This is a genomic window from Nonomuraea sp. NPDC049152 (assembly GCF_040648355.1).
GTDB lineage: Bacteria > Actinomycetota > Actinomycetes > Streptosporangiales > Streptosporangiaceae > Nonomuraea.
Window position 1 is genome coordinate 56,150 of the sequence record NZ_JBEZDO010000009.1, and the last position, 55,499, is coordinate 111,648.

At 70.3% G+C, this 55,499-nt stretch carries 57 protein-coding genes and 1 pseudogene (2 of these 58 running past the window's edge); 23 read left to right on the plus strand and 35 right to left on the minus strand.

The genetic code is table 11. The annotated features are described in order from the left end of the window. From AB0B45_RS18250 to AB0B45_RS18275, 6 genes are all read left to right on the plus strand, one after another. On the plus strand, positions 1–805 hold the 3' portion of the coding sequence (locus AB0B45_RS18250; RefSeq protein ID WP_358131811.1) for a Fic family protein. 338 nt of this gene lie to the left of the window's left edge; only the last 805 of its 1,143 coding nucleotides appear in the window; its start codon lies off the left edge, out of view; the stop codon is at positions 803–805. Between the two features lie 299 nt (positions 806–1,104). Continuing rightward, a complete protein-coding gene (locus AB0B45_RS18255) occupies positions 1,105–2,055 on the plus strand; it encodes an ATP-binding cassette domain-containing protein (RefSeq protein ID WP_358131813.1) in 951 nt (316 codons plus the stop codon). Next, complete coding sequence (locus tag AB0B45_RS18260) at positions 2,052–2,711, plus strand: methionine ABC transporter permease (protein ID WP_358131815.1); 660 nt, start codon at positions 2,052–2,054, stop codon at positions 2,709–2,711. Before AB0B45_RS18255 ends, AB0B45_RS18260 begins: the two co-directional genes overlap by 4 nt. Before the next feature lie 75 nt (positions 2,712–2,786). Beyond that, on the plus strand, positions 2,787–3,608 hold the full coding sequence (locus tag AB0B45_RS18265) for a MetQ/NlpA family ABC transporter substrate-binding protein (RefSeq protein WP_358131817.1): 822 nt from the start codon (positions 2,787–2,789) through the stop codon (positions 3,606–3,608). 143 nt (positions 3,609–3,751) lie between these two features. After that, on the plus strand, positions 3,752–4,321 hold the full coding sequence (locus tag AB0B45_RS18270; protein WP_358131819.1) for a hypothetical protein: 570 nt from the start codon (positions 3,752–3,754) through the stop codon (positions 4,319–4,321). Positions 4,322–4,478: 157 nt separating this feature from the next. Further along, on the plus strand, positions 4,479–6,050 hold the full coding sequence (locus AB0B45_RS18275) for an acyl-CoA synthetase (RefSeq protein ID WP_358131820.1): 1,572 nt from the start codon (positions 4,479–4,481) through the stop codon (positions 6,048–6,050). Here AB0B45_RS18275 and AB0B45_RS18280 read toward each other — a convergent pair. Continuing rightward, the gene (locus tag AB0B45_RS18280) at positions 6,010–6,360 is read right to left on the minus strand and encodes a hypothetical protein (RefSeq protein ID WP_358131822.1); all 351 of its coding nucleotides are present in this window, start codon (positions 6,358–6,360) and stop codon (positions 6,010–6,012) included. The two genes, AB0B45_RS18275 and AB0B45_RS18280, sit on opposite strands and share 41 nt — an antisense overlap. Positions 6,361–6,646: 286 nt before the next feature. Between AB0B45_RS18280 and AB0B45_RS18285 the strand changes: the two genes are divergently transcribed. Further along, a complete protein-coding gene (locus AB0B45_RS18285; RefSeq protein ID WP_358131824.1) occupies positions 6,647–7,918 on the plus strand; it encodes a trypsin-like peptidase domain-containing protein in 1,272 nt (423 codons plus the stop codon). A gap of 78 nt (positions 7,919–7,996) precedes the next feature. Here AB0B45_RS18285 and AB0B45_RS18290 read toward each other — a convergent pair whose 3' ends face one another. The 5 genes from AB0B45_RS18290 to AB0B45_RS18310 all read right to left on the minus strand — a co-directional run bounded on the left by AB0B45_RS18290 (position 7,997) and on the right by AB0B45_RS18310 (position 13,052). Beyond that, positions 7,997–8,737 carry an ABC transporter permease gene (locus AB0B45_RS18290; RefSeq protein ID WP_358131826.1) on the minus strand — a complete coding sequence of 247 codons (741 nt, stop codon included), beginning with the start codon at positions 8,735–8,737 and terminating at the stop codon, positions 7,997–7,999. After that, positions 8,730–9,611, minus strand: coding sequence for an ABC transporter ATP-binding protein (locus AB0B45_RS18295; protein ID WP_358131828.1), 882 nt, complete (start codon positions 9,609–9,611; stop codon positions 8,730–8,732). Before AB0B45_RS18295 ends, AB0B45_RS18290 begins: the two co-directional genes overlap by 8 nt. Continuing rightward, a complete protein-coding gene (locus AB0B45_RS18300; protein WP_358131829.1) occupies positions 9,608–9,910 on the minus strand; it encodes a transcriptional regulator in 303 nt (100 codons plus the stop codon). Before AB0B45_RS18300 ends, AB0B45_RS18295 begins: the two co-directional genes overlap by 4 nt. Next, positions 9,907–10,521: a hypothetical protein gene (locus tag AB0B45_RS18305; RefSeq protein ID WP_358131831.1), complete on the minus strand. Its 615-nt coding sequence runs from the start codon at positions 10,519–10,521 to the stop codon at positions 9,907–9,909. The genes AB0B45_RS18300 and AB0B45_RS18305 overlap by 4 nt, the downstream gene beginning before the upstream one ends. Before the next feature lie 176 nt (positions 10,522–10,697). Beyond that, entirely contained in the window at positions 10,698–13,052 is a 2,355-nt protein-coding gene (locus tag AB0B45_RS18310) for an ExeM/NucH family extracellular endonuclease (protein WP_358131833.1), read from the minus strand. A gap of 124 nt (positions 13,053–13,176) precedes the next feature. Between AB0B45_RS18310 and AB0B45_RS18315 the strand changes: the two genes are divergently transcribed. Both AB0B45_RS18315 and AB0B45_RS18320 read left to right on the plus strand, forming a co-directional pair. Further along, positions 13,177–14,562, plus strand: coding sequence for a pentapeptide repeat-containing protein (locus AB0B45_RS18315; protein WP_358131835.1), 1,386 nt, complete (start codon positions 13,177–13,179; stop codon positions 14,560–14,562). A 59-nt stretch (positions 14,563–14,621) separates the two neighbouring features. Further along, the gene (locus tag AB0B45_RS18320; protein ID WP_358131837.1) at positions 14,622–15,290 is read left to right on the plus strand and encodes a permease prefix domain 1-containing protein; all 669 of its coding nucleotides are present in this window, start codon (positions 14,622–14,624) and stop codon (positions 15,288–15,290) included. On the opposite strand, the gene AB0B45_RS18325 is transcribed toward AB0B45_RS18320, so the two are convergent. After that, positions 15,265–15,609, minus strand: coding sequence for a helix-turn-helix transcriptional regulator (locus AB0B45_RS18325; RefSeq protein WP_358131839.1), 345 nt, complete (start codon positions 15,607–15,609; stop codon positions 15,265–15,267). The two genes, AB0B45_RS18320 and AB0B45_RS18325, sit on opposite strands and share 26 nt — an antisense overlap. 89 nt (positions 15,610–15,698) lie before the next feature. On the opposite strand from AB0B45_RS18325, the gene AB0B45_RS18330 reads away from it, so the two are divergent. Continuing rightward, positions 15,699–16,871, plus strand: coding sequence for a cytochrome ubiquinol oxidase subunit I (locus AB0B45_RS18330; protein WP_358131841.1), 1,173 nt, complete (start codon positions 15,699–15,701; stop codon positions 16,869–16,871). A 37-nt stretch (positions 16,872–16,908) separates the two neighbouring features. Here AB0B45_RS18330 and AB0B45_RS18335 read toward each other — a convergent pair whose 3' ends face one another. Together AB0B45_RS18335 and AB0B45_RS18340 are read right to left on the minus strand one after the other, a co-directional pair. Then, positions 16,909–17,394 carry a transposase gene (locus tag AB0B45_RS18335; protein ID WP_358131843.1) on the minus strand — a complete coding sequence of 162 codons (486 nt, stop codon included), beginning with the start codon at positions 17,392–17,394 and terminating at the stop codon, positions 16,909–16,911. Continuing rightward, positions 17,391–17,576, minus strand: coding sequence for a hypothetical protein (locus AB0B45_RS18340; RefSeq protein WP_358131845.1), 186 nt, complete (start codon positions 17,574–17,576; stop codon positions 17,391–17,393). The genes AB0B45_RS18335 and AB0B45_RS18340 overlap by 4 nt, the downstream gene beginning before the upstream one ends. Before the next feature lie 179 nt (positions 17,577–17,755). Here AB0B45_RS18340 and AB0B45_RS18345 point away from each other — a divergent pair, with 179 nt between their 5' ends. The 4 genes from AB0B45_RS18345 to AB0B45_RS18360 all read left to right on the plus strand — a co-directional run bounded on the left by AB0B45_RS18345 (position 17,756) and on the right by AB0B45_RS18360 (position 22,532). Next, on the plus strand, positions 17,756–18,484 hold the full coding sequence (locus AB0B45_RS18345; RefSeq protein WP_358131847.1) for a cytochrome d ubiquinol oxidase subunit II: 729 nt from the start codon (positions 17,756–17,758) through the stop codon (positions 18,482–18,484). Positions 18,485–18,516: 32 nt separating this feature from the next. After that, positions 18,517–20,256, plus strand: coding sequence for a thiol reductant ABC exporter subunit CydD (gene cydD, locus AB0B45_RS18350; RefSeq protein WP_358131849.1), 1,740 nt, complete (start codon positions 18,517–18,519; stop codon positions 20,254–20,256). Then, on the plus strand, positions 20,253–22,007 hold the full coding sequence (cydC, locus tag AB0B45_RS18355) for a thiol reductant ABC exporter subunit CydC (RefSeq protein WP_358131851.1): 1,755 nt from the start codon (positions 20,253–20,255) through the stop codon (positions 22,005–22,007). Before cydD ends, cydC begins: the two co-directional genes overlap by 4 nt. 147 nt (positions 22,008–22,154) lie before the next feature. Continuing rightward, entirely contained in the window at positions 22,155–22,532 is a 378-nt protein-coding gene (locus tag AB0B45_RS18360) for a thioredoxin domain-containing protein (protein WP_358131852.1), read from the plus strand. A 50-nt stretch (positions 22,533–22,582) separates the two neighbouring features. On the opposite strand, the gene AB0B45_RS18365 is transcribed toward AB0B45_RS18360, so the two are convergent. Beyond that, entirely contained in the window at positions 22,583–23,359 is a 777-nt protein-coding gene (locus AB0B45_RS18365; protein ID WP_358131853.1) for an SAM-dependent methyltransferase, read from the minus strand. Between the two features lie 211 nt (positions 23,360–23,570). On the opposite strand from AB0B45_RS18365, the gene AB0B45_RS18370 reads away from it, so the two are divergent. After that, positions 23,571–23,858: a hypothetical protein gene (locus tag AB0B45_RS18370; protein WP_358131855.1), complete on the plus strand. Its 288-nt coding sequence runs from the start codon at positions 23,571–23,573 to the stop codon at positions 23,856–23,858. Between the two features lie 331 nt (positions 23,859–24,189). Here AB0B45_RS18370 and AB0B45_RS18375 read toward each other — a convergent pair whose 3' ends face one another. Beyond that, on the minus strand, positions 24,190–24,612 hold the full coding sequence (locus AB0B45_RS18375) for a hypothetical protein (RefSeq protein ID WP_358131857.1): 423 nt from the start codon (positions 24,610–24,612) through the stop codon (positions 24,190–24,192). A gap of 288 nt (positions 24,613–24,900) precedes the next feature. Between AB0B45_RS18375 and AB0B45_RS18380 the strand changes: the two genes are divergently transcribed. After that, positions 24,901–25,143, plus strand: coding sequence for a hypothetical protein (locus AB0B45_RS18380; RefSeq protein WP_358131859.1), 243 nt, complete (start codon positions 24,901–24,903; stop codon positions 25,141–25,143). Continuing rightward, positions 25,133–25,396 carry a helix-turn-helix domain-containing protein gene (locus AB0B45_RS18385; RefSeq protein WP_358131861.1) on the plus strand — a complete coding sequence of 88 codons (264 nt, stop codon included), beginning with the start codon at positions 25,133–25,135 and terminating at the stop codon, positions 25,394–25,396. The genes AB0B45_RS18380 and AB0B45_RS18385 overlap by 11 nt, the downstream gene beginning before the upstream one ends. A gap of 37 nt (positions 25,397–25,433) precedes the next feature. On the opposite strand, the gene AB0B45_RS18390 is transcribed toward AB0B45_RS18385, so the two are convergent. From AB0B45_RS18390 to AB0B45_RS18400, 3 genes are read right to left on the minus strand one after another with little or no spacing between them, the layout of a single operon-like run. Beyond that, positions 25,434–26,660, minus strand: a complete 1,227-nt coding sequence (locus AB0B45_RS18390; protein WP_358131863.1) for a hypothetical protein — start codon at positions 26,658–26,660, stop codon at positions 25,434–25,436. Next, positions 26,657–27,322 carry an ABC transporter ATP-binding protein gene (locus AB0B45_RS18395; RefSeq protein ID WP_358131864.1) on the minus strand — a complete coding sequence of 222 codons (666 nt, stop codon included), beginning with the start codon at positions 27,320–27,322 and terminating at the stop codon, positions 26,657–26,659. The genes AB0B45_RS18390 and AB0B45_RS18395 overlap by 4 nt, the downstream gene beginning before the upstream one ends. Further along, complete coding sequence (locus tag AB0B45_RS18400) at positions 27,315–27,821, minus strand: PadR family transcriptional regulator (protein WP_358131866.1); 507 nt, start codon at positions 27,819–27,821, stop codon at positions 27,315–27,317. The genes AB0B45_RS18395 and AB0B45_RS18400 overlap by 8 nt, the downstream gene beginning before the upstream one ends. A gap of 352 nt (positions 27,822–28,173) precedes the next feature. Between AB0B45_RS18400 and AB0B45_RS18405 the strand changes: the two genes are divergently transcribed. Beyond that, positions 28,174–28,473, plus strand: a complete 300-nt coding sequence (locus AB0B45_RS18405; RefSeq protein ID WP_358131868.1) for a hypothetical protein — start codon at positions 28,174–28,176, stop codon at positions 28,471–28,473. Positions 28,474–28,788: 315 nt separating this feature from the next. Here AB0B45_RS18405 and AB0B45_RS18410 read toward each other — a convergent pair whose 3' ends face one another. The 4 genes from AB0B45_RS18410 to sigJ form a co-directional block, all read right to left on the minus strand. Continuing rightward, entirely contained in the window at positions 28,789–29,508 is a 720-nt protein-coding gene (locus AB0B45_RS18410; RefSeq protein ID WP_358131869.1) for a MerR family transcriptional regulator, read from the minus strand. A gap of 38 nt (positions 29,509–29,546) precedes the next feature. Then, a complete protein-coding gene (locus AB0B45_RS18415) occupies positions 29,547–30,971 on the minus strand; it encodes a serine hydrolase domain-containing protein (RefSeq protein ID WP_358131871.1) in 1,425 nt (474 codons plus the stop codon). Positions 30,972–31,442: 471 nt separating this feature from the next. Next, positions 31,443–32,462 (minus strand): hypothetical protein, encoded by a 1,020-nt coding sequence (locus AB0B45_RS18420; protein WP_358131872.1) that lies wholly within the window; start codon positions 32,460–32,462, stop codon positions 31,443–31,445. A gap of 71 nt (positions 32,463–32,533) precedes the next feature. Further along, the gene (sigJ, locus tag AB0B45_RS18425; RefSeq protein ID WP_358131874.1) at positions 32,534–33,421 is read right to left on the minus strand and encodes an RNA polymerase sigma factor SigJ; all 888 of its coding nucleotides are present in this window, start codon (positions 33,419–33,421) and stop codon (positions 32,534–32,536) included. Between the two features lie 138 nt (positions 33,422–33,559). Between sigJ and AB0B45_RS18430 the strand changes: the two genes are divergently transcribed. Continuing rightward, entirely contained in the window at positions 33,560–34,735 is a 1,176-nt protein-coding gene (locus AB0B45_RS18430) for a serine hydrolase domain-containing protein (protein ID WP_358131876.1), read from the plus strand. An 84-nt stretch (positions 34,736–34,819) separates the two neighbouring features. Here AB0B45_RS18430 and AB0B45_RS18435 read toward each other — a convergent pair whose 3' ends face one another. The 3 genes from AB0B45_RS18435 to AB0B45_RS18445 form a co-directional block, all read right to left on the minus strand. After that, positions 34,820–36,148, minus strand: a complete 1,329-nt coding sequence (locus AB0B45_RS18435; RefSeq protein ID WP_358131877.1) for a class II 3-deoxy-7-phosphoheptulonate synthase — start codon at positions 36,146–36,148, stop codon at positions 34,820–34,822. Between the two features lie 140 nt (positions 36,149–36,288). After that, positions 36,289–37,455, minus strand: coding sequence for an FAD-dependent oxidoreductase (locus AB0B45_RS18440; RefSeq protein WP_358131879.1), 1,167 nt, complete (start codon positions 37,453–37,455; stop codon positions 36,289–36,291). Between the two features lie 40 nt (positions 37,456–37,495). Next, entirely contained in the window at positions 37,496–38,443 is a 948-nt protein-coding gene (locus AB0B45_RS18445; protein WP_358131881.1) for a LysR family transcriptional regulator, read from the minus strand. A gap of 75 nt (positions 38,444–38,518) precedes the next feature. Here AB0B45_RS18445 and AB0B45_RS18450 point away from each other — a divergent pair, with 75 nt between their 5' ends. Further along, positions 38,519–40,783 (plus strand): M64 family metallopeptidase, encoded by a 2,265-nt coding sequence (locus AB0B45_RS18450; protein ID WP_358131883.1) that lies wholly within the window; start codon positions 38,519–38,521, stop codon positions 40,781–40,783. Here AB0B45_RS18450 and AB0B45_RS18455 read toward each other — a convergent pair. From AB0B45_RS18455 to AB0B45_RS18485, 7 genes are all read right to left on the minus strand, one after another. Then, positions 40,780–41,778, minus strand: coding sequence for an aminoglycoside phosphotransferase family protein (locus tag AB0B45_RS18455; RefSeq protein WP_358131885.1), 999 nt, complete (start codon positions 41,776–41,778; stop codon positions 40,780–40,782). The two genes, AB0B45_RS18450 and AB0B45_RS18455, sit on opposite strands and share 4 nt — an antisense overlap. Beyond that, the gene (locus tag AB0B45_RS18460) at positions 41,757–42,584 is read right to left on the minus strand and encodes an aldose 1-epimerase family protein (protein ID WP_358131887.1); all 828 of its coding nucleotides are present in this window, start codon (positions 42,582–42,584) and stop codon (positions 41,757–41,759) included. Before AB0B45_RS18460 ends, AB0B45_RS18455 begins: the two co-directional genes overlap by 22 nt. Positions 42,585–42,634: 50 nt before the next feature. Next, entirely contained in the window at positions 42,635–43,633 is a 999-nt protein-coding gene (locus AB0B45_RS18465) for a LacI family DNA-binding transcriptional regulator (RefSeq protein ID WP_358131889.1), read from the minus strand. Positions 43,634–43,639: 6 nt separating this feature from the next. After that, positions 43,640–45,040 (minus strand): GH1 family beta-glucosidase, encoded by a 1,401-nt coding sequence (locus AB0B45_RS18470; RefSeq protein ID WP_358131891.1) that lies wholly within the window; start codon positions 45,038–45,040, stop codon positions 43,640–43,642. Next, complete coding sequence (locus AB0B45_RS18475) at positions 45,037–45,888, minus strand: carbohydrate ABC transporter permease (protein WP_358131893.1); 852 nt, start codon at positions 45,886–45,888, stop codon at positions 45,037–45,039. Before AB0B45_RS18475 ends, AB0B45_RS18470 begins: the two co-directional genes overlap by 4 nt. Beyond that, positions 45,885–46,841: a sugar ABC transporter permease gene (locus tag AB0B45_RS18480; RefSeq protein WP_358131895.1), complete on the minus strand. Its 957-nt coding sequence runs from the start codon at positions 46,839–46,841 to the stop codon at positions 45,885–45,887. The genes AB0B45_RS18475 and AB0B45_RS18480 overlap by 4 nt, the downstream gene beginning before the upstream one ends. A gap of 97 nt (positions 46,842–46,938) precedes the next feature. Then, positions 46,939–48,276 (minus strand): ABC transporter substrate-binding protein, encoded by a 1,338-nt coding sequence (locus AB0B45_RS18485; RefSeq protein WP_358131897.1) that lies wholly within the window; start codon positions 48,274–48,276, stop codon positions 46,939–46,941. 278 nt (positions 48,277–48,554) lie between these two features. On the opposite strand from AB0B45_RS18485, the gene AB0B45_RS18490 reads away from it, so the two are divergent. Continuing rightward, positions 48,555–48,884, plus strand: coding sequence for a CGNR zinc finger domain-containing protein (locus AB0B45_RS18490; protein ID WP_358131899.1), 330 nt, complete (start codon positions 48,555–48,557; stop codon positions 48,882–48,884). 321 nt (positions 48,885–49,205) lie between these two features. Here the strand turns inward: AB0B45_RS18490 and AB0B45_RS18495 are convergent, their stop codons facing one another. From AB0B45_RS18495 to AB0B45_RS18510, 4 genes are all read right to left on the minus strand, one after another. Next, positions 49,206–49,805 carry a hypothetical protein gene (locus AB0B45_RS18495; RefSeq protein ID WP_358131901.1) on the minus strand — a complete coding sequence of 200 codons (600 nt, stop codon included), beginning with the start codon at positions 49,803–49,805 and terminating at the stop codon, positions 49,206–49,208. Positions 49,806–49,952: 147 nt separating this feature from the next. After that, complete coding sequence (locus AB0B45_RS18500) at positions 49,953–50,387, minus strand: hypothetical protein (protein ID WP_358131902.1); 435 nt, start codon at positions 50,385–50,387, stop codon at positions 49,953–49,955. Positions 50,388–50,683: 296 nt separating this feature from the next. Continuing rightward, a complete protein-coding gene (locus tag AB0B45_RS18505; RefSeq protein ID WP_358131904.1) occupies positions 50,684–51,652 on the minus strand; it encodes an alpha/beta hydrolase in 969 nt (322 codons plus the stop codon). Between the two features lie 117 nt (positions 51,653–51,769). After that, a complete protein-coding gene (locus AB0B45_RS18510; RefSeq protein WP_358131906.1) occupies positions 51,770–52,534 on the minus strand; it encodes a VOC family protein in 765 nt (254 codons plus the stop codon). Between the two features lie 141 nt (positions 52,535–52,675). Here AB0B45_RS18510 and AB0B45_RS18515 point away from each other — a divergent pair, with 141 nt between their 5' ends. Next, positions 52,676–52,924 (plus strand): hypothetical protein, encoded by a 249-nt coding sequence (locus AB0B45_RS18515; protein WP_358131908.1) that lies wholly within the window; start codon positions 52,676–52,678, stop codon positions 52,922–52,924. Between the two features lie 59 nt (positions 52,925–52,983). On the opposite strand, the gene AB0B45_RS18520 is transcribed toward AB0B45_RS18515, so the two are convergent. Then, positions 52,984–53,265 carry a DUF6508 domain-containing protein gene (locus AB0B45_RS18520; protein WP_358132220.1) on the minus strand — a complete coding sequence of 94 codons (282 nt, stop codon included), beginning with the start codon at positions 53,263–53,265 and terminating at the stop codon, positions 52,984–52,986. Positions 53,266–53,289: 24 nt separating this feature from the next. After that, positions 53,290–53,793: pseudogene (locus AB0B45_RS18525) on the minus strand (O-acetyl-ADP-ribose deacetylase); the annotation flags it as partial. 35 nt (positions 53,794–53,828) lie between these two features. On the opposite strand from AB0B45_RS18525, the gene AB0B45_RS18530 reads away from it, so the two are divergent. After that, a complete protein-coding gene (locus AB0B45_RS18530) occupies positions 53,829–54,476 on the plus strand; it encodes a hypothetical protein (protein ID WP_358131910.1) in 648 nt (215 codons plus the stop codon). A 6-nt stretch (positions 54,477–54,482) separates the two neighbouring features. Here the strand turns inward: AB0B45_RS18530 and AB0B45_RS18535 are convergent, their stop codons facing one another. After that, positions 54,483–55,499, minus strand: partial view of an NAD(P)/FAD-dependent oxidoreductase gene (locus AB0B45_RS18535; protein WP_358131911.1) — the 3' portion only. It continues 387 nt past the right edge of the window; only the last 1,017 of its 1,404 coding nucleotides appear in the window; its start codon lies beyond the right edge, outside the window — the gene reads right to left on this strand; the stop codon is at positions 54,483–54,485.

Consider the following 55,499-nt stretch of genomic DNA (forward strand, 5'->3'; position numbering starts at 1 on the left):
GCTCAACTTCATGATGATCGGCCACCACCATGCCAAGGCTCCCGGCGTCATCAGGCCTGGGGGTATCTACGTGCGCAACTCCGACACCGGTGAAGTCGTCTATGAAGGGCCCGACGCCGAGCAGGTGCCGGAGCTGCTCCAGGGCCTCGTGGAATGGCTCGACCACGGCGACCTGGACGCGCCGAGCTACGTCAGGGCGGCGATGGCGCATCTCAACCTGGTCAAGATCCATCCGTGGCGGGACGGGAACGGCCGGATGTCGCGTGCGCTGCAGACGCTGGTGCTGGGGCGTGACCGGATCACCACGCCCGAGTTCTGCTCCATCGAGGAGTGGCTGGGCAAGCAGAGAAGCACCGTCGAGTATTACGACGTGCTGGGCGAGGTGGGGCGGCGACGATGGAGTCCGCACGGCCACACGCTGCCTTGGGTGCGCTTCTGCCTGCGTGCTCACCATCTGCAGGCGCAGGAGGTGCGGAGGCGGTTGTCGGAGGCGGGGGAGATCTGGATGCTGCTGGAGGAGCAGGTCGACGCCGACGGGCTCAACGCCAGGTGCGTGTCCGCCCTCTACGAGGTGTTCGTGAACCGGCGCCTGCGCCGCAGCCGCTACCAGGCCGACGAAACGCTCAGCCAGGGGCAGGCGGCCCGCGACCTGCGGGATCTGGCCGCGAAGGGGTGGCTCAAGCCGTACGGGGAGACAAAGGGGCGTTTCTACGCTCCTGGCGCGCGCATGGCGCGCATCAAGGCGGACTTCGCCGACCGGATGACCCCGCTCGAGGATCCGTACCGGCGGGCCGGCAGGGCCTGAAGGGCCACGGTCGCCCGCCGAACAGGGCTGGGGTGAGCCACCTCACATCGGCGGCAGGGAATAGGCCCGCGTCAAGGGATCGTTGGCAACAGCGTGAACGAGATGCGAATGCGCATGTGTACGGGCTGCCAGGCCCGCTAGAGCGCACCTTTCCGCCCCCTCGTTCGAAGGTACTTCCCTGATGATCCGACCCAGCTTCGTGCTGCGCCGCCTGAGTCACCTTCCGTTCCACCCAGGCACTCGCTGACGCGTCCCCCAACGCTGACCGTCCGTTATCGAATCCGTTGTGGGGAAATTTCGTGATCCAGGCTGCAGGCCTGCGCAGAACCTACGGTGACACCGTCGCGTTGGACGGTGTCGACCTGCACGTGCGCCAGGGCGAGATCTTCGGCGTGCTCGGCCAGAGCGGCGCGGGCAAGAGCACGCTGCTGCGCTGCGTCAACCTCCTCGAGCGTCCCGACCACGGCACCATCGCGGTCGCGGGGCAGGAGCTGACCACGCTCGGCGAGCGCGACCTGCGCGCCGCCAGGCAGCACATCGGCATGATCCACCAGCATTTCGCGCTGCTGTCCTCACGCACGGTCGCGGGCAACGTGGCCTTCCCCCTCGAGGTCATGGGCATGGGCAAGGCGGAGCGGTCGGCCAGGGTCGCCGAGCTGCTCGAGCTCGTCGGCATCGCCGACAAGGCCGACGCGCGCCCAGGGCAGCTGTCCGGCGGGCAGAAGCAGCGCGTGGGCATCGCCAGGGCGCTGGCCGGCAACCCCAAGGTCCTGCTGGCCGACGAGGCCACCTCGGCGCTCGACCCCGGCACGACCTCCTCCATCCTCGCCCTGCTCAAGCGGCTCAACGCCGAGCTCGGACTGACGATCCTGCTGATCACGCACGAGATGAACGTGGTCAAGAGCATCTGCGACTCGGTGGCGATCATGTCGGGCGGCGCGATCCTGGAGTCGGGGCCGATCAGGGGGTTGCTGACCACGCCCGGATCCAGGCTGGCCGCCGAGCTGTTCCCGCTGCCCGCGCCCGAGCCGGGCAACGTCACGATCACGTTCACCGGAGCGGCGGACGAGCCGGTGATCTCGCACGTCGTGCGCAAGTTCGACGTGGACGTCAGCATCCTCGGCGGCGCGCTCGAGGACGTCGCGGGCGGCTCGGTCGGCCGCCTGCGCGTCTCGCTGGCGGGCGCCGAGACCTCAGCCGCCCTCACCTACCTGCGCGAGCGGGGACTGATCGTGGAGGTGGCCGCGTGACCTGGGAAGAGATGGTTCCGCTGCTCGGTCAGGCGACGTGGGAGACGGTCCAGATGGTGTTCTGGTCCACGCTCTTCACCGTCGTGTTCGGGCTGCCGCTCGGCGTCGCCCTGGTCGGCACCTCGCGTGAGGGCCTGTTCCCGTCGCGGGTCGCCAACCAGCTGCTCAGCCTGATCGTCAACATCGGAAGGTCGCTGCCGTTCATCATCCTGATGATCGCGGTGATCCCCTTCACCCGGCTGCTGGTCGGCACCACCATCGGCCTGTACGCGGCCGTCGTGCCGCTGACGATCGGCGCGGTGCCGTTCTTCGCCCGCCTGGTCGAGATCGCGCTGCGCGGCGTCAGCGGTGACGTCGTCCAGGCGGCCCACGCCATGGGCGTCAGCCGTACCTCCATCGTCACCAAGGTCCTGCTGCCGGAGGCCAAGGCGGCGCTGGTGGCGGGGATCACGGTCACCGTCATCACGCTCGTGTCCTACTCCGCGATGGCGGGCGTCATCGGCGCGGGCGGGCTGGGCGACCTGGCCATCCGGTACGGCTACCAGCGGTTCGAGACGCCTCTCATGATCGCGACCTGTGTGGTCATCATCATCCTCGTCCAGCTGGCCCAGTCTCTCGGCGACGCGCTCGCCAACCGTCTGGCCGCCAGGCGCTAGAGACTCCCATCCCGATTTTCCGGGGTCCGCCACAAGCGGGTCCTGCTTCCTCATACCCAGACAAGGAGCACAGCCGTGCGCAAGTTGTTCGGTCTCGTGACCGCCGCCGTCCTGGCCCTGACCCTCGCCGCCTGCGGATCGTCCGCCTCCGGCTCGTCGGCCTCCGGCGCGCCGAGCGACCCTCTCAAGATCGGCGCCACCCCCACGCCGCACGCCGAGATCCTCAAGTACATCTCGGACAACCTGGCAGCCAAGGAGGGTCTGAAGCTGGAGATCGTCGAGTTCAGCGACTACGTGCCGCTGAACCCGCAGCTCCAGGAGGGCCAGCTGGACGCCAACTACTTCCAGCACCAGCCCTACCTCGGCGACTACAACAAGGAGAAGGGCGCCAAGCTCACCTGGGTGGCCAACGCGCACCTGGAGCCGCTCGGCCTCTACTCCAGCAAGGTGAAGGACGTCGCCGCGCTCGCCTCCGGCGCCACCGTCGCCGTGCCCAACGACGCCACCAACCTCGGCCGCTCGCTCAAGCTGCTGGCCGACAACGGCGTCATCAAGCTGAAGGACGGCGTCGGCACCGCGGCCACCGAGCGTGACGTCACCGCCAACCCGAAGAACATCACCTTCAAGGCGCTCGACGCCGCCCAGCTGCCCCGCTCGCTCGCCGACGTGGACGCCGCGGTCATCAACGGCAACTACGCCCTGGAGGCCAAGCTCAACCCGGCCACCGACGCGCTCGTCGCGGAGAAGGCGGAGGGCAACCCGTACGCCAACGGGCTGGTCGTCCAGGAGGGCAAGCAGAACGACCCGCGGGTCCAGAAGCTGGCCAAGCTGCTGCGGAGCCCCGAGGTCAAGAAGTACATTGAGGACACCTACAAGGGCGCGGTCATCCCAGCCTGAATTTTTCCTGTGAATGATCGGGAAAAAGCGTTTTCCGAATAATTGGCCCCCGGCCAGGTAATCAAGCGAATTGAAACCGTTCGGCAATCCGACGGGACTACGAAGAGCGTGACAGAAACCCTCTTCTCCCGAGGAGTTCCCTCATGCGATTCGTTTCGCGAATCCTGGCCGGCGCCGTCATCGCCCTGGCGGTGGCGGTCGGCGCCCCCGTCGCCGCGGGCGCGGCGACGACAGGCGCGGCCACCGGCTCCGGCTGGGGTGCTTACCACTCCAGCGACCACAGGGCCGAGGCCTCAGGACACGTCTCCGTGACCAAGAAGTCCTACAAGGTCTGGCACTGGGAGACCTTCTACAAGAAGGTCCAGGTCTGCTGGAAGGACAAGCACGGCAACAAGCACTGCGCCTGGAAGAAGAAGCCCTTCAAGAAGAAGGTCTGGACCTGGAAGCACGACTACTTCTACTCGGTGGACAGTACGCTCACCAACCACAAGTGGTGGGGCAAGCACAAGTACGTCTGCGCGTGGGAGACCTTCAAGGTCGTGAACTTCGACGGTTCGGCCTACTTCAAGAGCTTCAAGAACTGCGGTAAGCACGACGCCGACTACTCGTTCGGCGGCAAGAACGCCAAGCACATCTACGTGGATGTGAGCCGTGGCGCTTACGGCGGCCCGAACGGCTTCCACTCCGGTTGGCGGGACGTTTACCACGCCTAGCGGCGGTTCCCCCTCGAAGAGGCCGTGATCTCGAATACGGGATCACGGCCCCGCCGTTTTCCGGAGGAAATTCGCGCAATGGATGGACGCCGCTTCGGGCGTCCCGAGGCGGTGCGGCCCCTTCCTGCTCCGCCACGAACCGAATATGGTTCTGGTCATGTATCCGGGAGCCATCGCAGCAGTCACCCCCGACAAGCCCGCTGTGATCATGGCGGGCTCCGGGGAGGTCGTCACCTATCGCCGGCTCGAGGAGGAGTCGAACAGGCTCGCCCACTTATTCCGCTCCGCCGGGCTCAAGCCGGGCGACCACATCGCGTTCATGCTCGAGAACCATCCGCTCTTCCTGGTCATCGCCTGGGCGGCGCACCGCTCGGGGCTGTACTACACAGCGATCAGCTCGCGCCTGCGGAGCGAGGAGCTGTCCTACATCGTCGACAACTGCGAGGCCAGGGTCTTCATCTCCTCGGCCGGGCTGGCCGAGGTGGCCGCCTCGATCGAGGCTCCCGGCGTGGAGCTCAGGCTCATGGTCGACGGCGTCGCCGACGGCTTCCGGTCCTACGAGGAGGCCGTCGCCGAACAGCCGCCGACGCCCATCGCCGACGAGTGCCAGGGCGCCGACATGCTCTACTCCTCGGGGACCACGGGCAGGCCCAAGGGCGTCAAGCCGACGCTCTCGCAGGCGCCGCTCGACACCCCCGGGCCGCTGATCCAGCTCATCCAGTTCCTGTTCGCGCCCTCGGCCGACAGCGTCTACCTGTCGCCCGCGCCGCTCTACCACGCCGCGCCGCTGCGCTACTGCCTGCAGTTCCAGCGGCTCGGGGCGACGGTCGTCGTGATGGAGCGCTTCGACCCCGCCGAGTACCTCGCGCTGGTCGAACGGCACGCGGTGACGCACTCGCAGCTCGTGCCGACGATGTTCATCAAGATGCTCAAGCTGCCCGACGAGGTCAGGGACGGGCACGACCTGTCCTCGCTCCAGTGCGCGATCCACGCCGCCGCGCCGTGCCCGATCCCCGTCAAGGAGCAGATGCTCGAGTGGTGGGGGCCGATCATCCACGAGTACTACGCGGGAACCGAAGGCAACGGCTTCCTCTACGCGAGCCCCGCCGACTGGCTGGCGCACAAGGGCACCGTGGGCCGCCCCCTGCTCGGCGTCGTGCACGTCTGCGACGAGGAGGGCAACGAGCTGGCGCCCGGCGAGCACGGCACGGTCTACTTCGCCGACGGCCCCCGCTTCGAGTACCACGGCGACCCGGACAAGACCCGCTCCGCGCAGGACCCTCAGGGCAGGGGGTGGACCACACTCGGCGACATCGGCTACGTCGACGAGGACGGCTTCCTCTACCTGACCGACCGCCGCTCCTACATGATCATCTCGGGCGGGGTGAACATCTACCCGCAGGAGTCCGAGAACGTGCTGTCGGTCCACCCCAAGGTCGCCGACGTGGCCGTGTTCGGCATTCCGGACGAGGAGATGGGCGAGCAGGTAAAGGCCGTCGTCCAGCCCGCCGACCACGCCCGGCCCGGCCGGGACCTGGAGGCCGAGCTGATCGAGTACTGCAGGTCGCGGCTGGCCCACTACAAGTGCCCCAAGTCGATCGACTTCCGCGACGAGCTGCCCCGCCACCCGACCGGCAAGCTCTACAAGCGGCTCCTGCGTGCGGAATACCTCAACGCTCATGTCGCGGCTACGATCCCCAGATCTCGGCCAGCGGCAGAGGATCGGTGAGCGAGTTCATCGCGAGCCACGCGAGCATGCCCACGAGCGTCAGCCCGGAGACGACCAGCCCGATCGCACCGCACAGGAATCTGCCGCCAGGACCGTGCACGCGGCTGAGTGACGCGCCCGCACTCACGCCGAGGACCGGAACGCCGACGAGGACGAGCGTGGGAATCCACAGTGGGCCCCACCCTGTCCAGGAGATCTCGAGGATCACCCGGCGCGCGGGCATGACGTGAAGAAGGAAGCCGACGACGGTGAGAAACCAGGCAAGCGTGAAGTAGCCCGGCTCGCGCCCGGATCGAGGTGTCAGCGGCATCGCGGGTTCCGTCCGACGTCATGGCTCGGGTGACGTCAACGGTAACCGATCTTCGGGCCGTGGCGGGGGCGCTCCCGGATCGCCCAACAGGACCGATGAGGCTTTTGTATGAGATTTCAATGAGAGTTCCGGCCGGGTGTCGCGCGCTGACCTGGGGCGATAAAGCCCTCGTGAGGGGGTGCGGCACCCCAGGATCGGCGGCTTAACCAGCGTTTACAGCCTCGTTGACACCCTGGGAGTACGGCACGCCACGGTGGCGCGCCACAGCGGCCTCTTGGGGATGGAAATGAACGCGAACGAGCCTCGTGAGCACAACGAAGGCACTGTGGGTGGGAGCTGGACCCAGTTCGGTTCCAAGCCTCCGGTCGCCGGCGGGTTCCAGCATGCCGCGCCGACGCCGTCGGACGACACGACGATCATGCAGGCGCCTGCCGTACCGAAGCAGCAGTCCAGATTCACCACAGGTCAGAAGGCCATCGCGGGGCTCGCGCTGGCGGTCACGGCGTTGATCGGCGGCGTGGCGGGGGCCGCGACCGTGAGCGCCATGGGCGGTGGGACCACGACCGTTGCCTCCTCGCCCAGCCCGACCTTCAAGCAGGCGTCGAACACGCTGACCGTGGCCGACGTCGCGCAGAACGTGCAGCCGTCGGTCGTCATGATCAAGGGGAGCACGGGTGAGGGATCGGGCGTGGTCCTGTCGGAGGACGGCCTGATCCTGACCAACAACCACGTGGTGGTCGGGGCGGGTCAGGGCGGCTCGATGACGGTGAAGTTCAGCGACGGCAAGACCGCCAAGGCGTCGGTTGTCGGCACCGACCCGACGACCGACCTGGCCGTCATCAGGGCGGAGGGCGTCTCGGGGCTGACCAAGGCCACCCTCGGCGACAGCGACGCGCTCAGGGTCGGCGACGCGGTGCTGGCCATCGGCAGCCCGCTCGGCCTGGACGGCTCGGTCACCGCGGGCATCGTCAGCGCGCTCGACCGCACGCTCAACGTCGGCAACGAGGACCAGGGCCAGCAGCAGCTGCCGCCCGGCTGGGGCAACCCGCGCGGGCAGTCGCAGCAGTCGCCCGCCACCACGATCGGCGGGGCCATCCAGACCGACGCCGCCATCAACCCAGGCAACAGCGGCGGCGCCCTCGTCAACGCGGCGGGCGAGGTGATCGGCATCAACACGGCCATCGCGACCGGCGGCGGCACCGGCAACATCGGTGTCGGCTTCGCCATCCCGATCAACACCGCCAAGCAGGTGTCCCAGCAGCTGATCGACAACGGCAAGGTGAGCCACGCCTACCTCGGCGTCAGCGTCACCGACGCCTCGGGTGACGTGCCGGGTGCTCTGGTACGGCAGGTGCAGGAGGGAAGCCCCGCAGCCAAGGCCGGGCTGAAGGAAGGCGATCTGATCACCAAGGTGGGCGAGACAGCGGTTGACGGGGGAGATACCGTAGTCGGACAGGTCAGAGGTTTCAAAGTCGGCCAGCAGGTCAAGATCACATACATGAGGGACGGAAAGACCCAGGAGGTCACCGTGACCCTCGCGGAGAAGACTGGCGAGTAGAACCCCCCTCGTTGAACGGAGGTGCCGTCGAGATCGCTGCGGACTCGGCGGCACCTCCCCCTCTCCCGGCCCAATGGATCAGCGGAACCTGCGGCCCTCGTCGCGGCGGTAGGCCCACACCGCGGCCGCGGCCGCCGCGACGGTCCAGATCGCCAGCGTGACCAGCGGCAGCGCCTGTGGCGTGAAGTCCGTGGTCGCGGCCCACACCAGCTCCATCGCGCCCCTGCTCGGCAGGTACGGCGCGACCGCCCCGATGAAGGCCGGCGGGTCCAGCGGATTGCCGAACATCCCGCCGCCGATCGCGATCGGGAAGAACAGCACCTGCGAGACCGCGATGGCCGCCTTCGCCGGCAGCGAGTAGCCGACGAGCAGGCCCAGCATCATGAACGGCAGCGCCCCCACGATCAGCGCGCCCAGGCCGAGCACCAGCTGCAGCGGGGTGACCGTGGCCTCGGTGAGGAACGCGGCGACCAGCACCACGGGCACGACCGCGATCAGCATGACGGCCAGCGAGGTCAGCATCCGCCCGGCGAAACGGGGGAAGGGGCCCGCGGGCAGCGTGCGCAGGTAGGGGTCCCACGGCTTCTCGCGGTCGTCGGCCACGCCGATGCCGAGCCCCATCAGGCCGCTCGACATGACGGCGAACAGCGTCATCGAGGCCGTGCCGATCGTGGCCATCAGCGGGTCCTGTCCCGCGAACGGTACGACGAAGGCCAGCATGGAGACGGTGGGGAAGAAGACGCTCGCCACGATCGCGATCGGGACTCGGAGCTGCTCGAGGAACTGGTAGCGGGTGTGCGTCAGGATCAGGCTAGACACCTGCGGTCTCCTTCGAGGTGATGGCGAGGAAGGCGTCCTCGAGCGTGGCAGGGCTGATCTCGAGCCCTGAGAACGGGACGCCGCTGGCGACCAGGTCGAGCACCAGGCGGTCGGAGTCGGAGGTGAGCAGCTCGTGGCGGTCGTCCACCCGCTCGGCGCTGACCACGCCTGGGAGGTCGGGCAGCTCGACGGCCGACAGCGACACCCTGCGCACGCCGACCATGCCGCGTACGGCCTGCATCGTGTCGTCGGCCAGCACCCTGCCCTGGCCGATCACCACGACCCGTTCGGCCAGCGCCTCGACCTCCTCCAGGTAGTGGCTGGTGAGCACGACGGTGCCGCCCTCGGCGTGGAAGGCCCTGACCCCCTCCCACAGCGACCTGCGCGCCTCCACGTCGAGGCCGGTCGTGGGCTCGTCGAGGAAGACGATGCGCGGATTGCCGGCGAAGGCCAGCGCCACCGCGAGACGGCGCTTCTGGCCGCCCGACAGGCCGCCGACCTGCCGCCGGACGAGGTCGTCCAGGCCGAACCTGGCCAGCAGCTCCTCCTTGCCCGCCCGCTCGGGGAAGTGGGAGGAGACGAAGTCGACGATCTCGCCGACGCGCAGCGCCTCGGGCAGTCCCGTCTCCTGCGGTGTCACGCCCATGCCCTGCCGTACGCGGGGGTCGGAGGGGGCGCCGCCGAGCAGCTCGACCACGCCCTTCGTGGGCTTGCGCAGGCCGACGAAGAGGTTGACGAGCGTGGACTTGCCCGCGCCGTTCGGGCCGAGCAGGCCGACGAGCTGTCCTGAGGGGATCTCCATGGACACGTCGTCGAGGGCGATCACCTCGCCGTAGCGCCGGGTGACCTCGACGGTCCTGGCCAAGACGGTCATGCTTCTCCTCCAAGAAGGGCGCGGATCGCGACGGTGTATTCCTCGAAGGCCAGCCGTCCGCGCCTGGTCAGCGCGACGTAGGTGACGGGGGTCCGGCCCTTGTGCGTTTTGGTGATCTCGACGTAGCCCGCGTCCTCGAGCTTGGTCAGATGCACCGACAGGTTGCCCGCCGTCATGGCGAGCAGGTCCTTCAGTCCTGGGAAGGCGATCTGGTCGCCTTCCGGCAGGGCGTTGAGCGTGGCCACCACGCGCAGCCTGGCCTGCGCGTGGATGACGGGGTCGAGGTCGGGGAGCGTCACCGGCGCCGCCTGAGCACGATCCCCGCCACGAAGAAGGCGCCGCCGACCAGCAGCGAGATCAGCAGGGCGTGCCAGCCGGGGCCCAGCGTGGCGCCGGCGGCGTTGACGGCGGCGGTCCAGACGCCCAGGAAGAACATCGGCCACTCGCGCCATACGGCGCCGCCCGCCATGTAGAGGATGGAGACGACCAGCAGCGAGACCGAGGCGTAGAGCAGGCCGATCTGGTCTCGGGGGAGCATCGGGGTGAAGTGGCTGAGGATCAGGCCCATCGACAGCATGCCGACGAACCAGGCGTAGCCGTACATCATCCCGCGTTGGGCCGTCTCACCGCGGATCTGCACGCTGGAGGCGCGGGCGCTCCAGAACAGGAACGCGCCGGCCAGCAGTTGCGCGCCCATCAGGATGGCCAGGGCGAGCTGCCACGAGATCGGGGCGATCGGGTGGCCGTCGAGGCCGTAGGACAGGAAGAAGGCGGCGAAACCGACCAGCCACGCCAGACCCCAGGGGGCGTAGAGGAACAAGGGGTCGGGCTGCAGCCTGCGTGTGGCGGCGGCGGCCTGCTCCTCGATGAGCCGCATCATCTCGGCGGGGCTCAGGTCTTCTTCGTCCACGTCAGTCCAAACTGGTCGAAATCATCAACTGGTTTGCAGCATAAACCTGATTGTGCGGCAAACGGAAGAGCGGCCCCTCTCCGATGGGGGAGGGGCCGCTCTGTGGGGCCGGTGGACCCGGCGCAGGAGCGGCCCCTCCCCGCGCGGGAAGGGGCCGCTCTCGTCGCCTTACCTGGTCAGCCCTTGCCTCCAGGGAGGGAGAGGCCGATGACCAGCGGGTCGTGGTCGGAGGAGCGGAACGCGTCGGGCTGGTAGAGGCCCGGCGGGTTGAACTCCGTGTTGTAGTCGAGGATGCGCGGCTCGTCCGAGTTGACGTGCCAGATCGTCGCCCCCGTCACTCGCTTGAGCAGCTGCTTGCCGACCAGGGCGTGGTCGAGCTCGCCGGCCAGCCCGCCGAACAGGTAGCTGTAACGGAACGGCGCGGGCACGAACCGCTTGGTCACGCTCGTCAGCCCACCGGCCTGCAGCGTGTCGATCGGGTCCTCCTCGCCGTAGGCGTTGAGGTCGCCGAGCACGAGCGGGTTGGGCAGGTCGAGCGAGGAGACCAGCCCGAGCACGGCCTCGGCCTGCTTGACCCGCAGCGGGTTCCAGCAGCTCTGCCCATCGCCCTGGTCGGCGTCGGGACCGCTGGGCGGGCACGAGCCCTTCGACTTGAAGTGGTTGACGATCATGGTGAACGGCTGGCCGCCGCCCCCGCGCCTGAAGGTCTGGATCAGCGGCGGCCTGCTGAAGACCGGGTCCTGGGAGGACAGTGCCGCCCCGACCGGTGCGAGACGGGCCGGCTTGTAGATCATCGCCACGTGGATCAGGTCCGTCCCGGGGAACGGGTGCGCGAGCGCGGCGTAGGTGCCCGCGCCGACCTTGGCGTTCAGCGCGTCGACCAGGGTCTGCAGGGCGGTCTGGCCGTTGTTCTCGACCTCCATGAGCCCGACCACGTCCGCGTTGAGGCCCTGCAGCGTCGCCACCAGCTTGTCGAGCTGGCGCTTCTGCTCCTCGGCGGTCGTCGCGCCGCGCGAGCCCAGCGTGGTGAACCAGTTCAGCGTGTTGAGGCTGGCCACCTTGACGTTGCCGCCGACGGGCAGCGGCGCGGGCAGGCGCGGGTTGGTGCGCAGGAAGCTGATCGACTTGGTGGGCTGCAGCCGGTAGGCGCCGAACCCGTAGCCGAGCACGCCGGTCACGCCGAACGCGGTGTCACCCGTGCGCACCACGCGCGGGCTGGTGTAGGGGATCGTGGCGGGGTTCTCCCTGCTGGAGCCGTCGTCGATGAGCAGCGTGCGGCGGGCGTCGAGCGCCGCGTCCACGCCCGGCCTGTCGGTCGGCTGGTAGAGGCGTCCCTCGGAGGAGACGGTGACCTCGCCGAAGCGGCCGAGGTTGAAGTGCTCGGAGACGGTCAGCGGCTCGCGGAAGGTGACGAGCATGTTCTCGACGGGCTCGAAGGTCGTGCCGTCGGCCCGCGGCAGCCGGTAGTCCTGCGCGGGGATCGTGCCCGTGCCGCACACGTCGATCGCGGTGACGGGCGACAGCTCGGTCCACCCGTTGAACTCGGTCACCTTGCCGGTCACCAGCACCCTGTCGCCGACCTTGACGTCCTTGACCGTGTCGCGGGCGAAGGCGAACAGGCCCTCGGAGGTCTTCGGGTCGGCGTCTGGCGTGGCGTCCTGCAGGAAGAAGCCGCTCAGCTCGGCGCTCTTCTGGAAGTCGCCGGTCACGACGCCCTCCACGCGCACGGTCTGCCCTGCCAGGGGGCTGGCTTCGCCCGCGCCCTGGACTGCGGCGATCTGATGGGTCGCGGCCGTGTCGCAGGGCTCACCCGTGGGAGAGGGAGTGGGGGTCGGCGTGGGTGTGGGCGTCGGCGTGGGCGTCGGCTCCTGGCCGCCGCCACAGGGGGCTGCCGCCGTCGCGGTGTTGCGCGGGGCGGGCGCGCCGGACTCCAGGTCGGCGGCGTTGTCGTCGGTGTCGGCGCAGCCGTGCGTCTTGCGCAGCGCGGCCGTGGCGTTGGACAGGCCCGGTGCGGCGGCCGTGCCCTCGAAGAAGTTCGCGGTGCCGAAGCCGACCAGGTCGGCGATCTGGGCGGTCTGCTCGGCCGTACACGAGGTGGGGGTGCCGTTGCAGGCCAGGCCGGTGGCCGAGCGGACCAGAGCGACCTTGCCCGCGCCGGCGCTGACCGCGATGGAGGCGGTGGCGTCAGGGGTGGGCAGCGCCGGACCGGGGTTGCTGCCGGGAGCGAGCTGCAGGAGGTAGTACTGTCCCGGCGCCAGCGCCCCCGACAGCGGGGCGACGTTGGCGGCGAAGTGGCCTGAGCCGGTGGCGCTGGCGTACTGCACCGACCAGCCGTCGATGGCCACGGGCGCGGAGCTCCTGTTGAACAGCTCCACGAAGTCGTTGGCCAGCGGCGCTCCTGAGTTGCCGCCGCCGCCGTAGACCTGGCTGATGACGACGGGGCCAGGCGCCGCGGAGGCTGGGGCGATCGAGAGGGTCGCCACGCCCGCGGCGGCGAGGCCGAGGGCGACAAGGGCGGATAAGGCTCGCATGACCCGCACTTTAGATGGAGATAGTGGAACATATCGTCACTAAACGATGAAATCATCGACCCTTGACAGACGACGCCTGGTGTCATGTCGTCTCATGACCTAGCAACGCGGGTATGCAAAAGTCATGGACTGGGTCACGTGTTCACGCTCCCCGTCATGCACGGGGGTCGCGCGCCAGCCGTACGGCAGCTGCCTGTCCCACCTTTCCCCCGAGCAGCTCGCCGACGCCCTCGCAGCCATCCGCCCCGGGCGGCTGCTCGACCTCCGCGGCACCACCATCGACGGCGAGCTGCTGGCCAGGGTGCTGGCCGCGGCCGAGGGAAGACCGGGCAGGGCCCGCATGGACCTGGCGCGCTTCACCGGCGAGGCGCGTTTCACCGAGGTGAGCTTCCAGGGCGACGTGTCGCTGGACGGCGCCAGGTTCGACCGGCTCGCCTCCTTCTTCGACGCCTGCTTCGCCGGCAACGTGTCGTTCAACGGCGCGAGGTTCGCCCGCCAGCTGTCCTTCCACGGGGCGAGGGTGCGCGGCCACGCCGGATTCGACAAGGCGGTGGTGGGCAGCGACGCCCTGTTCGGCCAGGCGGTCTTCGTCCGCGGGCTGTCGGCCGAGCGGGCCAGGTTCGACGGGTTCGCCACCTTCGACGGGGCCGAGTTCGGCGAGCTGGCCACCTTCAGGGGCGCCAGGTTCGGCCGCACGCTGTCGTTCAAGAAGGTGCGGGGGCGGGTGGGCTTCGAGTCGGCCCACTTCGCCTCAGGGGCCTACCTGTCGGCGACAGGGCGTCTGGCCGTGACCGGGGCGCGCGTGGACGGCGCGCTCGATCTGGCCGTCGAGGACTCCTCGGTCGACCTGCGCAAGGTCGAGGTCAGGGGCACGACCGCGGTCAGGCTGTCACGCGCCCACGCGGACCTGGAATCGGCCGTCCTGCACGGGCCCGCGACGGTGAGCGGGCGGGGCTTCTGCACGATCAGCTCGCTGCGCGGGGCGGTCGCGCCCGACCTGTCGCTGTTCAGTCTGGACCTGTCGGCCTGCCGCTTCGCCGGGCTCGCGCATCCCTCGGGGCTGCGGCTGACGGGGTGCACCTTCGCCTTCACGCCTCGCGGGGTGCGCTTCAGCCTGCGCTGGCCGCCGCTGCGGTGGTTCTCCAAGCGCAGGGCGCTGGCGGACGAGCACGGCTGGCGCGGCTGGTCACACGGCCCCAAGGACCTCTCGTCGCCGGACGGCCTGGCCGTGCTCTACGACGAGCTGCGCCACTCGCCCGACGACGACGGCACCGCCGCGGACTTCGCCTTCGGCGCGATGGAGATGCGCCGGGCCGCCGGCCGCCGCTGGTGGCTGTCGTTGTACTGGCTGCTGTGCGGGTACGGCCTGCGCACCGGCAGGGCGGTGGCGTGGAGCATGCTGCTGGTGGCGGTCACGGCGGGCGCGGTGCTCTGGACCAGCACCTCCCACGCGGCCAGGCGGGTCTCCACGCCGCGCCCCGCCGTACCAGGGCCTGCCGCGCACCATTGACAGGGATTCAGGGGTTTCCCCGATGCTGACCCCGGATGCCCCTTCGTACACTGGGGACCATGCTCATCGACGACTACGTGTCAGGGCTCCACAGGGCGCTCGACGGCCCCGCCGGAGCCAAGCGCGACCTGGTCGTCGAGGCCCGCGACAGCCTGGCCGACACCGCCGAGGCCTACGAGTCCGACGGGCTGGCCCGCCTGGAGGCCGAGCGGCTGGCGGTCGAGGAGTTCGGCGAACTGGCCGAGATCGCACCCGGCTACCAGCGAGAGTTGGTGGCCACGGCCGGGCGCAGGCTGAGCGCGCTGCTGTTCGTGAGCGTGCCGCTGACCACGCTGATGTGGAGCGTCGTGTGGGCGTTCTTCCCCATGAACGCCGCGGACTGGGCGGACCGGCCGGGGTGGTTCCTGCCCGTGGCCAGGCTGCTCGACGGCTTCCATCTGACCACCGGCGTGCTCGGCGGGCTGACGCTGCTGGCACTGACCTGGGGCGCCCGCCGGGTGCGCAGGCCCGAGCGGCTGACCAGGCTGCTCGCGCTGTGGGTGTGGGCGATGCTGCCCGTCACGCTGCTGTTCAGCCTCGCCCTGCAGTACGGCTCGCACGGCCCCACCGGGTTCAGCGCCTTCCTGCCCGGCATGCTCCTGTCGCTGACCACACCGCTGCTGAACGGCCTGCAGCTCTACGGCGCGGCGCGCTGCCTGCGTATCACCCGGCGGCTTCAGCCCGCCTGAGACCCGGCTCGAGCACGCTGCCGATCACGCCGGTGAACTCCCGCCACGCCGACCGCTCGCCCGCGAGCTGCTTGGCCCCCGAGGCGGTCAGCCGGTAGGTGCGCCGCTTGCGCCCGCCCACCGTCGCCCACTCGCTGGCCAGGTAGCCGACGCGCTCCAGCCTGCGCAGCGCGGGATAGACCGTGCCCGTCGGGACCGACAGCGCCCCGCCGCTGCGTTCCGTCAGCGCCTCGATGATGGCGTAGCCGTGCAAGGGCTCGTGCTCCAGCACGGAGAGCAGCAGGGCGTCCATGTGCCCGCGAAGCGCGTCGGGATTCACATCGCCCATCCTAGGTCCGCGTTCGTCATGTAGGCAGTCTACATGTAGGCTCTCTATATGTAGGCAGACACAACGACGGAGCTGATGCGATGGACGTCCTCGACCTGGCCCGGTTGCAGTTCGCGCTGACCGGCAGCCTGCACTTCCTCTTCGTGGTGCTCACGCTGGGTCTGGCCCCCCTCGTGGCGATCATGCACACCCGCTGGGTGCTCTCGGGCAACCCCCTGCACGAGCACATGACCCGCTTCTGGGGCCAGATCTACGTGATCAACTACGCCCTCGGCATCGTCACGGGCCTGGTGATGGAGTTCCAGTTCGGGTTGAGCTGGAGCGGCCTTTCGCACTACGCGGGCGATGTCTTCGGCGCGCCGCTGGCCATGGAGACGCTGATCGCGTTCTTCCTCGAGTCGACGTTCCTGGGCCTCTGGATCTTCGGCTGGCACCGGCTGCGCAAGGGCCCGCACCTGGCCTGCATCTGGATCGTCACCCTGACCGCCTACGGCAGCGCCTTCTACATCATGGTCGCCAACTCCTTCCTGCAGAACCCGGTCGGCTCCGCGGTCGACGGCGACCACCTGCGGCTCACCGACTTCGGCGCGCTGCTGTCGAACAAGGCGCTGGTCCTGTCCTTCCCGCACGTCATCGGGGCGGGGCTGACGGCGGGCGGCTTCGTGGTGATGGGCGCCAGCGCCTACCAACTGCTCCGCCGTACCGCCTACGCGGAGTTCTTCACCAAGTCGCTGCGCACGGGGGTCGTGGTCTCGGCCTTCGGCGTCCTGCTGGCCGTCGCCACCGGCTACGCGCAGTTCGGCGTGATCCAGGTCGACAAGTTCGACGGCAACACGGGGGCGGCCGTCGGGCTCGGCTTCATGATGCTGATCGGCGAGCTGCTGGTGCTGGTCGTGCCGTTTCTGCTGCTCCCCGTCATCTACTGGCTGCCCCGCTGGCGATGGACGCACCCCATCCTGATGATTATGACCCCGCTGCCGTTCCTCGCGGCCGTCCTCGGCTGGATGGCCAGGGAGATCGGTCGCCAGCCCTGGATGATCTGGGAGCGGCTCACCGTCGCCGACGCCCTGTCGCCGGGGCTGACCTCCGGCATGGTCACCGCCTCGCTGGTCGGCTTCACCGCCGTGCTCGGCCTGCTCGCCGTCGTCGACTACGTCCTCATCGCCCGTGTCGTCCGGCGCGGCCCCGGCGACCTGGCCCTCGGCGCCTGGCCCCGCACCACCGCGCCCGCGCCCGTCCGCCTGGAGGTCTGACGTGACTCCTCCGCTCTCTGAAGGGAGCGGCTTCTCGCTAAGCCGCTTCCGCAGCCCGGCGAAGGGCAAGCCCTGCCCTGAGAATGTTCGTGGCCGCATTCACGTCGGCGTGCGCGGTATGCCCGCACGCCGTACAGGCGAACTCGGCCTGGGTGGGGCGGTTTTCTCGCGCGCGGTGCCCGCAACGGGCGCACGTGCGGGAGGTGTTGCGGGGATCCACTGCGATCAGCTCTCGACCGGCGCTTTCAGCCTTGTGCGCGAGGACCGCAAGGAACACCCCCCAACCCGCGTCGAGAATGCTCCGGTTGAGGCCGGACTTGGCGGCGGCCAGCCGTCCGGCGGAGGCTGCCAGGTGGCGCGGGTTGGCCAGATGCTCGCCGTCGCTGGTGGTGGCCGGCGACGCCACGCCCATGTCGATCCCGGCTACCGCGCCGGTCGCCGGGAGCGGCTGCGCGGGCACGCCCTCGCACGACAGGATCACGTACCAGCGGGAGCCTTCCCGCTTCACGCCGATCGTTTTCACGGTGCCCGGACTGGGCGGTGCTGATGGACGCGTACGTGCCCGATGACCTGCAACCGTACGTAGGTGGTGGTGGAGTGCTCGGGCTGGGAGTACGCCTTGTCCAGGCGGCGCAGGGTGGCCTGCTGGGAGGAGAACGACCAGCGCGCCTGCCCGTCCGGGTCGTCGGCGCGGATGTGCTTCAACTCGCCGGACTGCTCGCCGTAGCGGATCGTGACGCCCGCCCTGGCGTATATCTAACAACTCAGAGAACGGAGATTCTGATGCGCGGACCTGGCAGGTCAGGGCACGCTCGGGCTTCGGCGGCCCTCCCGCTCCCGATTTCCCCGTCGCCCAAAGGCGACGGTCCCCTCGGGAGGATCTGATGGAAGTCGTCTGGCTCGTCGTCTTCGCCGTCCTGCTGGTGGGCTACTTCGCCCTGGAGGGCTTCGACCTGGGGGTCGGGCTGCTGCTGGCCGGACGCCCCCGGGACCGCAGGGACCGCATGGTCGCGGCCATGGCGCCGTTCGTCCTGGCCAACGAGGTGTGGCTGGTGGCGGTCGCGGGCGTGCTGTTCGGCGCGTTCCCGCTGCTGGAAGGGCAGGTGATCTTCGCCCTGTACCCCTACGTCGTGGCCATGCTGCTGGGCTGGGTCGTGCGCGACGCGGGCCTGTGGTTCCGCCGCAGGATCGACGGGCAGGCGTGGCGCGGCTTCTGGGACCTGATGATCTCGCTGGGTTCGCTCGTGCTGGCCTTCGGCTGGGGGATGGCCATCGGCTCCGTCGCGGGGCTGCCGTGGATCGCGGGGCTCGCCCTCGGCGCCGTCACCACCGCGCTGTTCACCTTCCACGGCAGGACCTTCCTGGCCTGGCGGGAGGCGAGGGGCACGGGCCGGAGCCTGGCGCTGTCCGCGCCGGCCGCCGCCGCGCCCGTCATCGTGCTGCTGGCGGCCGTCGCCCCGCACCTGCTGGACAACGCCGCGCCCGCTGAGACGCTGAATGTGCTCAGTCTCATGGTCGTCCCGTTCGCGCCCGTCATGGTCGGCGCGCAAGTATGGGTGTGGCGCACCTTCCGGCCAGTCAAGGGCGCCGACCGCATCCCGTCGTTCTTCTAGAGGACTCGTTGCACAAGGACCTTCTGCGGCTCATGCGAGCCGAGCGCGCGGTGCGCACGCACCTGACCGTCACCATGGCCGCCGCCGTGATCGCGGGTCTCCTCGTGCTGGTCCAGGCCGAACTGCTCGCGGGGGTGCTGTCGGGCAGGTTCACCACGGTGGCGCTGCTGGGGCTGGCGGCGGTCGTGGGGCTGCGCGGCCTGCTCGGCTGGACGCAGGGCGTCTTCGCGGCGCGGACCTCCACGGGAGTGAAGTCCGCGCTGCGCCACCGGCTGCTGGCCAGGCTGCAGGACCTCGGGCCCGCCCGCCTGACAGGACACCGCTCGGGCGAGCTCGTCACGCTCACCGGACGCGGGCTCGACGCGCTCGACCCCTACCTGACCGGGTACCTGCCCGCGATGGCGGTGGCGGGCGTGGTGCCCGTCGCCGTCCTCATCAGGCTCTTCGCCGCCGACCTCACCAGCGCGATCATCGTGCTCGTCACGCTGCCGCTCATCCCGGTCTTCGGGGCGCTGGTCGGCATGCACACCAAGGCTGTCACCGAACGGCAGTGGCGGGCGCTGTCCAGGCTCGGCGGGCACTTCCTCGACGTCGTGCGCGGCCTGCCCACGTTGCGCGCCTTCGGCAGGGCCCGCTACCAGGCGACCGTGATCCAGCAGGTGGCCGACGCGCACAGATCGGCGACCATGCGGACGCTGCGGGTGGCCTTCCTGTCCTCGCTGGTGCTCGAACTGTGCGCCTCGCTCTCGCTCGCGCTGGTCGCGGTGCCGATCGGGCTGCGCCTGCTCGGCGGCTCGCTCGACCTGACGACGGCGCTGCTGGTGCTGCTGCTGGCGCCCGAGGCGTACCTGCCGCTGCGGATGATGGGGACGCGTTTCCACGCCTCGATGGAGGGCGTCGCCGCGGCGGACGCCGCCTTCGCCGTACTGGACGACGACGCCGATCCTTCTCGGCGGACCCCGGCCGCGGCCGGTTCCCCCCGGAAGACCTCGGCCGCCGACTCGCGGGAAGAGGCTCGACCGCCTCACCCGGCGCGGACCGCCGCGAGCCCACCCGAGATCCGCCTGGAGAACGTCACCGTCCGCTACCCCGGCCGCGACGACCCCGCGCTCCGGGAGGTCTCCCTCGTCATCACCCCGGGCGAGCGCGTGGCGCTGGTCGGCGAGAGCGGCGGCGGCAAGAGCACCCTGCTCCACCTCCTGCTCGGATTCGTCCACCCCGCCGAGGGCCGCGTCCTCGTCGACGGTGCCGACCTGCGCGACCTCGACCTCGCCGCGTGGCGCGACAGGATGGCGTTCGTGCCCCAACGCCCGCACCTGTTCGCCACCTCCGTCGCCGGCAACATCCGCCTGGGCGCCCCCTCGGCCTCTCCCGACCAGGTACGGCAGGCCGCCAAGGCCGCGCACGCAGACGAGTTCGTGAGCGCCATGCCCGACGGCTACGACACGCTGGTCGGCGAGCGCGGCGCGAACCTGTCGGCGGGCCAGCGGCAGCGGCTCGCCCTGGCCCGCGCGTTCTGCAGACCGGAGGCCGCCGTCCTGCTGCTCGACGAACCCACCGCGAGACTCGACGGACGCAGCGAGGCCGCCGTGGTCGCCGCCACCGCCGAGCTGAGCGATGACCGCACCGCGGTGATCGTCGCCCACCGGCCCGCGATGATCGACCTGGCCGATCGCGTGATCCGCATCCACGAGGGCCGCGTGATCTCCGACACCGCGGCCACCCCATCCGGCGACCAGGAGGCGGCGGCGCACGTGGGAGACGAGCGATGACCATCACGGAGCACCAGAGCACCCCGGCCACCGGCAGGCGGATGGGCGCCCGCGTGGCGTGGGCCGTGCTGGCGGGCGCGGCGGCCGAACTGGCGGGCGTCGGCCTCACCGCGTCGGCCGCCTGGCTCATCACCAGGGCCGCGGAGCAGCCGCCGCTGGCCGCGCTGAGCGTGGCGATCGTGGCGGTGCGGGCGTTCGCGACCAGCAAGGGCGTCTTCCGCTACGCCGAACGCCTCACCGGGCACGACGTCGCCCTGCGCGCCCAGGCCGCCACCCGCGAACGCCTCTACGAGTCGCTCATCCCGCCCAAGCAGCCCAGACACGGCGGCGCCGACCTGCTCAGCAGGATGGTCGACGACACCGACGCCGTGCAGGACCTGCTGGTGCGCTGCCTCCTGCCCGCGACGGCCGCGCTCATCACCGGCGTGGCCGCCGTCGTCGTCGCGCTGGCCGTCCATCCCGTCGCCGCTCTGGTGCTGGCGGCGGGGCTGGTGGTGGCGGGCGTGCTCCTTCCCGCGGGTACGGCCGCCGCCGCCCGCCGCTGGTCGGCGCGCATCGCCCCCGCGCGGGCGGCGCTCGCCGAACGGGTGGCCGACCTGGTGCACGGCTCGGCCGACCTGGCCGCCTACGGCGCGGGGGACAGGGCGCTGACCGACGCCCTCGACGCCGACACCGCCCTGTCCTCCCTCGAACGCCGCCAGGCCCGCGTCCACGCGGCGGCGCTGGCCGTCGGCGTGCTGGTGCAGGGGCTGACGGTGGCCGCGATCGTGCTGCTGGCGCAGAGCACGGGGGCGGGCAGCGTCGCGACCGCCGTTCTGGCGTTGACCGCGCTGGTCTCCTTCGAGCCCGTGCTGCCGCTGGCCGCCGCGGGGGAGAGGTACGCGGGGATCGCCGCCGCGCTGCGCCGGTTGAAGGAGATCGGGGCGGTCCCTTCGGCCGTGACCGAACCCGCCGCGCCCGCCGCGGTGCCGGAAGGGCCGCTGACCGTCGAGATCGACGACCTGGTGGTACGGCACGCCCGCCCCGCCGCGTCCACGTCCACGGAGGCCTCGAAGGAACCGCCGTCCGGCGCGGCGGCGGTCGACCGGGTGAGCCTGACGCTGACCCCTGGGAAGCGGGTCGCGCTCGTGGGGCCCAGCGGCGCGGGCAAGAGCACCCTGCTGGCCGCGTTGATGCGCCTGGTAGAGCCCGAGTCGGGATCGATCAGGGTCAACGGCGTCGACCTGACCGCCCTCGACTCCGACGAGGTCAGGACGCTGATGACCGGCCTCACCCAGGACCCCTACATCTTCCAGACCACCCTGCGTGACAACCTCCGCCTGGCCGGACCCGGCTCCACGCCAGAGGAACAGGAGCAGGCCGTACGCAGGGCCAGGTTGGACCGCTGGGTGGCGCGCACCGGCTGGGACGCCGAACTCGGCGAGGACGGCAGGACCGTCTCCGGCGGCCAGCTGCAGCGCCTGGCCCTGGCCCGCGCCCTCCTGTACGACCCGCCCGTGCTGCTCCTGGACGAGCCCGCCGAGGCGCTCGACGAGGCGACCGCCGACGCGTTGATGACCGACCTGCTCGACGTGACGCACGGCCGTACGACGCTGCTCGTCACCCACCGGCTCAAGGGGCTGGAGCACGTGGACGAGATCGTGGTGCTGGAGCAGGGCCGGGTCGTCCAGCGCGGGCACCACGACGAGCTGGTCCGCGAGCCCGGCTACTACCGGGATCTGTGGCGGTCGGAGGCCCTGGTCTCGGGATGACACGCCGGCCGCGCCGCTCGGGGGCGTCGCGCACGTGGCCATCTAGGGCAGGCGCAGGGTCGGTGTGGCGCTGCGGGCGGGGGAATGAGCGTGTAATGCTTGAGGTTCTAAGGGAAGCAAGCTTGACGACGATATGAGGAGCCACTTGTGGCGACTATCGAAGTAACCGACCAGAACTTCAACGACATCGCCGACAAGGGGATCGTCCTGCTCGACTTCTGGGCGGCGTGGTGCGGCCCGTGCCGCACGTTCGGGCCGATCTTCGAAAAGGCTTCGGAGAAGCACGCCGACGTGACGTTCGGGAAGATCGACACCGAGGCGCAGCCCGGCCTGTCGGAGGGGTTCGAGATCACCTCCATCCCGACGATCATGGCGATCCGCGACGGCATCGTGGTCTTCGCCCAGCCGGGCGCGCTGCCCGCGCCGGCGCTCGAGGACCTCATCGGGCAGGTCAAGGCGCTCGACATGGACGCCATCAGGGCGGAGCTCGCGCAGGAGATGGGCAGCGCAGCCGAGCAGAACTGACCTCGGGCGCAGGTGAGCCCTCGCCCCTTCGGCGAGGGCTTCCTGGTGTGTCAGCGCAGGACGCCGACGCCCGCGTAGCCGATCGAGCTGGCGTTGTCGCCGACCAGCGGTGGCTGGTCGGGCCGCCAGTCCTTGGGGAAGACCAGGCCGGGCTCCACCAGCTCGTAGCCGTCGAAGAAGCGCCCGATCTGCTCCTTGGTGCGCAGACTGAGCGAGGCGGTGGCGCGCCGGTAGATCTGTAGTGCCTCGGGCGTGGTGTCCGGCTTGGCGTCGATGGCGTGGCTGATGACCAGGTGGCTGCCGGGCACGCTCGCCTCCCTCAGCGCGCTGACGACGGGGTAGGCCTCCGCGTCGGGCAGGAAGTGCAGGACGGCGAGCATCAGGAACGCCACGGGACGCCCGAAGTCGATCAGATCGGCGAGGTCGACCAGGAGCTTGCCGGGCTCGCGGACGTCGCCGTGCAGGATGTCGACGTTCGTCCCGTCGGCCAGCAGCGCCCTGCCGTGCGCGCAGACGACGGGGTCGTAGTCGACGTAGACGACCCTGGCGCCCGGCGCGCTCTCGTGGGTGTTGCCCTGGGTGGGCAGGCCCGAGCCCAGGTCGACGATCTGGTCGACACCCTGGTCCACCAGGTGCCGTACGGCGCGGGCGAGGAAGTCGCGGTTCTCCTTGGCCGACCGCTTGGTCTCGGGGAACAGCTGGAGGATCTGGTCGGCGGCGGCCCTGTCGGCGGCGAAGTTGTTCTTTCCGTCGAGGTAGTAGTCGTACATCCGCGCGACGTTGGGGACGTTGGGGTCCACTCCCTCGGGTGCCGGCTGACCATCCACGATTTCTCCATAGTTATCCGACGTTTTCCGTGATCATAGAAGACGATTCGGTTTCACGTCCGCCGTACCCACAACCCTGACCCCCAGCCGCCGCGCGAGACCCGCCAGGCAGGCGGAGGACATCCTGGCGGAGGCCGAGAAGCTCGGGGCAGAGATCGGCTTCTGGTACGAGGAAGCGGTCGTCGCCGAGCAGGGGCTCGATCTGTCGAGCGTGGTGATCACCGCCGACGCCCTGCACACCCAGCACACCCACGCCCAGCAGATCGCCGCCGCCGACGGCTACTACCCGTTCATCGTCAAAGGCGACCAGCCCACACTCCTGAACCGGCCCAAGGCCCTGCCCTGGCGCGAGGCCATCCTCAACGACCGGACCGACGATAACCGGCACGGCCGCCGCGCGAGACCCGCCAGGCAGAAGGAGGACATCCTGGCGGAGGCCGGGGCGGCAAGGTCGCGGCGCGCGAGCATCCAGGTGTCGGCGCGCTCGGCGGTGGCGTAGAAGTCCTGCACGACGCGGTCGAAGATATAGCAGGCTGCCGGGAAGGTGGTGAAGACGATATTGGTCGTATCGGCACAGCCCCGCTCTGCTGCCGCCGCCGCAGTAAACGGCGGGTTTACTGCGGCGGAGCGGCCCATTACCTGTGGAAACCGGACAGCCGATGCAAGATCAGGTAACCGCGTTTACTGCGGTGAGCGCGTTGATGATCAGGTTGACCACGATATGTACCGAGCAAAGAACTGCGACATGATGAAGCGGTCCAAGTCACAGCGAAGGCCACCAGCTCCGATAGCGCAGCCGACCTGGAGATCCGCTCGGCGCCCGATCTGGGTTAGCCGCAGTTGCCCCACGTGGAGCGCCCGCCGACGGCGCGGGCGCCGGTGGGGCCCTCGATGGTGGCCGAGTACTTCACGCACGCGCCCTTGGCATTGGCGTAGACCGGGCCGCCGTAGTACTTCACGGTCTCGCTCAGGCCGTAGCTGCTGCCGCCCTGGACCGTGAGCGTGACGTTGGTCCAGGTGTCGGTGCCGACATAGTTGCTTTTGACGACCGAAACGCAGTTCTTGCCGGTGCTGCTGTTGTAGGTCAGATACACGGTCCCCCAGACGTTGGTGTAGTTGTGCATCTCGCTCTGGTGAACGATGTTGTATCCAGCGCCGCAGTAGGCGTCCGCGTTCGCGGCCGTCGGGACCGCCACGAACGAGGTGGCGGCGACCAGGGTGAACGCGGCGGCCGTGAGGGTCTTCCTGAGCACGTAGATCCTTCAATCTGCTGGCATTTCGGTCAGGACTCTTACTGCCTTTTTACCATATGTTCGAAATATCAAGATCCATAGGTGAAGCGGGCCTCACCCCAGTCGGCGTGATCGTTGCCGTCGCCGCCGTCGGCGACCCATCCATCACCAACAGATCGAAGCGCCGAGCCGCAGGTGGGGCCAGTCGCACAAAGGCGCGGATTCCCGTGCTGCAGCAAGCCCTGTCGAGATCCACAACTGAACTGGAGGATGGATGCGACACACAGACGGCTACGGAGCAGAACCAAGATGAGCGCAGATCATCTTGACGGGGCTGCCGACAGACGTCACCCCAACGCGCCCACCACGAACCTCGCCGAACTTGCCACCGAGATAGCCAACTACCTCATTGAGGCCAAGAGCGCATTCCACCTCCTGGAAGCCCAACTCATCGATCGCGGCAGAATCCGATACACCGTGCAGGCCCCGGACGGCGGCAAGCTGGTGCTGACAATCACCGACCCCGGCGCCGGGGCAGGCGATGCCCGGTGAAGCACCGCTCCTTCTCCTGCGCCTACTTGCGCAGCTTGGGCCGGTCGTTGCGGGTGCTGGCCGTCTCTTCGACGATCTCGCGGCAGTGGGCGCCTTCGAGGGCCTGCATCTGCGAGAGGTGGTCTTGGGCGCGGGTGGAGACGCGGGCGTAAAGGCGCAGGGCGGTTCGCTGGGAGAGATCGCCGCGAAGACCGGCATCCCCAAGACCTCGCTGCACCGTTACCTTTCGCTAGAGAGTCCAGACGACGCCTGACCGGAGGGTGATCCGATCATCCACTACGGGATCGTGGTCATATCCGCGTCTCAAAACGGAGTGCGCCGCGCAACAGGGGGCGTGCCGCCAGGGCGACGAGCACCGCGGCGAGCACCCCGACGCCCGCCATGGCCACGGCCCTGGCAGCCGCCCAACCGAGCCACTGAACTTGGTAGACGTCCAACACGGTCAGGACCACCACCGCAACTCCCGAGACGGCCGCCACCACGCAGACCGGCAGCGCGGCGATGACCGCCTGCCGCACGAGCACTCCGCCCAGCGCCCGCTCCGGCACCCCGGAGGCGGCCAGCGCGGTGAACGAGCGGCGAAGGTCGATCAGTTCCTCCGCCTGGTGCACCACCAGAGCGACCGCCGAGGTCACCAGGGCCACCAGGAGCGCGACGTCCACCAGAGCGTGGGCCTGGGAGTAGCCGACGCCGGCCTGCTGGGCCCCGGCCCCCGCGCCGAAGAACACCGTCAGGCTCACCACGGACAGGGCCCTGGCCCACGCCCGCGGATCCGCCTCGACCAGCCGCGCAGCCAGCAGCGCCTCCGCCGACCGGGCCCGCCGACCGGCCCGGCGGGCGTGCGCCCTGATCAGCCAAGTCGCGGCCAGGGTCACGCCGAACAGCAGCAGTACCAGCCCGGCTGCCATGGCGACCGCGGACCCGTACTTACCGACGAGCGGGAAACGGCCCTTCACCACGGCTCCGAGAACGAAGAGGCCGATGCCCGCCGCGATGAGGAGCAGGTCCCGCACCCGCGGCTCCCGCACGCGCGCACGGCGGGCCACTCCCAGCGGCGAGGCGACGACGTGTCGGCCGGCGCGTGCCCCCGACAGGACCCCGCCGAGCGTCACCAAAGCCACGACCACCGGCACCTGCGGCAGCGGCCCGGCGAGATGGGTGACCACGTAGAGCGCGCCGCCGCCCAGCGACCCGCCCAGTGTCAGCAAGCCTCCTTCCAGGGCGCCCAGCCGCCGCACGTCACCCGGCGTCGCCCCCGCCAGCCGCAGGGCGGCCAGCCGCCGCTCCCTGGTGGCCGAGGCCAGCCGGTTGGCCTGGTGGACCAGGCCGGCGACCGGCACGGCCAGCAGGGCCAGGCCGAGCCCCGTCAGCGAGCCGCCCTCATCCTGGTAGTCCGCCAGGCTGACGGCCGTGCAGACCAGGAACGTCGCCACCGCCGCGCCCGCGGCGACCAGCCGGGCGCGTACCCGCTCGGCCCGCGAGCGTCCCCTGTTCAACATCCTCAGCACGGCGATCATCGGTCCACCCCTGCCAGCACCGCTCCGTCGCGCAGGGCGATCTCCCGGTCGGCGTAGGCGGCCACCCGGTTGTCGTGGGTGACCAGGACGACGGCGGTATGGCTGGTGCGGGCCGCGCCGAGCAGCGCGCTCATCACCTGCTCGCCGCCGAGCGTGTCCAGTGCTCCGGTGGGTTCGTCGGCGAAGACCACGCGCGGACCGGTCACCAGCGCCCGCGCGACGGCCACCCGCTGCCGCTGCCCCCCGGACAGCTCACCAGTGCGCTGGTCGGCGCAATCGGACACCTCCAGCCGGGCCAGCCATTCCGCCGCGACGGTCATCGCCTCCTGCCTGCCGTGCCGGTTGAACAGCATCGGCAGCGCGACGTTCTCCGCCGCGGTCAGCTCGGGCACCAGCTCGCCGAATTGGAAGACGACACCGAAGCTCTCGCGCCGTAAATTGGTCAACTCCGCCTCGGGCAGCGTGTCGATCCGCCTGCCGTCCAGGACGACCTCGCCGGACTCCGGCCGGACGACCCCGGCCAGGCAGTGCAGCAACGTTGACTTGCCCGCGCCGCTCGGCCCCGTGATGGCGACGATCTCGCCCTCCGCGATCTCCAGGGAGACGCCGGTCAGCGCCCTGGTCGGGCCGAACGACTTGCCCAGGCCCCTGGCCTCAAGCATTGCTGTCCTCCTTTATCCGCGCGAGCGCGGTCTCGATCCAGCGCAGGTCGGCGTCAAGGTGCTGGAGCGCGTAGTCGGCCGCCAGCACCTGGGCGGGCGCGCCGGACGCCTTCTCGGCGGTCAGCTCCCGCATGCGGGACAGGTGCGCCTCGCGTTGCCGTACGAGATAGCCGTCGGCGGCCTTCCCCGCGACGGCGACCCGGGCGAACAAGGGGCTGGCGATGTACGGCGCCGACGGCTCGACGGTGTTCAGCCACCGCTCCAGCTCCGCCCGGCCGCTGTCAGTGATCGCGTACAGGGTGCGCTCGGGGCCGCCCTCCTGCTGCGTCTCGGCCACCTCCGCCAGACCGTCGCGTTCCAGGCGTTGCAGCGTGGCATAGACCTGTCCGTACGCCAGCGGCTTGGCGCCGGCGAGGCGGTGATCGTGCTCCTTCTTGAGCTCGTAGCCGTGCTTCGGGCGTTCGACGAGGAAGCCAAGTAGCACATGACCGGTTGACATGATCGCGACTATACATTCAATGAATAGTCGCTTGCAACGGCGGGCCCCACGCCCACTTCGTCTCCATCCGCCCTTTTGGAGAGTGTGCAGGAGTTTCTCGCCGCCCAGGTGCTGCAGCCACATCAGAGATTCGTTGGGGCAGTTCACGCGCGGTCATGCTCGAGCCCTCGCGCGATGTCCGCGGTTCACGGCTGCAGCCCAGCAGCAGAGGGAGACTCCGCGGGACGGTCATCCCCCTGCGGAGCCCGCATCCGGCGAGGCCTCTGCAAGGTTCATGAAAGGGACTTGAAGGGAGAAATCGCTAGAAACAAGCATGCACAGCCATAAAAAGTATGGGACATGGAGGAACCTTATGATCAACTTCAAGCGCGCTCTCGCCGTCAGCGCGATCGCGGCCTCAGCCTTCGCCGTTCCGGTGACACTGGCGGGCAGCGCCGCCAGCGCCACCGTGACCGAGGCCGCCGCCCCGTCCGTCCAAACCGATGCCGCATCCCGCCCCTGTACACGCACACACCGCGACCGCGAGGCAGGCCGGCCCTGCCGGAGACCGGAGCGCAAGCCGTCGGACGAGCACCACACGCCCGACTGCGCCCATCCCGAACACCAAACCCATGGCAGCGATCCCTGCAACCCGGGCCCCGTCGGCAACTGATACCGGAGGAAGCCACTAGCAAGACCTTGACGACCGGGGACGACGTCGCGGGCCCCGAGAATGTCGCCTCGCAGTTCGACGACGGCGCCCAGCACGGGGCTTGATCGACAACGGAACGGCCAGTGGCGTTGGCAAGCCGACGCGGGCGGAGTTCCCGCCATCCGTCGGTCCGATGTCGGTGGGTGCGAGGTCCGCGCTGGGTGTCGTTAAGATCGGAAGATCCTGCCCACCGAACCATCACGCTCGGCCGGTCAGACCGAGATCAGATCCACCGGAGATCAGACACTCCCGACCGAGCAGCACACCCAATCGAGGCTAGCCTGTCACGAGTTGGGCCAGGCGGTCCCAAGCTGGGGATGAGGCTCCGCGCTGGGATTGCGCGGCCAACCGGGCGATGGCCGGGTTGTGGACGGAGCGGGTCTCGGATCGGCCGGGGTGATTGGTGAACCAGTTCCGGGTACGGTCCGCGAGGCCGGGCAGGCGGGGGTCGTCCGGCGACCAGTCGTAGGCGGCGTCATGGTCGAGGTAGAGGGCGCGGAACTCGGGATCGGTCATGAGCTCGCGCTTCTCGGCGATCCACAGCGAGGCGTCCTCGGGCGAGGCCGTCTGCATGAGGATCCAGCCGTCACGCTCCACGCGGATCGCCCGTTCGCTGACGCCGAACTTGCGCAGGTCGTCGAGAAAGTCGGCGACCTCGGGGGAGACGAAGAGCCGGTCGCCGCCGCGCAGCTGGGCGAGCTGGTCGCGGGTTCGTCCCAGCTGCGCGATGCGGTCCTCAAGGTCGTGATCGATCTCGGCGATGGCCGCCGTGAGCGTCTCCGGGTCGGCGTCGAGGAGGTCCCTGATGCGGGCCAGGGGCACGCCCGCGTGCGCCAGGGTCCTGATCTTCATGAGCTTGATGGCGTGCTCGGCGGTGTAGCGCCGGTAGCCGGACGAGTCGCGGTCGGGTTCGGTGAGCAGACCGCGCTCGTGGTAGTGGCGGATGGCCTTGATGGTCACTCCGGCGTAGTCGGCGAGCTGGCCGATCGTGAGCATGCTGGACATCCTTCCACCCGGCAGGTCAGTCGGAACGGTCAGGCCCGGCGGGTCAGGCGGCCGCCGCCGTTGCGGAAGCGCGCCTGGCCGTCGCGGACGTCGTGGTAGGAGACGAGCAGCAGCCGCAGGTATCCGTCGAACGCCTCCAGCGGGTAGCCGGCGGGCGCGAAAAGCCCCGGCCGGATCGGCACGTAGCGCTGCGGCGGGGCGGAGGTCGTGCCGCCGGCGAACTCGGTGAAGATGCGCTCCTGCGATTCGTCCGCCGGTTCGTAGGTCGTCCGCTCCTCGAGCTGGCCGTCGACGATGCTGACGTCGATGCGGAGCTGGTTGGAGCGGTAGGTGCCCACGTAGGGGGTGAGGTCGACGTCCTGCTCCATTTCGGTGACCAGCTTGGGGATCTGGACGCCGAGGTGCTCGCTCAGGAGCAACTGCAGGATCTGGTCCTGCAGCATGATCGCCCCCGGGTTGTTGCCGTAGGCGGCGAAGACCAGGTCGTGCTCGGGGAGCACGCACAGGAGGGAGACACCGCCGGGCGAGGCGCCCGACATGGCCAGCACGGTCGTGTCGCCGAACGGGTACAGCACCCAGCCCAGGCCGATCGGCGGGGTGTTGGGGCTGTCCATGTCGTAGGAGACCTGCTGCATCAGGGCGGTCGACTCGGCCGACAGGACGCGCGTGCCGGAAGGCGACACCCCGCCCGCGAGGTGGGTGCGCCCGAAGGCGAGCAGGTCGGCGATGGTGCCGATCGGTGTGCCGCCGGCCGGGCCCCAGGTGTCGGGGAGCGTGAACATGTTCGTGGGCTTGGGCGCCATGGTCTCGAGGTCCAGGAAGTGGCCGACTGCCGTACTGCGTAGGATGGCCTGCTCGGCGGAGGTGCCGGAGTCCTTCATACCGACCGGGGCGTAGATCTCGCGTGCGAGCAGGTCGTGGAAGGGCAGGCCGGTCACCACTTCCAGCAGACGGCCAGCGACGATCATGCCACCGTTGGAGTAGCTGAGCTGCTGGCCGGGCTCGAACAGGGTGCCGCAGTTGCCCGCCAGGCCCTTGACGTAGGCCTTCAGGGCGTCGCGGCCCTTGTCGTCGGGGAAGTACAGGTCCGCGTCGATGCCGTTGGTGTGCCCGATCAGGTGCCGGACCAGGATCTTGTCCGCGGCGCCCGGCACGGCCAGCGCGAAGTCGGGAAGGTACTTCACGACCGGCGAGTCGAGGTCCAGCAGCCCGCGGTCGACCTGCTGGAGGACCAGGGTGGTGGTCAGGACCTTGGTGACGGAACCGAAGAGGAATCCGGTGTCCTGGAGCATCGGGGCGCCGGTGGCGAGGTTCGCGGTGCCGTGGGTGACGATGATCTGCTCGCCGGCGTGGTAGACGCCGGTGACGAACCCGGGAACGCCGTTGGCCTCGCAGTAGGCGGCCGCCTGCTCGCGGATCTGCGCTTCGACGGTGTGCAGTGCGTTGTTGTTCATGCAGAGCATCCTCGAACCTTGACCCTGGGGCAAGGTCAAGCCGGGAAGACGGAAAAGTCGGTGAGCTTGTTTGTAAAGCATGAAGACCCGTGGGTCCGTCGTGAGGACCCTTCGGTTTGGCGCGAGCTCTGGGACTTCGGTGGGTGTCGCTAACGGTCGCCCCACCAGGTACACGCGATTGCGTCGCCGCAGGTCAGAACCTGGTGAGGGTCGCTATGACGTCGACTCGGCCTTCGAGGCTGAGTGCGGAAATCAGCGCTGGCGACGTGGGACTTCTTCGCTCCGTTAGTGGTCTGTAGTGGGGCGTCTAGGGCGGCGGCTTTGTCGGCCTCGGTGGGCAGCGCGTAGCGGCGGGTGGTTTCGAGGGAGCCGTGGCCGAGGATCTCGGCCAGGTCGAGGCCGACGACTTCGGAGATGCGCAGGCGGCGAAGTAGGGCAGCAGGGCGATGGCTTTGTCGCGGCGGCCAGCGGTCAACTGGACGTGGCGGACGTGGCGGCGGGCGCGGCGTTCGTCCGAGGCGCGGGGCGCGGTGCGGCGGGCATGGGGTTTGCGGAGGCCGCGGTGGCGAGGGTGTGCGCCAGGTCGGTGCGCACGGTGTCGTAGGTCGGGGCCAGGACACGCAGGATCTGGGCGGCGGTGCGGGTGTCGCCGGTGGCCAGGGGATGCTGCAGGGCGCCGACGAGGCGGGCCTGGCGGGACAGGGTGGCCGCCGGGGTGGCGCATCCCACGCGAAGCAGGCAGGTGGCGGCGTCGGCGAGACGTCGGGCGCCGACGCGGACGGCGAAGTGGATGAGGTGTTCGCGGAGTTCCTCGTCACGGGCGTCGAGCCGGTCCGCCAGGGCGAGTGCGGCTTCGCCGTTCGCGAGGCTGGCCGGTGGCATAGATGGGTCCGGGTCGGCGGTTAGCCAGGTGATGGCGCGGGGCAGGGCGGCGATGATGGCCGCGGCTGTACTGATGTCGGTGACCCGGGTGAAGCCGGTGCGCATTGTGTACGGCTGACCGTACTCGATCGTGTCGGCGCGCCAGGCGTCGACGAAGTCGGTCAGCGGCAGCTGCGCGTAGGGGTAGCCCTGGGGATCGTGCACGGTGATGTGGTCGCCCTCGACGCCGACGGCGATGAGGTAGTGGTCGGCGCCGATGGGGCCGGTCTTGCCTGGCTGGTAGCGCAGATGTCCCATTTCGATCGGGCCGACCATGACCGGCCCGGCCTCCAACAGCGAGGCGAGCCGGTCGAGCGCGCGGCTCGCGTCGCCTCCGCTGAGGGTGTCTGCGGTCCAGCCGAGGGCGGTCAGGGCGTCTTCCACGCCGGTCTCCGGCGTCCAGCCGTACGGGTCGAAGAACGGCAGTGTGCCGCCGACGAGCTGCATGCCGAACGGGCTGCCGGTCACGGTTTCGATCACGGCCGGCTCGGGCGCGCCGGCTCCCATCATCATGGCCAGCGAATGCGAGTAGCAGTACGGGCCCGACCCCAGGTACGGAATATGGATCATCGCGGCAGCGTGCCAGTTTTCCCAGGAAAACACCACCTGCCTCGGCGGAACAGGCGATGGACGGGGAGGAGTCACGGCTCCAGGCCGGCAAGGTCGAGGCGGGCCAGCCGGTCGGGGTCGGACAAAATGTCGATCGTAGCGATCCCGCCGTCGGAGATGGTGAAGCTCATGACGGAGATCAGCCGGCCGTCGATGGTGTTGACCAGGCCGGCGAGACCGTTGATGAGCGCCGGGTGGGTGGCGGCGCTGGTGGCCATGCGCTGGAAGGTGGCGGCCTGTCCGGCCACGGCCGCGGCGCCGCGGATGACCTTCATGCCGTTGGTGAGCACCCCGCCGTCGGCGCGCAGCACCACGTCGGGGTCGAGGATGGACACCAGCGCGTCGAAGTCGCCGCCGCGCGCGGCGATCAGGAACGCGTCCACCACCCGGCGCTGATCGGCCCGGTCGGGGTCGGGGTTCGGGGCCGCGCCGCGGACCCGCTGGCGGGCACGGCTGGCGAGCTTCTTGGCCGTCGCCGGGGTGCGGTCCACGATGGGCGCGATCTGCTCGAACGGCAGGCCGAACATGTCGTGCAACACGAACGCCAGCCGTTCGGCCGGGGTCAGCGACTCCAGCACCACCAGCAGCGCCAGCCCCACCGAGTCGGCCAGCAGCACTTCGTGCTCCGGATCGGTGACGTCCTCACGGCTGATCACCGGATCCGGCAGGCGGTCCTCCAGCGACTCCTCACGCCGGGCCTTGCGGGCGCGGAGCATGTCCAGGCAGACCCGGCCGACCACGGTGGTCAGCCAGCCACCGAGGTTGTCGATGTCACCGGAGTCCGAGCGCGCCAGCCGCAGCCATGCCTCCTGGACCGCGTCCTCGGCCTCGGTCAGCGAGCCGAGCATGCGGTAGGCGACCGCCCTCAGATGGGGGCGGTGCCCCTCGAACTGGACAGCCAGAAAGTCATGGGGCTTCACGATCGCCTTCCTCTCCATCGGCAAACGTCATACCGGTGACGCATCAAACCAATGAAAGGTGACCGCAAGCGCACCGGTCACCTTTCCCCCGCGCCATCCGTCATGCGGGCGACCAACACTCACGAAAGGTTGCTGACGATGAGCAGGACGGATGTTCAAGGAACGGTGGCGGACGGCTTCGAGCAGGTGCGCGAGGTGTTCGGCGCGGTGGTGGCCGAGCAGGACGGCCAGGTGGGCTCGCAGCTGACCGCCTACGCGCACGGCCGGCAGGTGGTGGACCTGTGGGCCGGCGACGGGGTGAGCGGTGACACGCTGACCGGCGTCTACTCCTCCACCAAGGGCGCCGCGACGCTGGTGGCGGCCGTGCTGGTGCAGGAGGGGGCCCTCGGCCTCGACGAGCCCGTGGCCCGGCATTGGCCGGAGTTCGCCGCCGCAGGCAAGGACACGATCACGCTGCGGGACGTGCTCACCCACCGTTCCGGTGTCATCGGCGTCGACGGCGGCCTGTCGGCGGCCAAGCTCGCCGACGACGCGGTGATCGCGCGCCGCCTCGCCGCGCAGCGCCCGTACTGGCGACCGGGCTCCGCCTACGGCTACGGCGGGTTCGTCTCGTTCGCCATGGTCAACGAAGTGATCCGGCGTGTGACCGGCCAGTCGCTCCAGCAGGTCTACGACGAGCGCATCCGGACCCCGTACGGGCTGGACCTCTACCTGGGGCTGCCCGAGGCTGAGGAGGGCCGGTTCCGCCCGATCCAGTGGTGGACGGCCACGCCGGAGCAGGAGGCCGCGTTCTGGTCGAACGTTCCGGGCCCGCACAGCATCCTGGGGATCGGGTACGGGCTCAACAGCACTCCGCCGCTGGACCAGGCGGCTTTCGTCAACGACCGCGCCGTTCGCGCGAACGGTCAGGCGTCGGCCGGCGGGGTGGGCAGCGCGCGCGGCCTGGCCGGCCTGTACGCGGCGGCAGTCTGGGGCATCGACGGGCAGCCCCCGCTGCTCAGGCCGGACATCGTCGCGGAGTTCGCCCAGCTGCACTCCACCGGCGCCGACCTGGTCCGCGGCGACCAGGGCAACTACGCGCTCGGCTTCCAGGCCAAGGGCCTGCGCTACCCGTTCCTGAGCGCGAACGCGTTCGGCCACGACGGTTCGGCGGGCTCGGAAGCCTTTGCCGACCCGCGCAGCGGCATCGCCTTCGGCTACACGCGGCGCCGCTTCGGCTTCGGCTGGTCCTACCCCGAACACGACCGGCTCGCCGCCGCGGTGCACGACGCCGCGGCGCTCCACCGCGTTACGGCCCATGGAATGCCGGTTTGATACTCAGTTGGAGGGCGCATGGGTGTGCGGGCGCCGAGCGCCCGCCCCCAGAGCGAAGGGAGCGGGCGCGCGGAAACGTCAGCGTCAGACCGACCGGTACAGCTCAGCCACCCGGAACGCCAGGTCCAGCGACTGGCTCCGGTTGAGGCGAGGGTCGCAGGCCGTCTCGTACCGCAGCGCGAGGTCGCCCTCGACGATCTCCTGCCCGCCGCCCACGCACTCGGTCACGTCGTCACCGGTGAACTCGATGTGGATGCCGCCGGGGTGCGTGCCGAGCGCCCTGTGGACCTCGAAGAACCCCGCCACCTCGTCCAGCACGTCGTCGAGCCGCCGCGTCTTGTGCCCGCTCGGCGCCTCGAACGTGTTGCCGTGCATCGGGTCGCAGATCCACGCCACCTGGGCGCCGGACGCGGTCACCTTCTCCACCAGCGTCGGCAGGTGCTCGCGGATCTTGGAGGACCCCATCCGCGTGATGAACGTCAGCCGCCCCGCCTCGTTCTTCGGGTTCAGCTTGTCGACCAGCGCGAGCGCCTCCTCGGGCGTCGTCGTGGGGCCGAGCTTCACCCCGATCGGGTTGCGGATGCGGGAGAAGAACTCCACGTGCGCCCCGTCGAGCTGGCGGGTCCGCTCGCCGATCCAGACCATGTGCGCCGACACGTCGTACGGCAGGCCGGTGCGCGAGTCGACCCTGGTGAGCGCCCTGTCGTAGTCGAGGATGAGAGCCTCGTGCGAGGAGTAGAACTCCACCGTGTGGAACTCCTCGGGGTCGGCCCCGCAGGCCCGCATGAACGCCAGCGCCTGGTCGATCTCCCTGGCGAGCTGCTCGTAGCGGCGCCCGGCGGGCGATTCGGCCACGAAGTCCTGGTTCCACGCGTGGACCTGGCGCAGGTCGGCGTAGCCGCCCTTGGTGAAGGCGCGCGCGAGGTTGAGCGTGACGGCCGAGGAGTGGTAGGCGCGCAGCAGCCGCCACGGGTCGGGCTTGCGCGAATCGGCGGTGAACTCGAACCCGTTGACCATGTCGCCGCGGTAGGCGGGCAGCTCCACGCCGTCGCGGACCTCGGTGCCCTTGGAGCGCGGCTTGGCGAACTGTCCCGCGACCCTGCCGATCTTCACGACGGGGACCTTGGCGGCGTAGGTGAGCACGATCGCCATCTGGAGCAGTGTCTTGAGCTTGTTGCGCACGTTGTCGGCGGTCGCGCCGGCGAACGTCTCGGCGCAGTCGCCGCCCTGCAGGACGAACGCCTCGCCCCTGGCGACGGCTGCCAGCTGGTCCTTCAGCTGGTCGCACTCGCCCGCGAAGACCAGCGGTGGCAGTCCGCCGAGCTCGGCGACCACTTTCTCGAGCTCGCTGCGGTCGGGCCAGTCCGGCTGCTGGGCCGCGGTCATGGTTCGCCAGGAATCAAGGTTGCTCACGGCATACGAGGGTATTCCACCTGCCCCCCGCACGCCGACCTCGCGTCCACGTTGTGAGAAGGTGGCGGGCGATTCGCCGCAGGGCGGCGGCTCGCGAACGCCCGCCGCAGCGGCCTCGCGCGCCGGGCCGAACCGTCATGTCACCTCATGGCCACATGTTCGGGACGGACACCGTTGCCTATGAAGGTCCTGGCCAGCCTGTTGACCACGGGGATCCGCGTCAGGTCGGGCACCCGGGTCAGCCGCAGCGAACCTGACAGCGCGGGCTTGACGAGCCGCTTCTGCGCCACCTGCTGGGCGAACTGCGTCACCCTGGTCGGGAACATGCGCCGCCGCTGCACCTTGTGCACCGCGGAGGGGCCCTCCTTCAGGATGACGTTGGCCGCGGCGACCGCGTCCTGCACGGCCAGATTGATCCCCACCCCGAACACCGGCGTCATCGCGTGCGCCGCGTCGCCGATGCACAGGAATCCTGGCCGGTACCAGCGGTGCAGCCGGTTCAGCGCGACGGTGAGCGTGCTGACGTCGTCGAAGCTCTTGAGCTGCATGACCCGCTCGCCGAGGAACGGCAGCAGCCGGCCGACCCTGCGGCGCAGCTCCTCGATGCCCGCGGCGCGCAGCCGCTCGGCCCCGCCCTTGGGGACGACGTAGCCGAGCTGCCAGTAGGTCTCCCTGTTGATCGTGGCCATGAGCTGACCCGTCGAGACGCGCAGGAAGGTCTCGCCGGGGTCGGTGTCCTCTCGCGGCATCCTGAACCAGACGACGTCCATCGGCGCGCCGAGCTCCTTCGGCACCAGGCCGGCCGCCTGGCGCAGGACCGAGCCGCGGCCGTCGGCCGCGACCGTCAGATCGGCCCTCAGCTCGTGCTCGCCGTCCTCGTCGCGGTACCGCAGGCCGCGGACGGTTCCGCCCTCGCGGATCAGGCCGTACGCCTCGGCGTTCATGAGCAGCCGGAAGGACGGATATCTCGCGGCCTGGGAGGTGAGGAGGTTGAGGAAGTCCCATTGAGGCACGAAGGCGATGTAGTCGTAGCGTCCTGGCAGCCCTCGCAGGTCGGCCAGATGCCCGATCCCCGTGTCGGTCATCAGGTCGAGCCCGTACGCCTTGCGGTGCGGAATCCGGTGGAACTCCTCGGCCAGGCCCAGTTCGTCGAGCACCTGAAGGGTCGACGGATGGATGGTGTCTCCTCTGAAGTCGCGCAGGAAGTCGGCGTGCTTCTCCAGCAGCGTGACCTCTACGCCCGATCTGGCCAGCAGCAGGGCGAGCATCGCGCCCGCGGGGCCGCCGCCTGCTATGACACAGCGCATGAATTCATCATGCGTTGAGATCGAGGGATGCGCAAGGCACTCAGGCGAAGTCTGGCGGCGTGCCGTACCGGCTGGTCCAGGCCTGGTACGGCAGGCTGCGGGCGGCGACGGCGCGGTGCGCGGCGACGGCGGCGGCCAGCACGGTCGCCGACTGCGCCGCCACGGGGCCCGCGACGCGCCAGAGCAGCACGTGCCGCATCCAGAGCGGGTTCCCCCTGAGCGGCAGCACGGTCACCGAGGGCCCCGCCTCGTAGAGCGCCTGGCAGGCCGACACCGCGTGTCCCGCGCCGACCAGCTCGCGCCGGACCCCCGCCTCCACCATCTGGTAGCGCGCCCTCGGCGAGAACCCCGCCGCCGAGCAGGCCTCCAGGAGGTGCTCTGGCCACCCCATCCCGTCCGAAGGCGGCAGCACCCACTGCTCGCCCGCCAACTCCGCCAGGTCCACCTCGGTACGGCCCGCCAGCGGATGCCCCGACGACAGCGCCACGAAGACCGGCTCGACCGCCACCACCCCGAGCCCGAGCGAGGCGTGCGAGCGTAACGCGTGGCCCGGGTAGTCGGCCACGAGCGCGACGTCGAGCCGGTCGTTGGCCACCATGTCCACCAGGACCCTGACGAAGTGCTCGGTCTGCAGGGTGATGCGCGAGTCCGGCAGCGTCCTCGACAGGCTCTCCAGCAGCGTGACGACGATCGGGTTCTCGAAGCTGCCGACGCGCACCACCGGATGGGCGGGCGTGCGCGCCTGCAGCAGGTCGTCCACGCCTGCGATGATCGAGCGCGTCCTGGCCAGCACGAACTCCCCGAAGGCGGTCGGCGACACGCCCGTGTGGTCACGCTCGAAGACGGGTCCGCCCAGCGTCTGCTCGATGCGGCGCAGCTGGGCGGTCAGCGCGGGCTGCGAGACTCCGAGCGAGGCGGCGGCCTTGGTGACGCTGCCCTGGTCGGCGATGGTTCGCAGCACCCTCAGATGCCTCAGCTCCAACTGCATTTCCGGACCATAACACTGGAATTATCCCCATATGGGATGTCCCTGCGACCGCTGCGCAGGCCGATATTTCGGGGCATGCGGATATTTGTTGCAGTGGTGCTGGCCCTCGCGTGGCTGGTCCCGCTCCCCGCCCTTGCCGAGCCAGGCAGCGCCACGGTCACGCAGGTCCAGGTGACGGGCCCGCCCGCCAAGCGGTTCAACCTGATCATCATGGGTGACGGCTACACCGAGAGCGAGCAGGCGGCCTTCAGGGCCGATGTCGACCGGCACCTCAACGTGATGTGGTCCATCGAGCCGTTCAAGTCCTACCGCAACTACATCAACGTCTACCGCGTGGACATCGTCTCGGGGGAGTCGGGTGTCAGCTGCGACCCCGACCTCACCTCACCGAGGAAGAACACGCCGCTCAGCATGGGCTTCTGGGGAGGCTGCAACGCGTCGAGCGTGCAACGCCTGATCACGATGGACAACGCGGCGGCCACCCGCTACGCCAACCTGATCGCGGGGACCACCTCCGCCAACCGGCAGATCATGGCGCTGGCCAACAGCGGCACCTACGGCGGCGCGGGCGGCGCCTACGCCACGGCCTCCGGCAGCAACGCCATGTCCGCGCTCATCAGCCCGCACGAGCTGGGCCACTCGCTCGGCGGCCTGCAGGACGAGTACGACTACTACCAGCGCGGAGTCCCCGGAGGCCCCTACACAGGAGGCGAGCCGGGCAGCGCCCACCACAGCCTGCTCACCGAGCAGCAGATGAAGGACCAGCAGCGCAAGTGGTGGCGCTGGCTCGGCGACGACAGCGAGTCCGGCGGCCCGATCGCCCGCTACGAGGGCGGCATGTACGCGACCACGGGCGTGTGGCGGCCCAGCAGGCACTCCATGATGAAGACCCTCGGCTACTACTTCGACCAGGTCAGCCGCGAGGTCATGGTCAGGCGCATCACCGCCAAGACCGACGTCGTCCAGGACGCCACCCCCACCGGCGCGCCCGTGGGCGCCGACCGCGTGCTGTGGGTCGAGCCGATGCGCCCGGTCGGCCACGGCCTGGTCACCACGTGGAACGTCGACGGCAAGGACCTGCCCGGCGACGTCGACGTCCTCGACCTGCGCACGCTCGGCCTCACCCCCGGCACGCACACGGTCAAGGCCACCGTCACCGACCCGACCGGCTTCGTCAGGGACCCCGCGATCCGCGCCGCCATGACGGGCACCCGGACCTGGACCGTCGACACCGCGATCACCACCCCGCCCGACGGCGTCACGCCCGCCATCGTCTCCTCCACTCCGACCGACCGGCCCGTCGGCGGCGTCGACGTCGTCCACGTCGAGACCACCCACCCGGCGGCCGCCGTCCCCGCCGCGACCTGGTCGCTGGACGGCAGGCAGTTCGCCACCGGCACGGAGGTCGCGCTCAAGGGTCTCGCCACGGGAGCGCACACGCTCACCGCCACCCTCGGCGGCAAGACGCTCACCTGGAAGGTCGACGCCGTCGCCCCCACCACCGGCTACGAGCTGTCGAAGCCGCTGCTCAAGCCGGGCGCGGACACCTACATCTACAACGGCCCCTTCACCATGAAACTCACCGGCGACGACGACAACGACGGCTACATCGTCTCGGAGTCGCGCGTGGACCGCGACGGCTGGTTCAACTACTTCGGCTGGCCCACCTCGTCCGAGCTGCCGTGGACCTTCACCGAGACCGGGACGACCATCGACCACCTCGTCTACGGCAAGTTGCCCCGCGGCCGCCACACGATCGAGTACCGCTCGATCGACGCCTCCGGCAACCGCGGCCGGGAGCGCGCGTTCACCGTCACCACGATCGCCCCGCCGCCCGCCTGCACGACGACCGTCACCGGCGCGCACCGCGGCCCGCTGACCGTGCGCGAGGGCGTGACCTGCCTCGCGGGCGCCGAGGTCACGGGCCCCGTCACCGTACGGCCCGGCGCCTCCCTCGTGGTGAAGGGCGGCACGGTCAAGGGCCCGCTCACCGCCTCGAACGCCGCCGAGATCCACCTGCTCGACGCCGAGGTCGACGGCGCGCTGTCCGTCTCGGGCGGCACGCTCACCGTCGTCGGCGCCAGGATCCGCGGCGCCGCCGTACTGAACGGGAACCGGAGCGCGACCGTCGCGGGCACCTCGGTCAGGGGCGCGCTGACCTGCGCCGGGGTCACACCCGACGACCTGGGCGCGCCCAACACCGTCACCGGCGCAACCACCTGCCGCTTCGCCGAGCAGGAGGCCAAGGCCAGAACGCTGGGCGTCGAGGCGGCCCAGGGCTACGACGCGGTGGCCAACTCCGCCGAGCCCGAGCACGGCGAGGAGGGCCACCGGCACTAGAGCCGGTCGAGGACCTTGATCAGCGAGGCCGTCGCCAGGTCGCGCAGGGGAGCGTAGTCGGCCTCCGGGTACTGCCGGGGGCCGTTCTCCACCAGCAGGATCAGGTAGAGGTACGCGCGATAGAGGTCGAGCCGCCGGTGCGCCCCGGCAGTCAGCTCAAGCGGGCGCACCGCGCGGTACCCGGCCAGCAGCGGGTCGTCCTCGTCGATCTCGCCGAAGAGCGTCGGCGTGATCAGTTCGGCGAGCGGGTCGCCCCAGAAGGCGCGCTCGTGGTCGATGATCGCCTGGATGCGCGGGCTCCCCGCCAGGTCGAGGAAGACGTTGCCCGGCCAGACGTCGAAGTGCACCAGGTGCGGCGTGGTCACCTCGTCGAGCACGTCGGACGCGCTCTCCAGCACCGCCCTCAGCTCGGCGACCGGGCGGGGGAGCGGGGTGGCCGGATAGCGCAGCGCGTCGTCGAGCAGCGCCCCCGCCATCCGCAGGTACGCCTCGCGCCACGTCGAGCCCGTCAGGCCGTTGTGCGGGTAGCCGTACACCTGGCCGGTGACGGTGTTGAGCCTGGCCAGGTAGCCGCCCAGCTCGTGCCGCAGCGCCGCGTTCGCGGCCTCGTCGAGCGCGACCTGGTTCCACGGCGTGCCGTCGAGCGTGGACAGCACCAGGTAGTCGCCGCCCAGCACCGGATCGTCGAATCCGGCCTTCAGCAGCGCCGCGACAGGCACCCCCGCCGACGCCGCCAGCGGATAGGCGGCCGCCTCCATGCGCAGCAGGTCGCGCTCGTAGGTGAGCTGCTCCAGCTCGGGCGGCGGCGACAGCTTCAGCACGACGCTGCGGCCGTCGTCGAGCGTCAGCCGCCACACCGCGTTGGCGAAGCCGTCGGCCAGCTCCACCGCCTCGCGCACGTGCGAGCCGACCGCCCGATGGGCGAGCCAGGACAGCTCGTCGGCCGCTAACCTGCGCTTGGTCCTGCTCTCCATCAGCGGGCTCCGATCGTCCACGAGGCTTCGTGCTCGTCACCGGGCTCCAGCACGACCAGATCGGCGCCGGAGTTGAACGCGTCGGGCGGGCAGGTCATCGGCTCGACCGCGACGCCGACGTAGTCGAGGTGCCTGCCGGTGCAGACCTGCACCCACGGCAGCACCGAGGGGTCCCAGCTCACCCTGATGTCGTCGACGGTGACCTCGCCCGAGGAAAGCCCGGTGAAGGTGTGGTCGAGGCGGGCGTCGCCGAGCTCCCGGGCCTGCCCGAAGTCGTACGGCGTGCCCGCCACGTCCTCCAGCGCGCGCGGCAGCATCCGCTCGTCGGGGAGCAACACCTTCGAGGCGGGCAGGTGGAGCCGCTCGCCGAGGAGCCACGGGTGCGGGCCGCAGCCGTAGGGGGCGGCGCTCTCACCGGCGTTCCTGCAGGCGACCGTCGTAGTCAGGCCGCGCTCGCCGAGCCTGTGGGTGACCTGGAACGACAGGGCGAAGGGATAGCCGGGCGAGGGGGCTAGGTCGTGCGCCAGCCGTACCCACGACCGCTCCTGCTCGGCTACCCGCCACTCGGCCGCGTGGACGAGGCCGTGCAGGGCGTGGCCGCGCTCGGGCTCGTTGACCGGCAGCTCGCGGCGTTCGCCCTCGAACGTGTAGACGGCGCCGCCCACCCTGTTGGGCCACGGAGCCAGGAGGGTGCCCGCGAAGTAGGGGGCGGAGTTGCCTTCGGGCCAGCTGGTGAGCAGCTCGCGCGCGCCGTGACGCAGGCCGCGAACGGCGGCGCCGCGGGTGCTGATCTCGGCGGTGTAGCCGGCACCGGAAAGTGTGGGCACGGGGGGATTCCTTTCGACCGGGAAAGGATACAGACGCGTTGTTCGTCCCCTCAGGCCGTGCCGCGCAGCACCAGATGGGTGTCGAGGATGAGCACGGGCTGGCGCAGCTCCTCGCCGTTGATCCTGGCCACCAGCAGGTGCGCCATCTGCCTGCCCATCAGCTCCGTCGGCTGGTGGACCGTGGTGAGCGGGGGATCGGTGTGCAGCGCCACCTTGGAGTCCTCGAACCCGACCACGGCCACGTCGCCCGGCACGGAGCGGCCCTCGGCCCTCAGCGCCCGCAGGGCGCCCATGGCCATCAGGTCGGAGGCGGCGAAGACCGCGTCGAGCTCGGGCCGCGTCCCCAGCAGCTCGCGCATCGCGCTCTCGCCGCTCTCCTCGGAGAAGTCGCCGAAGGCGACCAGCTCGCCCATGCCCGAGGCCAGAAGGGCGTCGCGGTAGCCCGCGAGCCTGTCGACGCCCACCCCCATGTCCTGCGGGCCCGCGATCGTCGCGATCCTGGAACGGCCAAGGCCGAGCAGGTGCTTGACCGCCTGCCTGGCCCCCGCCCTGTTGTCCATGTCGACGTAGCTGAAGGCCTCCAGCCCGACGGGACGGCCGCCGAGCACGGTGGGCACGCCCATCGCCTCCAGCCTTCCCGGCAGCGGGTCCTCACCGTGCAGCGACAGCAGCAGCACGCCGTCGACGTGCTGCCCCGTCAGGTAGTGCTCCAGCCGCTCGTGCTCACCAGGGGACTGCGCCATCGCGAGGATGAGCTGCAGCCCCGTCTCCGCCAGCGCCGAGCCGATGCCGCGGATGATGCCCGCGAAGTACGGCTCGTCGAAGATGCGCTGCTCCGACTCCGACACCACCAGCGCCACCGTGTCGGTGCGCCGCGTGACCAGCGTCCTGGCCGCCCTGTTCGGGACGTAGCCGAGCTCCTCGACAGCCTTCAGCACGGCGTCCCTGGCCTTCGTGCTCACCTTCGGCGAGCCGTTGATGACGCGGGACACCGTGCCCCTGCCGACCCCGGCGAGCGCTGCGACCGCTTCGAGCGTTGGTCGGTTCATGGCCATTCAGCTATTGTGCCGGATGGTTTCCGCGTACCACAGCGCGCTGTCCTTGGGGGTTCTGCGCTGGGTGGCGTAGTCCACGTGCAGGAGTCCGAAGCGCTTGCCGTACCCCCATGCCCACTCGAAGTTGTCCATCAGCGACCAGGCGAAGTAGCCCTCCAGCGGCACCCCCTCGTCGATCGCCGCCCTGCAGGCGCGCAGGTGGGCGTCGAGGTAGGCGATGCGGTCGGTGTCCCGCACCCTTCCGCCGGACAGCACGTCGTCGAAGGCCGCGCCGTTCTCCGAGACGACCAGCGGCAGGCGGGGGTAGTCGGCGGCCACCCGCACCAGGATCTCCCTCAGGCCGCTGTCGTCGATCTCCCAGCCCATCGCGGTGACGGGACGGCCGCCGTTGACGAACGAGACGTGCTCGCTGCCCACCCAGGGGGAGGCGGTGTCGGTCGGCGCCGCCGCAGCCGACGCGGCGCCGCCGGGGACGCCGGAGACGGTGAAGCGGCTGTAGTAGTTGACCAGCAGGACGTCGATCGGGGCGGCGATCGTCTGCTGGTCGCCGTCCTTCACGAACGCCATGTCCGTGACCCGCTCCAGATCCTCCAGCACGTCGGCCGGGTAGCGGCCCCTCAGCAGCGCGTCGAGGAAGAACCGGTTCTGCAGCCCGTCGATGCGCCGTGCCGCGTCGAGGTCGGCCGCGGCGTCCGTGGCGGGGGAGACCGCGTACAGGTTCACGCAGCCGCCGACCCTGTTGCCGTCGTTCTTGAGCACCCGCGCCGACAGGCCGTGCGCCAGGTTGAGGTGGTGCGCGGCCCTGACGGCGCCGGCCGGCTCCCGCCGTCCTGGCGCGTGCTCCCCCGAGGCGTACCCGAGGAAGGCGGCGCACCACGGCTCGTTGACCGTGGACCAGTCGCGCACCCTGTCACCCAGTGCCTCGTGCACGGCGGAGGCGTACTCGGCGAAGCGGTAGGCGGTGTCCCGCTCCGGCCAGCCGCCCCTGTCCTCCAGCGGCTGCGGCAGGTCCCAGTGGTAGAGCGTCACCCACGGGTCGATCCCCCGCTCGCGCAGCTCGTCCACCAGGCGCCGGTAGAAGTCGAGCCCCCGCTGGTTGATCGGGCCCGTCCCGTCGGGCTGCACGCGCGGCCACGAGACCGAGAAGCGGTAGGCGCTCAGCCCCAGCTCGGCCATCAGCGCCACGTCCTCGCGGTAGCGGTGGTAGTGGTCGATGGCCACGTCGGCGTTGTCGCCGCCGAGCACCCTGCCGGGCTTCCTGGAGAACACGTCCCAGATGGACTGGCCGCGCCCGTCCTCGCCGACCGCCCCCTCGATCTGGTACGCCGAGGTCGCCGCGCCCCACGTGAAGCCGGTGGGGAACAGCAGCCGGTCGTCGAGCCGGTCCTGTTGGGTTGTCACGCCTTGACCGCACCTTCCATGATGCCGCCGACGATCTGCCGGCCGAACGCGATGAACACGATGATGAGCGGGATGATGGACAACGCGGTCCCCGCGAAGATCAGCACATAGTTCGTGGAGAACCTCTCGTTGAGCGCCTGGATGGCGATCTGCACGGTCGGGTTGTCGGGCGTCAGCACGATCATCGGCCACATGTAGTCGTTCCACAGCAGCATGAAGGTGTTGATGCCGAGCACCGCCATGCCGGGCCGGACGGCGGGCAGCACGACGCTCCACCAGATCCGCATCGTCGAGGCGCCGTCCACCCTGGCCGCCTCGACCAGCTCGTTCGGCACCGCCTGCTCGGTGTACTGCGTCATCAGGAACACACCGAAGCCGTTGAGCAGGTACGGCAGGATCACCGCCGTGAGTGTGCCCGTCCACCCCAGGTCGACCATGAGCCGGTAGAGCGGCACGACGCCCATCTGCTGCAGCGGAACCATCATCGTCAGCAGGATCGTCAGCAGCAGTAGTCGCCTGCCACGAAAGTGCAGCCGGGAGAAGGAGAACCCGGCCAGCGTGGAGATCAGCACCACCGACACCGTCACGACGGTGGCCACGGTGAAGGAGTTGATCAGCCCGGTCATGAAGTGGGCGTCCTCGTTGGCCAGCACCGCCTGGATGTTGTCGCCCAGGTTGCCGCCGGGCAGGAACGGCGGCGGGACCTCCACGGCGTCGTCGTTGGTGCGCGAGGCGATGACGAGCATCCAGTAGAGGGGGAAGGCCGACAGCACGATCGCGACGGCCAGCATGACCTTGGTCATGACGGTGGCGTTCCACAGCCCGGGACCGCCTGTCGAGCCGGTCATCTGGTGCCCCCGATCCGGCGGACGAAAAGGAAGTTGATGAGAGCGCCGAGGAGGATGAGCAGGAACAGCAGCCAGGCCGCCGCGGCGGCGTAGCCGTAGTCGAACTCCCTGAAGCCCTGCTTGACGATGAACATCGCCACCGTCTGGAACTGGCCCTGCGAGCCGCCGTCCACGTTGCCGTTGTAGAAGGTGGTCGGCTCGGCGAACAGGGTGAGGCCGCCGATCGTCGAGTTCAGCACCACGAAGATCAGCGTCGGGCGCAGCATCGGCAGCGTGATCTGCCAGAACTGCCTGCGCCGCGAAGCCCCGTCGATCGACGCCGCCTCGTACAGGTCACGCGGGATCGTCTGCATGCCGGCCAGGAAGATGATCGCGTTGTAGCCGGTCCATCGCCAGTCGACCATGGTGGCGATCGCCAGCCACGAGGGGAGGCGCTCGGCCCGCCAGTTGATCGGGTCGACGCCGAACCAGCTCAGCACCCAGTTCACCAGGCCCCAGTCCCTGGCGTACAGTTGGGTGAAGACGACCGCGACCGCCACCACCGAGGTGACCAGCGGCAGCAGCACGCTCATCCTGATCGTCAGCCGCAGGCGCAGGCGCTTGTTGAGTGCGTTGGCCAGCAGCAGCGCCAGCAGCAGCTGCGGGATCGTGGCCAGCAGGAAGATTCCGACGGTGTTGACGACCGCGTTCCAGAAGTCGTCGTCGGCCAGCAACTGGACGTAGTTGCCGAGGCCCGCCCACTCGGTGGTGCCGGCCAGGTCGTAGTCGTACAGCGAGTACCACAGCGTGAACGCCAACGGGAACAGCCCGAAGAACGCGAAGAGCACGAAGTAGGGGGAGATCAGGACGTACGGCATGGCCCTGATGTCCAGGACGGACCGCCAGCGCCTGCCGTTCCCCTGCGGTGGCGGCGCGGCGACCCTCAGGGGCGCCTTTTCCAGGTGAAGGCTCATGGAGACCTCTCGCTTCGGGGACGGGCGACCGGCCCGCCTGCGACGTGTCGCGGCGGCGGGCCGGAGCCGGTCACGGGGTCGCGGCTGTCGGGCCGGATCAGCCCGCGGCCTTGACCGCGTCGTCCACGAGCTGCTGCCAGGCCTTGTCCTGGGCGACCGAGCCGTCGTCCATGCCCTGCACCACTGACTCGATGGCGTTCTTCACCTGCGTGTGCTTCACCCCGAGGAACACCGGCTGCAGCGAGGCCGCCGACTTGGCGAAGATGTCGCCGATCGGGGCGTCGTTGAAGAAGGCGTTCTTCGCGCCCGTCACCGCCGGGTCCTGCTGGGCCTTGGTGTTGCTCGGCATGTTGCCGAAGTCGGTGAACACGCTGGCCTGCACCTCCGCGCTGGTCAGGTAGTCGGCGACCTGCGCCGCCTCCTTCGGGTGCGCCGACTGCTTGGGTACGGCCAGCCACGACCCGCCCCAGTTGCCGCCGCCACCGGGAACCGCCGCGACGTCCCACTGGCCCTTGGCGCCCTCGCCCGCGTTGCCGCTGACGACGCCGAGCATCCACGAGGGGCAGCCGACGGTGGCGAAGGCGTTCTTCTTGGTGCCCGTCGCCCACTCCTCGGTGAAGTTGCGCAGCTTGGCGGTCAGGCCGAGCTGGGTCATCTTCTGGGCGAAGTCGAAGGCCGTCTTCACCGCGGGGTTCTTGTCGACGACGAGCGCGTTGGTCTTGTCGAAGTAGGCGAGGTTGCCGTTCTTGGCCGCCTCCTGGACCAGCACCACGTTGTAGAGGGTGTTGGTGCCGTCGGTGAACTTGGCGTCCTTCACCTTGCCCTGGAAGCGCTGGCCGACCTTGAGGAAGTCGTCCCAGGTCGGCCACAGGGCGCCGACCTCGTCGCGCTCGGTCGGCAGGCCCGCCTTCTCGAACAGCGTCTTGTTGTAGCAGATGCTCATGCCGCCGATGTCGGTGCCGAGCCCGAACACCTTGCCGTCGGCGGAGACGCCGTTCTCCCACTTCCAGGCGGGGTAGTCGGCCTGGCGGCCGGACAGGCCCTGCTCGCCCAGGTCGGCCCACCACTCGGGGTGCGCCTTCGCCAGGCCCATGCCGCCCTCGTCGATGCCGACGACGTCGCCCGCGCCCTTGCCCGCCTGCAGCCACTGGATCATCTGCGGCCAGTAGACCTGCTCGAACTGGTCGGTGAGCACCTCCAGCTTGATCTGGACGTCCTTGTGCTCGGCGTTCCACTTGGTGACGGCGTTCTTGTAGCCGAAGTTCTCGCCGCCGCCGAACACCTGGACCCTGACGGTGACGGGCTCGGCGGCGCCGGAAGCCGCAGGGGCGCCGGTGGGGGTGGCGGTGGTGCCCGAGCCGCAGGAGGCGATCGCCAGGGCGGTCGCGGCCAGGGCGGCGGCGGTGAGGCTGCCGCGGCGCTTGGTGGTCATCATTCTGGACCTCTCTCGGGTGGTCGCGGCCTCGTCCCCGGCCGTTGGAACCGCGGGTGGACGTTTTTGGGAGCGCTCCCACGAAGAGTGTCCGAGAGGGTGGCCGAACGTCAATATGACGAAACACAACCGTTACCGAGGAGGTGTTTTCGCAGCATGAATCCGCATTTATAGGTATAAACGCCTCAGGCATGTCTTTGGGAGCGCTCCCATATCGCAACTCCCCCGTATGCCTCACTCCATCGGAAGGCGGTGCCGCAATGGAGAGCTATCCTGCGGGCGTGCATTCGACGAAGGCCATGGCCCCCCGCGCCGTCGCCCTGATCGTGGCGCTCCTCCACGAGCGCGCGGACGTGGATGCGGTGGCCCGCGTCCTCCTGGAGTACGGCGAGCGGCCACCCCTCGACCTCACCCCGCACGACGTCGAGACGATGCGCTTGGCGGCGGCGCGACTGGCCGGGGTGTTCGCGCGCGTACCCGGCGGACTGTGCGCCGCGACGGGCTGCGGCAAGCCGTACCTGGACCTAGGCGGAGGCAGCCCCCGCCGATACTGCGGCACCCGCTGCGCCACCAGAGAACGCGTCGCCGCCCACCGCGCCGCCCATCCCTGACGGCACACCCGCGCCGAACGGATCGATCGGGACTCCACCCGCGGTGCCTCTGGGGTCCGCCGTCTCCGGATGCCCGCAGGGTCGCGCCTGCGGGGTCGTCCTCGGCTCTCGTCCGCCGGTCCGGGCATTCCGGCGCCACGCCGGATGATGCCGCCTTCCGTCAGGCGGTGGTCGCACTCGTAGCTCGGGGAGGGCGACAGGAGAGGACGAAGACGACGGCTGCCACGAGTTGGATGGCGGCCCCTGCCAGCAGCGCGGCGGTGGGGGAGTGGGCGGCCAGCGGTCCGGCCATCGCCGAGCCCAGCGCGAACGAGGTGATCTTCAGGCTGGCTCCCGTGGTGAAGACCTGGCTGCGCGGCCGGGCGGCGCCTCGCGGTGCCGTACCGCGAACAGGGCGGTGAGTTGTGGTCCCTCGCCCAGCCCCACGAGCGCTACGGCCGGCGCCGTCATCGTGAAGCTTCCCGCCAAGGCGGTCAGCGCCAGGCCCGCGCCGACGATCAGTACGCTCGCGAGCACGACGGCGTCCGGGCGGCCGGCGGGGAATTTGGCGAGCACGGCGTTCGCCACGAGGGCGCTGGCGGCCAGCACGGAGAGCAGCAGCGTGCCGTACCCGGGATCACCGGCCAGGCGGGCGTCGAGCAGCGGGGCGGAGACCGTCAGCGTCGCGAGACCCGCGTAGGAGATCATCGAGGTCAGCGTGGCGCGCCGGAGGCTCCTCGTTCGTGCGAGGGCCGCGAACCCGGCGAGCAGTCCGCGGCGCATGCCGCGGCGCGGCGAGTCGTGGACGCCCTCGGCTGCGGGCCCGGAATCGACGGCTCCTCCGGTCGGCTGCGACGAGCGAGAGGCGGCAGCGTCGGCCTCGGACCGCCGCGAAGGGGCGCCCAGGGTGGTGGCGGCCTCGGGATTTGGTTCGGCGGCCACTCGGGGTTGCCGGGAGGCGCCGGTGCCGCCCGAAGCGCTCGGTGCCGGCGAGCCTGAGACGGCGGCAGGGACCTCAGACGTTGGATCGGCGCTGAAGTGAGGTACATGTAACGCCTTAGCACTCATGAGACGTTACATGCGTCGGTGCTAGCTCGGGTAGCCGTTGCGTTGGTTGGCCCGTACGGCGCCCTGGTAGGCGTCGACAAGACCCCACACCCACAGGCCGAAGGCGACGGGCAGGATCAGGAAGCCGATGAGCACGAACGTCAGGATGATCCCGAAGAACAACGCGGCGTACGACCCGACGAGGATGCCGACCCCCTTGGCCGTGTCCCCGTTGACGATCGACCCGACCCCGGGCAAGAAGAACGACAGGAGGACCGAGATCGCCGGCTCTTTGCGCGGAGGCGGCGGGCCGGGAGGCCGCTGTCTGGTGTACGGCACGGCGGGGTGTCCGAAGGGACCGGGGATCTGCTGGCCGTACGGGATCGGGGGGTGCGAGGGGGGGTCGTAGGGCTCTGAGGGGTAGTGCAGGCCGTACGAGTCGGACGAGCCATACGGATAGGGCTGCTGGTCGGACAAGACGACCCCCAGGGACGAGACGGGCGCTGTCTCACAACACTATGCCCAGCCCCGCCGATCTGGCCGAAATCCTGGTCAGCCTGGCGGTGTGCGGGGCCTTCTGCCGCGCCTGCCGACGCTTCTCCCCCACCTCGCACTCTCACTGGTCCGCCTGGTCACCTGACCGCTGGCCCGGAGCCCCGGCCGAAGGCGACAACCCACTACCGGGGCCGGCGCTCAGATCCCCAGCGCCCGCCGTGTCCGACGCGATCCGGAGCGACGGGCCGACCCCGGGAAGCCGGGGGCGGCGAGGTCCGTCAGGAGAGCAGGGCTCGCCGCAGGGCGATGATGCGCGCCGCGCCGGCCCGGCGGCTCACCTCCGCCTCGGGGATGATCAGGTCGAAGCCGTGGAACGCGCCCGCGTACAGGTGGAACTCGGTGGACACGCCCGCCTGGGCGAGCCGCTTCGCATAGGTGAGGCACTCGTCGCGGAACACCTCCAGCTCGCCGACGTCGATGAACGCGGGTGGCAGCCCGGTAAGGTCGTCGGCCCTGGCCGGAGCCGCGTACGGCGAGACGTCATTGGTCCCCTTGCGGTCGCCGAGCAGCGAGGTCCATCCGAAGATGTTGGCCGCGCGGTCCCACACCACCGCGGTCTCGAACTCCAGCGTGGACGGCGTGGCATCGCGGTCGTCGAGCATCGGGCAGACCAGGAGCTGGTAGGCGAGGGCTGGGCCGCCCCTGTCCCTGGCCAGCAGCGCCGTGCCCGCCGCGAGCCCGCCCCCTGCGCTGGCCCCGCCCACCGCCAGGCGAGCAGGGTCGATGCCCAGCTCGGCGGCGTTCTTGGCGGTCCAGGCCAGGCCCGCGTAGCAGTCTTCGACCGGCGCGGGGTCTGGGTGCTCGGGCGCGAGGCGGTAGTCGACGGAGACCACCACGCATCCGACCTCCTTGACGAACCGCCCGACGAGCGCGTCGTCGGCCTCGGGCATGCCGACGATCATCCCGCCGCCGTGGATCCAGTAGAGGCACGGCAGCGGCTCCTCCGCGGCCTCGGCGGGACGGTAGACGCGCAGCCGTACATCGGGAGCGCCCTCGGGACCCTGCGCCCACCGCTCCTCGATCGTGACGAGCGGATCGTCGACGGCCGCCGACGCGTACATGGCGGCCGCCTGAGCCCGCAGCTCGGGCAGGTCCTCCGCCGTGAGCGTCGACACCTCGGGAAAGGGCATCTCGAACCGGTCGAGCGCGGCGGCGAGTTCGCGGTCGAGGTTGGGGTGGTGGGGCATCGTCTGGCACCTTCCGGTTGACGGGGCGTGCACCTCGATGGTGCGTGGCGGGGCACGTCCCCCACAACCGAAAGGCGGCGGAGATGCGCGCCGATCCGGCCGCCGGACGGCGGGCGGTCAGGTGGCGCTGGTGATCACCGCGAACCGGGCGCCGAACGGGTCGTCGAGCGCCGCGAAGCGGCCCACCCCTTCGACCGACTCGGCCGGCATGACGACGGTGCCGCCGAGCTCCTGGGCGCGGGCGACCGCGGCGTCGCAGTCGGCGACCTCGAAGTAGGGCATCCAGCGGGGCTTGTCGCCCTCCGCCGTCTGGACGAGACCGCCGAAGGCGGGGTTGTCGCCCTGGGCGGTCGAGAACACGATGTAGTCCATGGGGCCCATGGGCACGGTCTCGACCGTCCAGCCGAAGACGGCCCGGTAGAACGGCTGGACCGCGGTGGGATCAGGCACGTGGAGCTCCACCCAGCCGAGCGAGCCCTGATCGGTGACCAGCTCGAGGCCTGCGGTGTCGCCGCCCTGCCATACGGCGAACTCCGCGCCCGCAGGGTCGGTGAAGTGGGCCATCCGCCCCTCGGTGAAGACGTCGGACGGCTCCACGCGGACGGTGCCGCCGTGCTGCTCGACGAGCTTGGCCGAGGCATCGGCGTCGGGCGTGGCGAAGTAGGTGGTCCAGGCGGCGCCGGCACCCTCTTCCATGAGTGGACCCAGGGCCGCGACGGTCTTGCCGTCCTGCTGGAAGAAGCCGTAGTCGCCGCCGCCGGGGCCCGCCGACCGGAAGGACCAGCCGAAGACACCACGGTAGAAGGCGGCGGCTCCTTGGACGTCGGGGGCGCCGAGGTCTATCCAGTTGGGTGCCCCTGGAGAGAACTGAGTGGTGAGCATGGAGCCAGCTTGGCACCCTCCACCGACGAAAACCGGGAACGCCGGAGAGCGCTGCGGTTCGTGCGCCGCCAGGCGAACGCGTTTTCCTTCGGAAACCGGGTAGGTGGTCGCGGTCATGTTCCACGAGCGGGGAGGCCGACGATGCCGCTCATCGACACCGACTGTGTCCGCCAGCTGCTGGAGTCCGCGGACCCCGACGCGACCCTGGTGTTCGTGCGGGGCGACTGCGTGGTGATGCCGGGCGACCAGGTCGACGAGGCACACCGCGGCCTAGTCATCGCCAGGCGGGCTGACCTGAGGGAGTTCGTCCCCGGCGAGCACGCCACCGAGCAGGAGTTGCAGACGCTCGCGCACCGGCTCGACAACGTGGTCCGCGACCTGGGCTCGTAGCCCCGGCGTCCGTACGGCAGGCCGCCCCGGCCCCCAGGCCCCGCCGGTCGGGCTCGGCGTCAGCGTTCGGTCTCGTACCAGCGGCGCAACCGGTCGAGGATCGGCTTCAGCATGTCCAGGTCGGGCGCGGGCCCGCCGAACCGTTCGGCGCGGACGATCGAGGTGGCCAGCCGTACGGCGTCGCTCACCGGAGCCCCGGCCACGTCGACGGTGGTGGTGCGCCGCCAGAGCGGCCAGTCGAAGCCGACGACCACGCCGAGCTGGTAGAGCAGCCCGACATCGCCGGTCTCGAACACCTCGCGCCAGCGGTCGGCCGGCTGGGCGGACAGCGCGGCGACGATCTCGTCGTTGGTCGGCCCCGAGCTCTCGACGGCCTGCTGGAAGGCGGTGTGCGCGTCATGGTCGAACAGCACGAACCGCACCTCTTCCACGCCCGTGTGCGCCGCCTTGACCGTGCAGGCGGCGACGCGGGCCGCGGAGTCGAGCGGCCAGCCGTAGATGCCCGCCGAGATGGCGGGAAAGGCGACGCTGGCCGCGCCAAGGGAGTCGGCGACCTTGAGCGACTCGCGGTAGCAGGAGGCCAGCTGCGCGGAGCGATCCTGCTCGGCGGAGTGGACGGGACCGACCGTGTGGATCACCCAGCGGGCGGGGAGCTCGCCCGCCGTGGTCGCGACGGCCTGGCCGGTCGGCAGGCCCTTGCCGTACTTGGAGGCGCGCAGCCGCCGGCACTCGGCGAGGATGGCGGGGCCGCCGCGCCTGTGGATGGCGCCGTCGACCCCGCCGCCGCCCATGAGGGAGGAGTTGGCGGCGTTGACGACGGCGTCCACGCGCTGCTCGGTGATGTCGCCCTGGACCAGCGTGACCCTCATGTGACAGAAGCCTAGAACTCTGGTCGACTCCTCCGGTGACCGTCCACGACCTCGCCGCCGCCATGCCCGACATCCCCACGCTCCGCGACCGCTGCAGAGCCCTGGCCGCCCTGGACGCCATCCTCGGCGGCGAGTGGGCCTGCCGCTCCTACGACCCCGCATGGGGGCCCGGTGAGGAGATGGCGTCGATGGACAACGGGTCGGGCGACGGGTACTCGATCGTCTTCACCGCGGACGGCGCCTACGTGCGCGGCTTCGACCATGAGTCGCCGATGAGCCCGTGGGCGGCCGAGCCCGTGGCCCTGTGGCCGGGGCTCGTGGACCAGGTGCCCGAGGCGTTCCGCGCGCAGGTGGAGGAGCCCGCGTTCACGATGGACGGCGTGCCGAGCATCACCGTCTGCCTGTGGCGGACCCACGACGACACCCGCTGGCACGCGGGTTCGATCGACTTCCCGCTCGGCGAGCACGGCGACCCCGACGGCGCCGACTGGCTGTTCTCGCTCCTGACCGGACTCACGGCGAAGGCGTACCAGGAGTGGGCCGAGGACTACTACGAGACCGAGGTGCCGCTCGACGCGGTCGAGCACGTCCTCGCCCTCCGGCCGCTCACCGCCGAGATCGTCGCGGCCCTCAACGCCGACGCCGGGATGGCCGACCTCGAGGAGATCGGCTATCCCGCGTGACGGCCCTCAGAGCCCGTACTCCTCCAGCAGCCGCAGCCAAACCTCGCTGACCGCCGGGAACGACGGCACAGCGTGCCACAGCGTGTCGAGCGGCACCTCCGCTGTGACCGCGATCGTGGCCGCGTGCAGCAGCTCGGCCACCGCAGGACCCACGAACGTGACGCCGAGCAGCACCTTGCGCTCCTCGTCGACGACCGCCTTGGCTCGCCCTCTGTAGCCCTCGCCCATCAGCGACGCGCCCGCGACGTTGGCCATGTCGAACTCGACCGCGCGCACGGCGAAGCCGTCGGCGCGGGCGGCCTGCTCGGTACGGCCGACCGAGCAGACCTGCGGGTCGGTGAACACCACCTGGGGCGCGCCCCTGCCGTCGGCGCTGTCGCGCAGCGAGGGGGCGTCGTCGGGCCTGCCGTGCGCGCGGGCGGCGATGACGTCGCCGCACACCCTGGCCTGGTACTTGCCCATGTGGGTGAGCAGGTTGCGGCCGTTGATGTCGCCCACGGCGTACAGCCAGTCCGAGCCGGGCACCCGCATGCTGTCGTCCACATGGACGGCGCCGTCCACGTCGAGGCCGAGGTCGTCGGTGGCGGGCCTGCGGCCCGTGGCCACGAGCAGTTCGTCGGCCTCCACGCTCTCGCCGCCCTCCAGATGGACGGTGACGGGGCCGCCGTCCTCGGCCCGCTCGACGCGGGCGACCTTGGCGCCGAGCCGTACGTCGATCCCCTTCTCGCGCATCGAGTCGGCCAGCATCTCCCCGGCGAACCGCTCCGTCCGGCCCAGCAGGCCGCCGCCGCGCACCAGGAGCGTCGTCTCGGCGGCGCCCAGGAAGTGCAGCGCCTGGGCCATCTCGCAGGCCACCACTCCGCCGCCGAGGACGACCAGGCGCGCGGGCACCTCGCGGACCGAGGTGGCGTCCCTGCTGAACCACGGCCGCGCCTCGGCCAGCCCAGGGACGGGCGGGACGACGGGCACGCTGCCGGTGGCCAAGACCACGGCGTGCCTGGCGCGCAGCGTGGTGACCGTTCC

Coding starts and splice junctions, on each gene's coding strand:
- AB0B45_RS18270 (WP_358131819.1), top strand. CDS start 3,752: ATGCGATTCGTTTCGCGAATCCTGGCCGGCGCCGTCATCGCCCTGGCG.
- AB0B45_RS18275 (WP_358131820.1), top strand. CDS start 4,479: ATGTATCCGGGAGCCATCGCAGCAGTCACCCCCGACAAGCCCGCTGTG.
- AB0B45_RS18280 (WP_358131822.1), bottom strand. CDS start 6,360: ATGCCGCTGACACCTCGATCCGGGCGCGAGCCGGGCTACTTCACGCTT.
- AB0B45_RS18285 (WP_358131824.1), top strand. CDS start 6,647: ATGAACGCGAACGAGCCTCGTGAGCACAACGAAGGCACTGTGGGTGGG.
- AB0B45_RS18295 (WP_358131828.1), bottom strand. CDS start 9,611: ATGACCGTCTTGGCCAGGACCGTCGAGGTCACCCGGCGCTACGGCGAG.
- AB0B45_RS18310 (WP_358131833.1), bottom strand. CDS start 13,052: ATGCGAGCCTTATCCGCCCTTGTCGCCCTCGGCCTCGCCGCCGCGGGC.
- AB0B45_RS18315 (WP_358131835.1), top strand. CDS start 13,177: ATGGACTGGGTCACGTGTTCACGCTCCCCGTCATGCACGGGGGTCGCG.
- AB0B45_RS18320 (WP_358131837.1), top strand. CDS start 14,622: ATGCTCATCGACGACTACGTGTCAGGGCTCCACAGGGCGCTCGACGGC.
- AB0B45_RS18330 (WP_358131841.1), top strand. CDS start 15,699: ATGGACGTCCTCGACCTGGCCCGGTTGCAGTTCGCGCTGACCGGCAGC.
- AB0B45_RS18345 (WP_358131847.1), top strand. CDS start 17,756: ATGGAAGTCGTCTGGCTCGTCGTCTTCGCCGTCCTGCTGGTGGGCTAC.
- cydD (WP_358131849.1), top strand. CDS start 18,517: ATGCGAGCCGAGCGCGCGGTGCGCACGCACCTGACCGTCACCATGGCC.
- cydC (WP_358131851.1), top strand. CDS start 20,253: ATGACCATCACGGAGCACCAGAGCACCCCGGCCACCGGCAGGCGGATG.
- AB0B45_RS18380 (WP_358131859.1), top strand. CDS start 24,901: ATGAGCGCAGATCATCTTGACGGGGCTGCCGACAGACGTCACCCCAAC.
- AB0B45_RS18385 (WP_358131861.1), top strand. CDS start 25,133: ATGCCCGGTGAAGCACCGCTCCTTCTCCTGCGCCTACTTGCGCAGCTT.
- AB0B45_RS18390 (WP_358131863.1), bottom strand. CDS start 26,660: ATGATCGCCGTGCTGAGGATGTTGAACAGGGGACGCTCGCGGGCCGAG.
- AB0B45_RS18395 (WP_358131864.1), bottom strand. CDS start 27,322: ATGCTTGAGGCCAGGGGCCTGGGCAAGTCGTTCGGCCCGACCAGGGCG.
- AB0B45_RS18400 (WP_358131866.1), bottom strand. CDS start 27,821: ATGTCAACCGGTCATGTGCTACTTGGCTTCCTCGTCGAACGCCCGAAG.
- AB0B45_RS18405 (WP_358131868.1), top strand. CDS start 28,174: ATGATCAACTTCAAGCGCGCTCTCGCCGTCAGCGCGATCGCGGCCTCA.
- AB0B45_RS18410 (WP_358131869.1), bottom strand. CDS start 29,508: ATGCTCACGATCGGCCAGCTCGCCGACTACGCCGGAGTGACCATCAAG.
- AB0B45_RS18415 (WP_358131871.1), bottom strand. CDS start 30,971: ATGAACAACAACGCACTGCACACCGTCGAAGCGCAGATCCGCGAGCAG.
- AB0B45_RS18420 (WP_358131872.1), bottom strand. CDS start 32,462: ATGATCCATATTCCGTACCTGGGGTCGGGCCCGTACTGCTACTCGCAT.
- AB0B45_RS18430 (WP_358131876.1), top strand. CDS start 33,560: ATGAGCAGGACGGATGTTCAAGGAACGGTGGCGGACGGCTTCGAGCAG.
- AB0B45_RS18440 (WP_358131879.1), bottom strand. CDS start 37,455: ATGCGCTGTGTCATAGCAGGCGGCGGCCCCGCGGGCGCGATGCTCGCC.
- AB0B45_RS18445 (WP_358131881.1), bottom strand. CDS start 38,443: ATGCAGTTGGAGCTGAGGCATCTGAGGGTGCTGCGAACCATCGCCGAC.
- AB0B45_RS18450 (WP_358131883.1), top strand. CDS start 38,519: ATGCGGATATTTGTTGCAGTGGTGCTGGCCCTCGCGTGGCTGGTCCCG.
- AB0B45_RS18465 (WP_358131889.1), bottom strand. CDS start 43,633: ATGAACCGACCAACGCTCGAAGCGGTCGCAGCGCTCGCCGGGGTCGGC.
- AB0B45_RS18475 (WP_358131893.1), bottom strand. CDS start 45,888: ATGACCGGCTCGACAGGCGGTCCCGGGCTGTGGAACGCCACCGTCATG.
- AB0B45_RS18480 (WP_358131895.1), bottom strand. CDS start 46,841: ATGAGCCTTCACCTGGAAAAGGCGCCCCTGAGGGTCGCCGCGCCGCCA.
- AB0B45_RS18485 (WP_358131897.1), bottom strand. CDS start 48,276: ATGATGACCACCAAGCGCCGCGGCAGCCTCACCGCCGCCGCCCTGGCC.
- AB0B45_RS18505 (WP_358131904.1), bottom strand. CDS start 51,652: ATGCCCCACCACCCCAACCTCGACCGCGAACTCGCCGCCGCGCTCGAC.
- AB0B45_RS18510 (WP_358131906.1), bottom strand. CDS start 52,534: ATGCTCACCACTCAGTTCTCTCCAGGGGCACCCAACTGGATAGACCTC.
- AB0B45_RS18515 (WP_358131908.1), top strand. CDS start 52,676: ATGCCGCTCATCGACACCGACTGTGTCCGCCAGCTGCTGGAGTCCGCG.